The sequence below is a fragment of the Streptococcus sp. 2_1_36FAA genome, assembly GCF_000161955.2.
In the GTDB taxonomy this organism is placed as follows: Bacteria; Bacillota; Bacilli; order Lactobacillales; family Streptococcaceae; genus Streptococcus; species Streptococcus gordonii.
The window spans coordinates 1-57,671 of record NZ_KI391976.1; the positions used below are offsets into that span (position 1 = coordinate 1).

53 protein-coding genes and 1 other RNA gene (1 of these 54 running past the window's edge) are annotated in these 57,671 nt (G+C 40.2%); 8 read left to right on the forward strand and 46 right to left on the reverse strand.

Annotated features, from left to right (window positions below):
- Positions 1–293 precede the first annotated feature (293 nt).
- From hpf to HMPREF0847_RS07905, 3 genes are all read right to left on the reverse strand, one after another.
- The gene (gene hpf / locus HMPREF0847_RS07895; RefSeq protein WP_008808604.1) at positions 294–836 is read right to left on the reverse strand and encodes a ribosome hibernation-promoting factor, HPF/YfiA family; all 543 of its coding nucleotides are present in this window, start codon (positions 834–836) and stop codon (positions 294–296) included.
- A gap of 85 nt (positions 837–921) precedes the next feature.
- Entirely contained in the window at positions 922–1,587 is a 666-nt protein-coding gene (locus HMPREF0847_RS07900; RefSeq protein ID WP_008808603.1) for a ComF family protein, read from the reverse strand.
- Entirely contained in the window at positions 1,584–2,885 is a 1,302-nt protein-coding gene (locus HMPREF0847_RS07905) for a DEAD/DEAH box helicase (RefSeq protein WP_008808602.1), read from the reverse strand. Before HMPREF0847_RS07905 ends, HMPREF0847_RS07900 begins: the two co-directional genes overlap by 4 nt.
- A 55-nt stretch (positions 2,886–2,940) precedes the next feature.
- On the opposite strand from HMPREF0847_RS07905, the gene HMPREF0847_RS07910 reads away from it, so the two are divergent.
- A complete protein-coding gene (locus HMPREF0847_RS07910) occupies positions 2,941–3,573 on the forward strand; it encodes a YigZ family protein (RefSeq protein WP_008808601.1) in 633 nt (210 codons plus the stop codon).
- 97 nt (positions 3,574–3,670) lie between these two features.
- Complete coding sequence (gene cysK, locus HMPREF0847_RS07915; protein ID WP_008808600.1) at positions 3,671–4,600, forward strand: cysteine synthase A; 930 nt, start codon at positions 3,671–3,673, stop codon at positions 4,598–4,600.
- Positions 4,601–4,636: 36 nt separating this feature from the next.
- Here the strand turns inward: cysK and HMPREF0847_RS07920 are convergent, their stop codons facing one another.
- The 13 genes from HMPREF0847_RS07920 to HMPREF0847_RS07980 all read right to left on the reverse strand — a co-directional run bounded on the left by HMPREF0847_RS07920 (position 4,637) and on the right by HMPREF0847_RS07980 (position 19,062).
- Positions 4,637–5,023, reverse strand: coding sequence for a S1 RNA-binding domain-containing protein (locus HMPREF0847_RS07920; protein ID WP_008808599.1), 387 nt, complete (start codon positions 5,021–5,023; stop codon positions 4,637–4,639).
- Entirely contained in the window at positions 5,020–6,423 is a 1,404-nt protein-coding gene (locus HMPREF0847_RS07925; RefSeq protein WP_008808598.1) for a bifunctional Cof-type HAD-IIB family hydrolase/peptidylprolyl isomerase, read from the reverse strand. Before HMPREF0847_RS07925 ends, HMPREF0847_RS07920 begins: the two co-directional genes overlap by 4 nt.
- Positions 6,424–6,510: 87 nt before the next feature.
- The gene (locus HMPREF0847_RS07930; protein ID WP_008808597.1) at positions 6,511–7,143 is read right to left on the reverse strand and encodes a response regulator transcription factor; all 633 of its coding nucleotides are present in this window, start codon (positions 7,141–7,143) and stop codon (positions 6,511–6,513) included.
- Position 7,144: 1 nt separating this feature from the next.
- Positions 7,145–8,146: a sensor histidine kinase gene (locus tag HMPREF0847_RS07935; protein ID WP_008808596.1), complete on the reverse strand. Its 1,002-nt coding sequence runs from the start codon at positions 8,144–8,146 to the stop codon at positions 7,145–7,147.
- Complete coding sequence (gene liaF / locus HMPREF0847_RS07940; protein ID WP_008808595.1) at positions 8,143–8,841, reverse strand: cell wall-active antibiotics response protein LiaF; 699 nt, start codon at positions 8,839–8,841, stop codon at positions 8,143–8,145. The genes HMPREF0847_RS07935 and liaF overlap by 4 nt, the downstream gene beginning before the upstream one ends.
- Before the next feature lie 175 nt (positions 8,842–9,016).
- A complete protein-coding gene (gene pknB, locus HMPREF0847_RS07945; protein WP_008808594.1) occupies positions 9,017–10,864 on the reverse strand; it encodes a Stk1 family PASTA domain-containing Ser/Thr kinase in 1,848 nt (615 codons plus the stop codon).
- Positions 10,861–11,601 carry a Stp1/IreP family PP2C-type Ser/Thr phosphatase gene (locus tag HMPREF0847_RS07950; protein ID WP_008808593.1) on the reverse strand — a complete coding sequence of 247 codons (741 nt, stop codon included), beginning with the start codon at positions 11,599–11,601 and terminating at the stop codon, positions 10,861–10,863. Before HMPREF0847_RS07950 ends, pknB begins: the two co-directional genes overlap by 4 nt.
- A 20-nt stretch (positions 11,602–11,621) precedes the next feature.
- Positions 11,622–12,935, reverse strand: coding sequence for a 16S rRNA (cytosine(967)-C(5))-methyltransferase RsmB (gene rsmB, locus HMPREF0847_RS07955; RefSeq protein WP_008808592.1), 1,314 nt, complete (start codon positions 12,933–12,935; stop codon positions 11,622–11,624).
- Positions 12,925–13,860 carry a methionyl-tRNA formyltransferase gene (gene fmt, locus HMPREF0847_RS07960; protein ID WP_008808591.1) on the reverse strand — a complete coding sequence of 312 codons (936 nt, stop codon included), beginning with the start codon at positions 13,858–13,860 and terminating at the stop codon, positions 12,925–12,927. The genes rsmB and fmt overlap by 11 nt, the downstream gene beginning before the upstream one ends.
- Before the next feature lie 12 nt (positions 13,861–13,872).
- On the reverse strand, positions 13,873–16,254 hold the full coding sequence (locus HMPREF0847_RS07965) for a primosomal protein N' (protein ID WP_008808590.1): 2,382 nt from the start codon (positions 16,252–16,254) through the stop codon (positions 13,873–13,875).
- A 120-nt stretch (positions 16,255–16,374) separates the two neighbouring features.
- A complete protein-coding gene (gene rpoZ, locus HMPREF0847_RS07970; RefSeq protein ID WP_008808589.1) occupies positions 16,375–16,689 on the reverse strand; it encodes a DNA-directed RNA polymerase subunit omega in 315 nt (104 codons plus the stop codon).
- A gap of 24 nt (positions 16,690–16,713) precedes the next feature.
- Positions 16,714–17,340, reverse strand: coding sequence for a guanylate kinase (gene gmk / locus HMPREF0847_RS07975; RefSeq protein WP_008808588.1), 627 nt, complete (start codon positions 17,338–17,340; stop codon positions 16,714–16,716).
- Between the two features lie 114 nt (positions 17,341–17,454).
- Positions 17,455–19,062 (reverse strand): ribonuclease Y, encoded by a 1,608-nt coding sequence (locus tag HMPREF0847_RS07980; protein ID WP_008808587.1) that lies wholly within the window; start codon positions 19,060–19,062, stop codon positions 17,455–17,457.
- A gap of 231 nt (positions 19,063–19,293) precedes the next feature.
- Between HMPREF0847_RS07980 and HMPREF0847_RS07985 the strand changes: the two genes are divergently transcribed.
- Positions 19,294–19,776 (forward strand): S-ribosylhomocysteine lyase, encoded by a 483-nt coding sequence (locus tag HMPREF0847_RS07985; RefSeq protein ID WP_008808586.1) that lies wholly within the window; start codon positions 19,294–19,296, stop codon positions 19,774–19,776.
- Positions 19,777–19,837: 61 nt separating this feature from the next.
- Here HMPREF0847_RS07985 and HMPREF0847_RS07990 read toward each other — a convergent pair whose 3' ends face one another.
- The 5 genes from HMPREF0847_RS07990 to HMPREF0847_RS08005 all read right to left on the reverse strand — a co-directional run bounded on the left by HMPREF0847_RS07990 (position 19,838) and on the right by HMPREF0847_RS08005 (position 23,901).
- Positions 19,838–21,244 (reverse strand): cell division site-positioning protein MapZ family protein, encoded by a 1,407-nt coding sequence (locus tag HMPREF0847_RS07990; RefSeq protein ID WP_020992770.1) that lies wholly within the window; start codon positions 21,242–21,244, stop codon positions 19,838–19,840.
- Between the two features lie 2 nt (positions 21,245–21,246).
- On the reverse strand, positions 21,247–22,413 hold the full coding sequence (locus HMPREF0847_RS07995; RefSeq protein WP_008808584.1) for a THUMP domain-containing class I SAM-dependent RNA methyltransferase: 1,167 nt from the start codon (positions 22,411–22,413) through the stop codon (positions 21,247–21,249).
- 160 nt (positions 22,414–22,573) lie between these two features.
- Positions 22,574–22,939, reverse strand: an RNA gene (rnpB, locus tag HMPREF0847_RS11130) — RNase P RNA component class B.
- Between the two features lie 14 nt (positions 22,940–22,953).
- Complete coding sequence (gene gpsB, locus HMPREF0847_RS08000; RefSeq protein WP_008808583.1) at positions 22,954–23,304, reverse strand: cell division regulator GpsB; 351 nt, start codon at positions 23,302–23,304, stop codon at positions 22,954–22,956.
- A 69-nt stretch (positions 23,305–23,373) separates the two neighbouring features.
- The gene (locus HMPREF0847_RS08005; RefSeq protein ID WP_008808582.1) at positions 23,374–23,901 is read right to left on the reverse strand and encodes a DUF1273 domain-containing protein; all 528 of its coding nucleotides are present in this window, start codon (positions 23,899–23,901) and stop codon (positions 23,374–23,376) included.
- Positions 23,902–23,966: 65 nt separating this feature from the next.
- Between HMPREF0847_RS08005 and recU the strand changes: the two genes are divergently transcribed.
- A complete protein-coding gene (gene recU, locus HMPREF0847_RS08010; protein ID WP_008808581.1) occupies positions 23,967–24,569 on the forward strand; it encodes a Holliday junction resolvase RecU in 603 nt (200 codons plus the stop codon).
- Positions 24,562–26,700, forward strand: coding sequence for a penicillin-binding protein PBP1A (gene pbp1a, locus HMPREF0847_RS08015; protein ID WP_020992772.1), 2,139 nt, complete (start codon positions 24,562–24,564; stop codon positions 26,698–26,700). The genes recU and pbp1a overlap by 8 nt, the downstream gene beginning before the upstream one ends.
- Positions 26,701–26,812: 112 nt before the next feature.
- On the opposite strand, the gene pepC is transcribed toward pbp1a, so the two are convergent.
- The 13 genes from pepC to rsmH form a co-directional block, all read right to left on the reverse strand.
- A complete protein-coding gene (pepC, locus tag HMPREF0847_RS08020; protein ID WP_008808579.1) occupies positions 26,813–28,147 on the reverse strand; it encodes an aminopeptidase C in 1,335 nt (444 codons plus the stop codon).
- Positions 28,148–28,225: 78 nt separating this feature from the next.
- The gene (locus HMPREF0847_RS08025) at positions 28,226–28,786 is read right to left on the reverse strand and encodes a GNAT family N-acetyltransferase (protein ID WP_008808578.1); all 561 of its coding nucleotides are present in this window, start codon (positions 28,784–28,786) and stop codon (positions 28,226–28,228) included.
- A 47-nt stretch (positions 28,787–28,833) separates the two neighbouring features.
- Positions 28,834–29,658, reverse strand: a complete 825-nt coding sequence (nadE, locus tag HMPREF0847_RS08030) for an ammonia-dependent NAD(+) synthetase (protein WP_008808577.1) — start codon at positions 29,656–29,658, stop codon at positions 28,834–28,836.
- Positions 29,655–31,115 (reverse strand): nicotinate phosphoribosyltransferase, encoded by a 1,461-nt coding sequence (locus HMPREF0847_RS08035; protein ID WP_008808576.1) that lies wholly within the window; start codon positions 31,113–31,115, stop codon positions 29,655–29,657. Before HMPREF0847_RS08035 ends, nadE begins: the two co-directional genes overlap by 4 nt.
- A gap of 221 nt (positions 31,116–31,336) precedes the next feature.
- On the reverse strand, positions 31,337–32,251 hold the full coding sequence (gene trxB / locus HMPREF0847_RS08040; protein WP_008808575.1) for a thioredoxin-disulfide reductase: 915 nt from the start codon (positions 32,249–32,251) through the stop codon (positions 31,337–31,339).
- A 63-nt stretch (positions 32,252–32,314) separates the two neighbouring features.
- Complete coding sequence (locus HMPREF0847_RS08045) at positions 32,315–32,539, reverse strand: DUF4059 family protein (protein ID WP_008808574.1); 225 nt, start codon at positions 32,537–32,539, stop codon at positions 32,315–32,317.
- A gap of 105 nt (positions 32,540–32,644) precedes the next feature.
- Positions 32,645–33,388 carry an amino acid ABC transporter ATP-binding protein gene (locus tag HMPREF0847_RS08050; RefSeq protein WP_008808573.1) on the reverse strand — a complete coding sequence of 248 codons (744 nt, stop codon included), beginning with the start codon at positions 33,386–33,388 and terminating at the stop codon, positions 32,645–32,647.
- Complete coding sequence (locus tag HMPREF0847_RS08055; RefSeq protein WP_008808572.1) at positions 33,388–34,197, reverse strand: amino acid ABC transporter permease; 810 nt, start codon at positions 34,195–34,197, stop codon at positions 33,388–33,390. The genes HMPREF0847_RS08050 and HMPREF0847_RS08055 overlap by 1 nt, the downstream gene beginning before the upstream one ends.
- A 169-nt stretch (positions 34,198–34,366) precedes the next feature.
- Complete coding sequence (locus HMPREF0847_RS08060; protein WP_008808571.1) at positions 34,367–35,710, reverse strand: DEAD/DEAH box helicase; 1,344 nt, start codon at positions 35,708–35,710, stop codon at positions 34,367–34,369.
- A gap of 99 nt (positions 35,711–35,809) precedes the next feature.
- Positions 35,810–36,793 carry a phospho-N-acetylmuramoyl-pentapeptide-transferase gene (mraY, locus tag HMPREF0847_RS08065; protein WP_008808570.1) on the reverse strand — a complete coding sequence of 328 codons (984 nt, stop codon included), beginning with the start codon at positions 36,791–36,793 and terminating at the stop codon, positions 35,810–35,812.
- A 1-nt stretch (position 36,794) separates the two neighbouring features.
- On the reverse strand, positions 36,795–39,050 hold the full coding sequence (gene pbp2x, locus HMPREF0847_RS08070; protein WP_008808569.1) for a penicillin-binding protein PBP2X: 2,256 nt from the start codon (positions 39,048–39,050) through the stop codon (positions 36,795–36,797).
- Between the two features lie 3 nt (positions 39,051–39,053).
- Positions 39,054–39,374 (reverse strand): cell division protein FtsL, encoded by a 321-nt coding sequence (ftsL, locus tag HMPREF0847_RS08075; RefSeq protein ID WP_008808568.1) that lies wholly within the window; start codon positions 39,372–39,374, stop codon positions 39,054–39,056.
- 8 nt (positions 39,375–39,382) lie between these two features.
- Entirely contained in the window at positions 39,383–40,333 is a 951-nt protein-coding gene (gene rsmH, locus HMPREF0847_RS08080) for a 16S rRNA (cytosine(1402)-N(4))-methyltransferase RsmH (protein ID WP_008808567.1), read from the reverse strand.
- 194 nt (positions 40,334–40,527) lie between these two features.
- Between rsmH and HMPREF0847_RS08085 the strand changes: the two genes are divergently transcribed.
- Both HMPREF0847_RS08085 and HMPREF0847_RS08090 read left to right on the forward strand, forming a co-directional pair.
- Positions 40,528–40,743 (forward strand): helix-turn-helix transcriptional regulator, encoded by a 216-nt coding sequence (locus HMPREF0847_RS08085; RefSeq protein ID WP_008808566.1) that lies wholly within the window; start codon positions 40,528–40,530, stop codon positions 40,741–40,743.
- Between the two features lie 47 nt (positions 40,744–40,790).
- On the forward strand, positions 40,791–41,330 hold the full coding sequence (locus tag HMPREF0847_RS08090) for a DUF3278 domain-containing protein (protein ID WP_008808565.1): 540 nt from the start codon (positions 40,791–40,793) through the stop codon (positions 41,328–41,330).
- 354 nt (positions 41,331–41,684) lie between these two features.
- Here HMPREF0847_RS08090 and HMPREF0847_RS08095 read toward each other — a convergent pair whose 3' ends face one another.
- From HMPREF0847_RS08095 to HMPREF0847_RS08110, 4 genes are all read right to left on the reverse strand, one after another.
- Entirely contained in the window at positions 41,685–41,942 is a 258-nt protein-coding gene (locus HMPREF0847_RS08095; protein ID WP_008808564.1) for a DUF896 family protein, read from the reverse strand.
- A 22-nt stretch (positions 41,943–41,964) separates the two neighbouring features.
- Positions 41,965–44,004: a glycine--tRNA ligase subunit beta gene (glyS, locus tag HMPREF0847_RS08100; RefSeq protein ID WP_008808563.1), complete on the reverse strand. Its 2,040-nt coding sequence runs from the start codon at positions 44,002–44,004 to the stop codon at positions 41,965–41,967.
- A gap of 2 nt (positions 44,005–44,006) precedes the next feature.
- The gene (gene glyQ / locus HMPREF0847_RS08105) at positions 44,007–44,924 is read right to left on the reverse strand and encodes a glycine--tRNA ligase subunit alpha (RefSeq protein WP_008808562.1); all 918 of its coding nucleotides are present in this window, start codon (positions 44,922–44,924) and stop codon (positions 44,007–44,009) included.
- Positions 44,925–45,283: 359 nt separating this feature from the next.
- Positions 45,284–49,825, reverse strand: a complete 4,542-nt coding sequence (locus HMPREF0847_RS08110) for a S8 family serine peptidase (RefSeq protein ID WP_008808561.1) — start codon at positions 49,823–49,825, stop codon at positions 45,284–45,286.
- Positions 49,826–50,147: 322 nt separating this feature from the next.
- Here HMPREF0847_RS08110 and adhP point away from each other — a divergent pair, with 322 nt between their 5' ends.
- Positions 50,148–51,170, forward strand: coding sequence for an alcohol dehydrogenase AdhP (adhP, locus tag HMPREF0847_RS08115; protein ID WP_008808560.1), 1,023 nt, complete (start codon positions 50,148–50,150; stop codon positions 51,168–51,170).
- Between the two features lie 296 nt (positions 51,171–51,466).
- On the opposite strand, the gene HMPREF0847_RS08120 is transcribed toward adhP, so the two are convergent.
- The 8 genes from HMPREF0847_RS08120 to HMPREF0847_RS08155 form a co-directional block, all read right to left on the reverse strand.
- Entirely contained in the window at positions 51,467–51,832 is a 366-nt protein-coding gene (locus tag HMPREF0847_RS08120) for a TIGR02328 family protein (RefSeq protein WP_008808559.1), read from the reverse strand.
- Positions 51,833–51,928: 96 nt separating this feature from the next.
- Positions 51,929–53,674, reverse strand: a complete 1,746-nt coding sequence (locus tag HMPREF0847_RS08125; protein WP_008808558.1) for a DUF2075 domain-containing protein — start codon at positions 53,672–53,674, stop codon at positions 51,929–51,931.
- The gene (locus HMPREF0847_RS08130) at positions 53,674–54,009 is read right to left on the reverse strand and encodes a nucleotide pyrophosphohydrolase (protein WP_008808557.1); all 336 of its coding nucleotides are present in this window, start codon (positions 54,007–54,009) and stop codon (positions 53,674–53,676) included. Before HMPREF0847_RS08130 ends, HMPREF0847_RS08125 begins: the two co-directional genes overlap by 1 nt.
- 288 nt (positions 54,010–54,297) lie before the next feature.
- A complete protein-coding gene (locus HMPREF0847_RS08135) occupies positions 54,298–54,750 on the reverse strand; it encodes a GNAT family N-acetyltransferase (RefSeq protein WP_008808556.1) in 453 nt (150 codons plus the stop codon).
- Positions 54,751–55,596 carry an aldo/keto reductase gene (locus HMPREF0847_RS08140; protein WP_008808555.1) on the reverse strand — a complete coding sequence of 282 codons (846 nt, stop codon included), beginning with the start codon at positions 55,594–55,596 and terminating at the stop codon, positions 54,751–54,753. It lies immediately after the preceding gene.
- 79 nt (positions 55,597–55,675) lie between these two features.
- A complete protein-coding gene (locus HMPREF0847_RS08145) occupies positions 55,676–55,873 on the reverse strand; it encodes a hypothetical protein (RefSeq protein WP_008808554.1) in 198 nt (65 codons plus the stop codon).
- A 150-nt stretch (positions 55,874–56,023) separates the two neighbouring features.
- Complete coding sequence (nagA, locus tag HMPREF0847_RS08150; RefSeq protein ID WP_008808553.1) at positions 56,024–57,175, reverse strand: N-acetylglucosamine-6-phosphate deacetylase; 1,152 nt, start codon at positions 57,173–57,175, stop codon at positions 56,024–56,026.
- A gap of 161 nt (positions 57,176–57,336) precedes the next feature.
- On the reverse strand, positions 57,337–57,671 hold the final stretch of the coding sequence (locus HMPREF0847_RS08155; protein WP_008808552.1) for a Na/Pi cotransporter family protein. Its footprint extends 1,297 nt past the window's final position; only the last 335 of its 1,632 coding nucleotides appear in the window; its start codon lies off the right edge, out of view; the stop codon is at positions 57,337–57,339.

Genomic DNA, 57,671 nt, shown 5'->3' on the forward strand with positions numbered 1-57,671 from the left:
ATCAAACTCTCATTTAAGCGTTTGAGTCTTACTCATTTCTGTCCACTGACAGATTTATTTTTCGTTCTTTGACAGGTCACATATCTCTATGTCACCCTGCACTTGGTTCGTCTTGTTCAGTTTTCAAAGGTCTTTGCCTCCCTCCGAGACAACTATCTTAGTATATCATCTACTACCTCTCCTGTCAACTACTTTTTTTAACTTTTTTTAGCTTTTTTTAAAATTAATGTTTTAAACCTTTGTTTAATATATAATCAAAAAGCTGGACAGTGGTCCAGCTTTTCTAAAACTCATTATTTTACCTCAAGTAAACCAAGATCTCCATCTTCGCGACGGTAGATGACATTTGTTGTGTTGTCATCTACATCCGTATAAATGAAGAAATCATGTCCCAGCAACTCCATTTGAAGAAGTGCTTCTTCTAAATCCATCGGTTTCAAATCAATATGTTTTGAACGAACAACTTTTGCAGGTGCTTCATCAACTTCTTCTACTACTACATCTGTAAAGATTTGACTTGTTGAAACTTTAGTTCTATTTTTTCTTTCAATTTTAGTTTTATTTTTGCGAATTTGGCGTTCAATTTTATCAACTACTAGGTCAATTGAGCCATACATATCTTGTGAGATATCTTCAGCACGAAGAGTTATTGAACCAAGCGGAATCGTTACTTCGACTTTAGCCGTTTTTTCACGGTAGACTTTAAGATTTACGCGTGCATCAAGTTCTTGATCAGCTTGGAAGTATTTTTCAATCTTTTCCAGTTTAGAAACTACGTAATCACGGATTGCTTCTGTTACTTCAAGGTTTTCACCACGGATACTATATTTAATCATATAAGTACCTTCTTTCTAAACATAAAATATTTCTTTTTTATATATTAATTATAACGCTTTCATTTTTTTTTTGCAAATTTTTTCCTTATCTTGCTAATGAAAATGTCATGATTTCTTTCGCTCCGTTTTCAAATAATGTCAATTTTGCATCTTGCAAGGTTGCTCCTGTTGTATAGATGTCATCTACAAGTAAAATTTTTTTCGGGATTTTCTTATTTTCAATCATATAAAAATTCCCTGTGTTTTCTAATCTTTCTTTTCTGTCTTTACTAGACTGAGTTTGACTTTCTTTTTTCTTTAATATCTCTTGATAAGGTATTTGTGCAGCTTCAAGTAATCCTGACACTTGATTGAATCCTCTTTTTCTCATCTTACTTTCACTTAAAGGAATGCTTAAAATTGTGTAGCTTTGAAAATTTTTTAACTCTTTTCTTAGGCTTAAGGCAAATACATTTCTTAAAAGATAATCTCCTTGAAATTTGTAGCGACTAAAATAGTCTTTCATTGCTTTATTATAAGTGTACAAACTTTTGTGTGCTACTTCTAATCCTCTTTCCTGCCAGTATTGACAATCTTTGCACAATTTTTTGTCCCCAGCTTTATAACAGGTTGGACAATGTTCTTCTGGAATTTCTTCGAAGGAATTTAAGCACTCTTGACAAATGTCATTTTCTTTTCTTTTTAATAGTAATAAATCCATAAAATTCAACTGCTCTTCTAATATAGCTAAGCAGATTAGACATTGTTTCATAAGCCAGCCTCTCTATTCATTGCTTTAATTTCATTGATTGCTTTTTCTATCTGTATATTAGTGCCATCATGAAAAAATAGTAAGTCACCTGTAGGTCGTTCCATACTTCTTCCTACTCGCCCGCCAATTTGTACTAAAGCACTCCTTGTAAAGAGACGATGGTTAGCTTCTAGAACAATAACATCTACACAGGGAAAAGTAACGCCTCTTTCTAAAATTGTAGTTGTAACTAGTATACTTATTTTTTTATCTCGAAAATCTTGCACAATTTCTAATCTATTTTCCGTTGTAGAGGCTACAAAGCCAACAGTTTCTTCTGGAAAATATTTTTGTAAAACTTCTCTTATCTCTTGTCCTTTCTTAATCTCCGAAGCAAAAATTAAGAGTGGAAATTTTGTTTTTCTTTGTTTTCTCAGATACTTGACTAACTTAGCTGGTAGCTTAGCTTTTTTAAGGTCTTTATTTAGATCAGAAAGCCATACTTTTTGTGGGATAATCAAGGGATTTCCATGAAAGCGTCTTGGCAAACTTAACCTTTTTAAAATTCCTTTTTGAACTTTTTTATCAAGCTCATCTGTTGAAGTTGCGGTCAAGAATATAGTAGTTCCTTCATTTTTAACTGCTTGCTCGACTGCATGATAAAGCACAGGATTATCTACATAAGGGAAGGCATCCACCTCGTCAACAATGAGTAGATCAAATGCTTGGTAAAATTTTAATAATTGATGAGTTGTTGCAATCACTAGGGGACTCCGTGAATAGGGGTCGGACTCCCCATGCAAAAGGGAAATATCACAGAAGAAATCTCCTTTTAAACGTCGGTACAGTTCCAAACAGACATCTATCCGAGGACTAGCTATACAGACAGCCCCTCCTTGATCTAACACCCGAGCAACCACTTGATAGATCATTTCCGTTTTTCCTGCTCCAGTTACAGCGTGGACTAAAGTATCCTGTTTACTTTGTACTCCTTCAAGTAATCCCTTAGAAACTCTTTCCTGATATTCTGTCAATTGGCCGAGCCATTTCAAACTCGATATTATAGGAAAAGATTCTTGAGAAAAATAATAAAGATCTTCGTCACTACGTACTCTCCCTAGAAGAATGCATTCTCTACAATAATATGCACCAATTGGTAATAAATTTCTTTCCTTATCAATTTGACTGTGGCAGCGAGAACAAAAGAGTTCTCCTTTTTTTTCAAAAACTGATGGTAGTCTTTGAGCTATCTTCAAAAGTTCAGTAGGTAACTGTTCTTTAGTAAAAATTCGACCGAGACAATCTTGCAATTCTAACATATCTTTTTATTCGTATTTTCTTGGAAAAATCCTTGTTTTTTTGTACAATGAAATCATGGAATTTAAAACAATTAAAGAAAATGGTCGAGTTGAAGAGGAAATCAAAAAATCTCGTTTTATCTGTCATGTAAAGCGGGTAGAAACCGAAGAAGAAGCTAGAGATTTTATAAACTCTATAAAAAAAGAACACTACAAAGCCACCCATAACTGTTCTGCCTTTATTTTGGGAGAAAAAAGCGAAATAAAGAGAACTAGTGATGATGGTGAACCAAGTGGTACTGCCGGTATCCCCATGCTGGGAGTTTTGGAAAGCCATCAGTTAACCAATCTTTGTGTTGTCGTAACTCGGTATTTCGGTGGGATTAAACTAGGTGCGGGCGGATTGATTCGAGCTTATGCAGGAAGCGTTGCTCTAGCAGTTAAAGAAATTGGACTGGTAGAAATTAAAGAGCAAGTGGGATTAAGGCTTCAGTTGTCCTATAGTCAGTACCAAGAGTATGGTAATTTTTTAAAATCTGAAAACCTAATGGAGTTTGATACCGAGTTTACGGATTCTGTAGCTACTACTATTTTTGTGAATAAAGAAGATAAAAATAGAATCGAGGAAGACCTGATCGAATTTTTCAATGGTAAAGTTCAGTTAAACAACCAAGGAATTCGACAAGTGGAAGTTCCTATTATTTCTTGATATAAAAAAAAGCTATGATAGCCATAGCTTTTTTATATTTTACAAATTCCAATTTTCATTTTATACTTTTCTTAATTCTATTTCATGAGGTGTAGTTATGTCTAAAATTTATAATAATATTACCGAACTAATCGGAAATACTCCCATTGTCAAACTAAATCATTTGGTTCCTGATGGTGCAGCTGATGTATACGTGAAGTTAGAAGCCTTTAATCCTGGATCTTCTGTCAAAGATCGTATCGCTCTTAGCATGATTGAGGCAGCAGAGCGTGATGGTCTTCTTAAACCTGGATCAACTATCGTCGAAGCAACCAGCGGAAACACTGGAATTGGTTTATCTTGGGTTGGAGCAGCTAAAGGCTATAAGGTTGTCATTGTCATGCCAGAAACGATGAGTGTTGAGCGTCGTAAAATAATCCAAGCTTACGGAGCTGAGTTAGTCTTGACTCCAGGAAGCGAAGGAATGAAGGGAGCTATTGCAAAAGCAGAGGAAATTGCTGAGGAAAGAAATGCATGGTTGCCACTTCAATTTAATAATCCTGCAAATCCTGAAGTACATGAAAGAACTACTGGCGTAGAAATTCTAGCAGCCTTTGGCGACACTGGATTGGATGCTTTTGTTGGTGGAGTTGGAACAGGAGGAACTATTTCAGGAGTCTCCCATACTCTTAAAAAAGCAAATCCTGCAATCGAGATTTATGCGGTTGAAGCAGACGAGTCTGCTGTTCTATCTGGTGAAAAACCTGGACCACATAAAATCCAAGGCCTTTCTGCCGGCTTTATCCCTGAAACCCTTGATACTGATGGCTATGATAAAATTGTGCGAGTTACTTCTGAACAGGCTTTAGACTTTGGCCGTCATATTGGTGGCAAAGAAGGTTTCCTTGTTGGTATTTCATCTGCAGCAGCAATTTATGCAGCAATTGAAGTTGCTAAAAAACTTGGACAAGGCAAAAAAGTCCTTGCTCTTGCTCCAGACAATGGTGAACGCTATTTGTCAACTGCTTTATATGAATTTGACAAATAATTTTACAAACGATATGACAGATAAAAGAAAATCATCCTAACATTCAGGATGATTTTCTTTTTCGTCTTTTTGCTGAGATAAAAATTGAAGGGCTTCCTCAGTCCAAGTCGGAATACTCTTAGCAAGAGGTGCAAAGCCAAACTTATGACGGTCATTCGAAAAGCGATGACGCTTAGGTAGGCGATGTTTTTCTTCTTCCAAAGTTCTCATTGATAGGCTAGCCTTCTTAGTATATTCATCGAAATCAAGGACTTGCACCTGTACAGTGTCTCCTATGGCTAGAAGATCATGAATATTTTCTATGTATCCTGTTTTAATCTCAGATATATGAATCAATCCGGTAATACCAGATTCAAGTTCAACAAAGGCACCATAAGGTTGGATTCCTGTAATGGTCCCCCTTAATTTATCGCCAATCTTCATTCGTCTTCAACCTCAATTGTCTCGATAACTACATCTTCCACTGGTCTATCCATCGCTCCAGTCTCTACTTGAGCAATCTTATCTAAAACTTGATAGGATTGTTCATCTAGTAACTGACCAAACACAGTATGACGTCGATCTAAGTGGGGTGTACCACCTTTATTTGCATAGATTTCTGCGATAGGTTCCGGCCATCCCCCACGACTCAATTCTTTTGCTGAGTACGGTAGATTAGAATTCTGCACGATGAAAAATTGACTGCCATTGGTATTTGGTCCAGCATTGGCCATAGAGAGTGCGCCACGAATATTATACAATTCTGGTGAAAATTCGTCTTCAAATCTTTCACCGTAAATCGATTCGCCACCCATTCCTGTTCCTGTGGGATCTCCCCCTTGAATCATGAAATCTTGAATAATACGATGGAAAATGACACCATCGTAATAGCCGTCTTTTGACAAAGCGATAAAGTTAGCTACCGTTTTAGGAGCTTGTTCTGGGAACAAGACCAATTTCATATCACCTAGATTTGTCTTGATTGTCGCAAAAGGACCTTTTCTTTTTTCTATATCCACTTGCGGGAAGTTCAATTCTTTTTCTACCATACCTAATTTCTCCAAAGCATCAAAGATGCCATCTTCTTCTACTGTTTTTGTAATATAATCTGCTTTTTCAATAATTTTTGGATGCGAGTGCCCCATAGCAATACTCATGCCAGCATAGTCAAATAACTCTAGGTCATTCAACTCATCACCGAAAACCAAGAGATTTTCTGGTTTTAAACCAAGTTTTTCTATAACCTTTTGGACTCCTGTCGCCTTGGAACCAGCAATCGAAACGACATCTGAGGAATTCGGGTGCCAACGAACCAAACGTAAATCTCCTGATAAATCTGCGGGTAGCTGTAAACTATCTCCTTGATCCTCAAAAGTCCACATTTGATAAATCTTTTCTGACTGGTAAAAGTCAGGATCGACAGGTAAATCCTGGTAAACAACATCAATGGCTTGATTAATCATTGGACTGCGAGCCGAAAGAGCGGCTCCATGACTGCCAACAAGCCCGTATTCAATCCCAACTTCCTTAGTCCAAGCAATGTACTTCTCTACTATATTTTGGGGAATTGCTTGCTCACTAACGACTTGTCCTTTTTTATCTTCTACATAAGCACCGTTTAGGGTCACAAAAAAGTCAGGTTTTAGTTCACGAATCTCGGGCACCACACCAAAAATCCCACGACCTGAAGCGATCCCTACCAGGATACCTTTTTCTTTCAGAGTCTTAAATACTTGTTGGATACTCGCCGGCATATAACCTGTATCTTTCACCCTCAAAGTATCATCAATGTCAAAGAAAACAATTTTAATTTTCTTAGCCTTGTATTTTAATTTTGCGTCCATATATCCCTCTTTATTTGCGATGTTCCCATTATACCATAAATACGGCCAGAGGACTGCTCTCAAAATCGGAAGACTTTTTCTTCCTTATCAGAAGTCTTCCTGAGGAACTAAGTGATGCTGAAAGGCATAAACAACCGCTTGAGTCCGGTCACTCACTTCCAATTTTGACAAGATATTAGAAACATGAGTTTTTACTGTTTTCAGAGAAATAAAAAGCTCATCTGCAATGCGTTGATTTTCATATCCCTTGGCTAGAAGCCCCAAAATATCTCGTTCTCGAGCGGTTAAATCATCATGTAATTCAATGTGATTGCGATGGTGCTGAACTTTTTTGCTGACTTCTGTTTCAATCGCAACTTCTCCTCTAGCTACTTTTCGGACAGCATGTAAGATCTCATCTGCACTAGATGTCTTCAGCATGTATCCTTTAGCACCAGCATCCAAAACAGGATAAATCTTTTCATTATCCAAGTAGGAAGTCAAAATCAAAATTTTTGCCTCTGGCCAAGTTTCTAGAATTGCCATAGTCGCCTCAATGCCATTCATCTCTGGCATAACAATATCCATGATGATGACATCTGGTCTCAGCTCCAAAGCCTGCTCAACTCCCTCACGACCATTAGAACTTTCTGCCACCACTTCAACATCTTCTTGTAAGTCTAAGTAGCTTTTTAAGCCTAAACGAACCATTTCGTGATCATCTACTAATAAAATTTTCATACTAATTCTCATTTCTATCTAGTAAAGGTACTCGAATATCGATTGAAACCCCTTGTTTAGGAGCAGTCAGAATTTGAATATCTCCTGCCATATCATGAACTCTCTCTTCAATATTTTTCAGGCCATAACTTATTTCGTCTAGCTTTTCTCTGTGAAAACCAATACCATTATCAGCCATTTTTAGCTGAACTTCGTGTCTGTTCTGATATAAGTAGACATCTAAACGACTAGCCTTAGCATGGCGAAGGGTATTGCTAATAATCTCTTGCGCAATTCGAAAGATGTGTTCCTCAATCTGTCTAGGAATAGAACCAACACGATGTTCAAAGTTGACTTCAATCTCACTCTTATCAACTAGCTCTTTCAAGATCACTTCCAAACCTTCGACCAAACTTCGACCTTCTAATTCTGTAGGACGAAGATGTAGTAGCAAGATTCGCAAATCTTTTTGGGCAGTATCCAAAATAGAGGATACTCCTTTTAATTGCTGCTCTATCGCTTCTTTTTCCAAAGTTCCCAGTTGACCTGAGACACCAGATAGAATCATATTCGCTGCAAAAAGCTCCTGACTAACCGTATCATGGAGATCTCTAGCAATACGACGGCGTTCTTTCTCAACAATCACCTCTTCGTTTTGAAGAACTTGATTTTCAGACTTCTGCAGATTCTCTGTTAACAATGCCATCTTAGCAACAATTTTTTCAAATCCATAATCAATGTCTTCCTGATTACTTACCTCTATTTTTTGGCCATCTAAAATATTTCGAATATTTCTTCTGATAGATGTTAAGGTTACAATCTGTACAAATTTCATAATCAGCAAGAGTAGTATAGTCAAAGACAGGGTTAAAAAGAAAATGAAGAAGATAAACTTTTGTAGTGTTTCAAAATTCCCCAGAACTGTTTGCCATTGAAAACCAAAAAGGCTGAAGACATATTGAATGACAACGGCTAAAACAAGAAAGGAATAAAAGAAAAGTATAAAATAGTAAGACTTCCTCATTTACGAACGACCTCAACATTTCCAATAAGACTGGCAATAACAATTTTAACGCTTTTATTGGCTCTGTCAAAATCTGGCGTAGTCAGAGAAATACTTTCATTTCTCAATTCCCGAACAGTCTGCCCTAAAAAGAAGAGTTCCCCGTATAAACTATTGACCTTTAAACTGACTGCCACATCAACTGGAACAATAATTTTTGTATCGCCAATCCCTTTTCGCAAGATAATGACATTATTATGATTGGTTAAAATTACCTCTTCCAGATGAATAGTATCTTTCCCTACCATTCGAAAAAGGTTAATATCGTCAAATCGGCAACTATCATGGGAGGAAAAATGATGTATATCCCCTAGCCAACGATTTTTCTCTTTTTTTACAACTGTATCTTCCTCAAAAATTAAGTGAGTCGCTTCATTTTCCTTGTATATATAAGGAGAAGCAACAATCAGACCATAAACAACAGCAAATAGAACTGCTGCAATGACAAATGGATTGAGCATAATAATAAGAAAAAAGAGAATAGAAGCTGTAACTAAGAAAAAATTACCTCTTTGCCTACCTAGATAATAATAGAGAAATAGTAAAAACAGAATTGAGAGAAGGACAAGTCGAGAAAAATCACCTGCAACAACCGTAATAAAAGCCATTGTCAGTAAAATTGCTTCAATTAACACAAAAAACTGAATCTTTCTCATCATACTTATCCTTTCTACTTTTCTATTTCTATTGTATCAAATTTTACTATTTTTTCCTCAGACCTGAGCATGAATCCTAAATTTACAGACATCGTTTCAATTCTTATTCGTTCCAGAAAATCAAAACTTTTTAAGAGCTCCACCAAAAAAAGCAACCAAGGAGGTTGCTTTTATTTTAATCACCATGTGTCGAACTTGATGCTGACGTTTCGTCTTCTGAAGAACTTGACGATGGCGTATTCTTACTGCTAGAAGAAGAATTCGAGCTCGAGCTAGAACTTGAACTTGGAGTAGTTGCTTCCGTGACATACAAAGTCACTTTTACCTTCTTAGGATTAACTGGTCCAGTTGCTGGAGATTGTGATGTCACCAAATCAGATTGACTCGACACAACCGAACGATCCACGACTCTTTCAATGTTACTAGATGGAATTCCTAGAGAAATCAGATAATTCCGAGCATTTGCATAAGTATATTGAAGGCTACCAAAGTTTGGCATTTCAATCGTTGATACTGCTTTGGCTACCTTTAAGACAATCTTCGTATTTGAAGTGAGATCATAGGTAGCTCCCGCAGCTGGTGTCTGTTCAAAAATTGTTCCTTCTTCCACATCGTTTGTTTCAACTTCTTCAACTTTGATATTGTTTTTTGGAACTTTTAGAACATCAGTGAGTCTCTCAACAGCTTGGGCAGTAGTTTGACCTGTATAGTCTTCCATAATCAGCGTTTTAGCTCCCTTAGAAACAACTAAGTTAACTGTACTGCCTTCTTTTCTCTGAGTTCCTGCCACTGGATCTGTGCGAATAATCATCCCTGAAGCTACTTCATCACTATTCTCTTCTATCTCTTCGCCAACTTTTAAATTGACTTTTTCAATCGCTTCTCTAGCTTCAGCAACGGTCTTGCCAGTAACATCTGGAACCTGCTTATTAGATGGTGTTAAATAGAGCAAAGCCAGAAAAGCAGCAATGACCAGAAATACTGCAGCTAACAAAACCTTGTATCTCGCTCTCAAATGATGCTTTTTCTTAGGTTTTGTTGGTGGTGCAACTTGAGGAGCTTGCTGTTCAACGTCTGTAGCTGGATCATTTTTTACTCTAGAAGCTACAGGAGGTGTAACTTGCGGAATCTTTGGAAGTGTCTTAGTATCCGCTTTTACCGCGTCATCAAACATCAGTTTCTTTTCATTCCGTCGTTCAGGTGACAGGCAACTAGACAGATCTACATACATATCCGAAACACTTTGATACCGGTCTGTCAGCTTTTTAGCAGTAGCCTTAATAATAACATTTTCCAAAGACTGCGGAACATTGGCATTTTCAGCAATAATGGACGGCAATGGTTTTTGGAAATGTTGCAGAGCGATTGTCACTGCACTATCCCCATCATAAGGAATATGACCAGTCAGCATCTCATAAAAGATGATACCCATCGCATAAATATCGCTTTGGAAAGTTGCTTTTGAACCACGCGCCTGCTCAGGAGACAAATAATGAACACTGCCAAGCATGGAATTTGTTTGAGTCAAACTTGTTTCTGCAAAGGCAACCGCAATCCCAAAGTCCGTTACCTTGGCATTTCCATCTGGAGTCAAGAGAACGTTTTGTGGTTTTAAATCTCGGTGAACAATCCCACGAGCATGTGCCAAACGCATGGCTAAAAGAATTTGCCCCATAATTCGAACAGCCTCTTCGTTCGACAAAGGAGAGTGTTCCTTGATATAACGCTTCAGATCCAAGCCAGCTACATATTCCATAGCCAAATATTGCTGGCCATCTTCTTCACCAATATCGGTGACACGAACGATATGTGGATGGTCCAAATCCGCCATGGCACGCGCTTCTCGTTGGAAACGTGCAACAGCGATAGGATCCGTCTGGTAATTGGTTCTAAGAACCTTAACCGCCACTTCTTCACCATCTAAAATCAAATCCTTGGCAAGATAGACATCTGCCATCCCGCCTCGGCCAATTTGTTTGATGATTTTATATCGCCCGGCAAAAATTTTGCCGATTTGAATCATGCTTCTTCCTCCTTGTCAAAGTACACAAGAGCTACTGTAATATTGTCCAGACCTCCTGCATTATTGGCAAAGCGAATTAAAGTTTGAGCTTTTTCTGGCAAAGTAAGATCACTTTTTAGAATATCATAGATTTCACTTCCGGCTACCATATTTGATAAACCATCACTGTTAATCACGATATAGTCACCCTCTTCTAAAGTGATTATTCCAAAATCAGGCTGAATTTCATCTTTTTGTCCGATTGATTGGGTAATGATATTTCGTTGGGGATGACGTTCAGCTTCTTCAGCAGTAATCTGACCAGCTTTCAAAAGAGCATTGACTAAAGAATGGTCACTTGTTAGTTGTTTGTACTCTTCTCCACGGACCAAGCCGATACGGGAATCCCCTATATGAGCATAAATTGCTTGATTGCCAATAATCGCAATGGCCTCAAGTGTCGTTCCCATTCCCTTGTACTCGTCTGATTGTCCAACTTCATGAATCTTTTTATTTTCTGCTTCTAAGTACTCAGCAAACCAATCTCTCACACCATTGACAGAATCAATCTGTGTATCGACCCAAGCAGCACCCAAGTCTGTCACGGCCATTTCACTTGCAATGTTTCCAGCACGGTGACCTCCCATGCCGTCCGCTAGGACAATCAAAGGCATCCCAGAACGATTTACAAAATGATTTACGAAGTCTTGATTATTTGTACGTTTTTTACCAACATCTGTTAATAATGCTATTTCCATTCTGTTAGTATCCTCCTCTTTCAAGATATTCTCTTAAACTGGCTGATAAAAAAGCCATCGCTTCCATATAATTCGGGAGTAATTAAAATACACCCATCTTTTAGAATATCTTTTCTTTCATGTTTTAAGTTTACCTGCTCAAAGTTAGGATGTTTCTCTAAAAATTTAGAAACTACTTGACTATTCTCTTGTGAAAAAATAGTGCAGGTACTATAAGTTATTATACCACCTTTTCTCAAACTTTGACAAACACTATCTAGTATCTCTAGCTGAATTTTTTGTAAAGAGAGAAAATCTGCATTTTCTTTGTTATATTTGATATCCGGTTTTCGCCGTAAGAGACCAATTCCCGAACACGGAGCATCTACTAAAATCTTATCAAAGGTATCCTTACCGAATTTCTGATAGACTTCTCTAGCATCAAGCTTTTTTGTTTGAACTTTATCAGCAAGACCCAACCGAGTAGCTGCTTCTTCGATCAGTTGAAGCTTATGATCATACAAGTCTAGGGCTATGATTTCCCCAGTATTTAAATATGAAGCCATATGAAGAGTCTTTCCACCAGGCGCACTGCAAGCATCTAAGATTCTTTCATCTCCTTCAATACCTAAAGTTGGTGCCACCAGCTGACTAGACTCATCCTGAATCGTAATTAGGCCAGACGTAAACAATTCGTGACCAGCAAAGTGACCTTGATTCTTAACCAAAGCAGACGGAGCTAAGAGAGAATCTTCTGCCTGTAAAAGTCCTTTTAGTTCCTCTTTACGAGCCAAGTCTGTCACACGAATACTGGCTTTATTCCGCTCAAAAAGACTCGCTAAAATTGCCAGGGCACGTTCTTCACCATACTCTTCTATTAAAGCCTTAACTAGCCATACTGGCGTCGAATATTGGATAGAATAGCGCTTGTTCTTCCGTTTAATCGTTTCAACGTCAGCTACACCTTCACGTTCTATCCGACGCAAAATAGCATTAACAAACTTATCGCTTCCTAGCTTTCGTTTTTTAGCTAGTTCAACAGCTTCATGAATAAGAGCGTGATTTGGAATCTTATCCAAATACAGCATTTGATAAAGACTCAAGAGCAAGAGAATGTATAGCCAAGAGTCTAGTTTATCCCGGTCTTCAATTAGATGGGACAGATACCACTCAAGGGTCAGCTTACGAGCAACTGTTCCGTAGACAAGTTCTGTCACCAAACTTTTATCTTGTTGAGAAAGCTGAACCTTCTTGAGAGCCTTATTGAGGGCAATATTCGAAAAAGCTCCTTGATCAAATACCTCTTCTAACACCTCTAAAGCCACCTGTCGCGCACTTTTTCTTCTAGTTTCCAAACTTATCTCCTACTGCTAAGTTTCGGCCAGCACCATTCAAAAAATCTGAGATAGTCATTTGGGGTTTTCCAGCTGGCTGAACTGTCTTAAAGGCAAGTGCCCCTTCTCCAGTTGCAACAAGTAGCTGCCTTTTCCCAATCTCTAAAATCTCTCCAGGCCGGCCTTCTCCATCTGCTAATTCCGCTTCATAAATTTTAAATCTTTCACCTTGCCATAGAGTATGGGCTACAGGCCAAGGATTCATTCCGCGTATCTGATTAAAGAGTTGACGATTGGTCTTGTTCCAATCCAGTCTTTCTTCTTCAGGTCTGATATTTGGTGAGAAAGAAACCTGACTTGGATCCTGAGCTTCAGGCTGAATTTCCCCAGCAAGATAAGCCGGCAATGTGTCCAAAAGTAAATCGCGACCAACAATGGCCAGTTTCTCAAACAAAGTGCCGACATTATCCTCATCAGTGATTGGAATACTTCGGCGGGAAATCATATCTCCTGCATCCATCTCTTTGACTGTTTCCATGATTGTAACACCAGTTTCCTTATCACCTTGAATTAAGGCGTAATGAATTGGTGCCCCGCCACGGTGTTTGGGCAGAAGAGAAGCATGGACATTGACAACAAAATTCATGCTTGCAAGAAGTTTGCTTGGAAGGAACTGTCCAAATGCTGCTGTTACAATTCCGTCAGCACCTAGATTCATGATTGTTTCCATTTCTGGACTTCCAGATAATTTCTCCGGCTGATAGATTGGCAACCCATAAGATAAAGCCACTTCTTTCACTGGTGTTATTCGAATTTCTTTTTTCCGCCCTACTGCTCGATCTGGCTGAGTCACAACAGCCAAAACTTCGTATTGGTCACTTTCCAACAATCCCTTTAAGACCGTAGCAGAAAAGTCAGGCGTACCCATAAATATTAGTTTTGTCATACTTATTTCCTTTTACATAAAGTTTTGTGGTTCGTTATCAATGCTGAAACGTAAGTCCTTATTGTCCCGTTCCTGAGTCCAATCCAAAATCTTATTTAAAGTTTCTTGCAAATTCTCTTCAAAACGATATTTCACAAGAATCTGATAATGAAAAAGATTATGTGTTCGGGCAATTGGCTTGGGCGTAGGACCCAGTATTTTAACCTGGTCAGACAGTCCCTGCCTCAAAATATCCAAAGCTTGGTAGGATTTTTTTACTAGAAATTCTTCATCTTTGTGGGATAAGGTCAAACCAACTGTGAAATAATAAGGCGGATAGCCAAGCTGCCTGCGAATGTTCATTTCATAGTTAAAAAAGCCTTCGTAATCTTGCTTTTTAGCATACTCTATAGCATAGTGGTGCGGGTTGTAGGACTGAATCAAAACTTGGCCTTCCTTTTCAGCGCGGCCTGCTCGACCAGCTACTTGAGTCAAAAGCTGGAAAGTACGCTCAGAAGAACGAAAATCTGGTAAATTCAGAGCTGTGTCCGCATTCAGCACACCGACCAAGGTTACATTTGGAAAATCCAAGCCCTTAGCAATCATCTGGGTTCCCAGTAAGATATCCGCTTCACCTCGCCCAAAAGCTTCTAAAATCTTTTCATGACTACCTTTTTTTCGAGTCGTATCCACATCCATTCTCAAAACCCGCGCATCTGGAAAGGCTGTTTTTAGCTCATCATAAGCTTTCTGCGTCCCAGTTCCATAATAGCGCATACTCCTGCTGGAACAGTTTGGACAGGCATAGGGAATATCTTTGATAAAACCGCAATAATGGCAGTTCATGGTCTTGGTATCCATATGGAGCGTTAAAGAGATATCACAGTTTGGACAAGTGTCTACTGTCCCGCATTCTCGGCACATAATAAAACTTGAATAACCCCTGCGGTTCAACATGAGAACAACTTGCTCCCTTTTATCCAAGCGCTCTTGAATAGCCTCTAAAAGTGGAGGGGTAAAGTTTTTAGCTTCATTTTGACCAATATAATCCCTAAAATCAATGACTTCAACTTGAGGAACCTTGGCTAGAGGATTGGCTCGCTTAGTCAGCCTTAAAAACTGATACCGCCCCTTTACTGCCCTAGCTCTGCTTTCCAAACTTGGCGTTGCTGACCCCAGAACTAAAACCGCCCGATTATACTGAGCTCGGAGAACAGCAACTTCTCGAGCATGGTAACGCGGATTAGAATCCTGCTTGTATGAAGATTCGTGCTCCTCATCAATGATAATCGCACCAATATTTTTGAGAGGAGCAAAGACAGCTGAGCGCGCGCCAACAACGACCTGGGCTTCCCCTCTTTCTACCTTACGCCATTCGTCATATTTTTCACCATTAGACAAACCAGAATGAAGGATTGCCACCTGTTGGCCAAAGCGGGCAATAAAACGATCCGTCACTTGTGGAGTCAGAGAGATTTCAGGAACCAGCATGATAGCAGTTTTCCCTTTTTGTAAGACTTGTTCAATTACTTGAAGATAAACTTCTGTCTTGCCACTTCCTGTGATTCCTTCTAGCAAGATCGGATTCGCATCTTGGCCAATCTTCTCAGTTATAGCAGCGACAGCGTGCTCTTGCTCACTATTGAGCTCTAATTCTTGGTCCTTTCTCTCTCTTTCAAAATAACTCGCTGTTCGACTGACTTCTTTTTCCTCAACAACAATTGCATTTTGGTCTATAAAATACTGAACCAATTCTCTAGAAAATTTTTCCCGCAAATCTGCCAGCAACTGAACTTCGTTTTGCTTCAGTAAATACTCTTTTAAATCCTGCTTTCTTTTGGCACGACTGGATATGACCATTTTCACTAAAGAATTGTGATCCACCCTATACCATTTCTCTGTTTTGATTCGTTTTTGATCTGTTGCCTGATACTCCATACGAATCCGTCCTAATTGGCTCAAGCGCATAAAGGTTGCTTGTCGCTCCTTATCTAAATCAGAAAAACGAAGACTAGTCTGTTCACCAAAAATCTCTTGTCTCTCCTCTAAAGACATCGCTTCCGTCGGATAGAGTATCTTGTCGTAGGAGGAGTTAAGAAAGTTAGGTAGCATGGCTTTTAAAATAGAAATTTTATAAGAGAAGACTGTTTTACGTAGCTCATCTGCCAGCCAGAGTTGCTCTTCGTTTAAAACCGGACTAAAATCAAGAACTTCAACAAGTTCTTTTAATCCCAATCCCTCTTCCTCTTCAATAGCAAGAACAATCCCTTGAATCAAACGATTGGCCTTTCCAAAAGGAACGTGAACCCTCATCCCGACTTGCAAGGTTTGAGAAAACTCTTGAGGAACTGCGTAACTGAAAGGTTTGTCAGTCTGCATCAAGGGCACATCTACGATAACTTTAGCAACTAGCATTTCCTCACCTTCCTTTCTCACTTCTAAGCATTTGCTAATTATTTGCGCAAAAATATACGTCTCTCTATTATACCGAAAAAATAGCTGGAATAGAAAAAAGAAGATTGAGTTCCCCCAATCTTAAATCTTTTCGCCTTCTTCTTTTTCTTTAGCGATTTGTTCTTTAATTTTACGCTCTTCTTCTTCCTTACGCAAGCGTTCTTCTTCTGCACGGCGACGAACAGCTTCACGTTTTCCTTCTGGATCCGGGTGAATTGTTACATTACCAGACTCAATTTCTTCTAGAGCTCGAAGAGTTGATTTGACAGATTTAAAGTCCTGAGTTGGTGTAGCGCCAGCCTCAAGCTCGTGTGCACGTTTTGCTTCTAAAATTACCAATGAATACTTAGATGGTACCTTGTCCAACAAGGTATCAATAGACGGTTTTAACATCATAATTTTTTACCTAATTTCTAATCTTTATCTTACTGCTGCAGAATTTTTTACCATGTCTTGATAGTGGCCAATCACGCGATCCACACGGAAATGCTCCGCCTCAATCACTCGCTTAACTCGTTCGGCCGCTAGACTGACCTCATCATTGACGATAGCATAGTCATACTCACGCATGAGGGCAATTTCTTCCTTAGCCTTCTCAATCCGCTTAGCAATGACGTCTGCGCTGTCTGTGCCACGACCAACCAAACGGTCTTGTAATTCTTCCAAATCCGGAGGTGTCAAAAAAATAAAGACAGCGTCCGGAACTTTTTTCTTGACCTGCAAGGCACCTTGCACCTCAATTTCAAGGAAGACATCGATTCCCTTATCCAAGGTCTCGTTGACATAAGTTAGTGGCGTCCCGTAGTAGTTCCCAACATACTCAGCATACTCCAACATCTGACCCTGACGGATCAACTCTTCAAATTCTTCACGAGTTCTAAAGAAATAATCCACACCGTCCACTTCTCCTGGACGTTGCGGACGTGTCGTCATAGATACAGAATATTGAAATTGGTTTTCTGAGCTTTCAAAAATTTCACGTCTAACCGTTCCTTTTCCTACACCAGATGGTCCAGAAAAAACGATTAACAAGCCACGTTCCGTCATTTGGTCTCCTTCACAGTCTTTTACCTAGTTTAACAAAAAAAAGCAGATATTTCAACTGCTTTTTATGATGATTATAAGCTACTGAAAGAAAAAAACAGCTCGAAAGCTGTTTCTCTACTTAGCATAATCAACGGCACGCAATTCACGAATAACTGTGACCTTGATATTTCCTGGGTACTCCAGATTGTTTTCAATCTTCTCACGAACATCATGTGCTAAAATCGTTACCTTATCATCCTTGATTTTTTCAGGATGAACCATGATGCGGATTTCACGACCCGCCTGCAAAGCAAAGCTGGTCTTAACACCATCGAATTCATTCGCAATTTCTTCTAAGTCATGCAAGCGTTTAATATAGCTCTCCAATGACTCGCTACGAGCACCCGGACGAGCAGCACTAAGCGCATCCGCTGCAGCAACAATGACTGCAATCACGCTTTCAGCTTCTACATCTCCATGGTGACTAGCAATGGTATTGACAACAATTGGATTTTCCTTGTACTTACGAGCGAGCTCAGTACCAATTTCAACGTGACTTCCTTCCACTTCTCGGTCAATTGCTTTTCCGATGTCATGAAGGAAACCAGCACGGCGTGCCAGAGTTGCATTTTCACCAAGTTCACCAGCAATGACTCCTGCTAACTTCGCCACTTCAATTGAATGGCGAAGAACATTTTGTCCATAAGATGTACGGAATTGCAATCGTCCCATGATCTTCATCAAATCAGGGTGAAGGTTTGGAGCTCCAATTTCATAGGCTGCTGCTTCCCCATATTCGCGAATACGATTATCAATTTCCAGACGGTTCTTCTCGACTAACTCTTCAATACGAGCTGGATGAATCCGTCCATCTTTGAGGAGAGCCTCCATCGTCATGCGAGCAATTTCACGGCGAACAGGATCAAATCCGGATAGGGTTACAACGTCTGGAGTGTCGTCGATAATGACATCAATTCCTGTAAGACTTTCAAAAGTGCGGATATTGCGTCCTTCACGACCGATAATCCGTCCCTTCATAGTATCATCAGGCAAGTGGACCGTTGAGTTGGTCTGCTCAGCCACATAATCACCAGCAATCCGCTGCATGGCTTGAACCAAGATATCTTTGGCCATCTTGTCAGAGCGTTCTTTAACCTCTTGTTCAGCCTCACGAATACGCATTGCAATTTCTTTGGTTAGCTTTTCCTCTGTTTGAGCAAGAATCAGATCACGTGCTTCGTTCTGCGATAGTGAAGCAACTCTTTCTAGTTCAGCTTCTTTTTGTTTTTCAAGCTCAGCTAGTTGTTCTTCCCGCTCATCAATGTATTTAGTTTTATCTGAAAGACTTTGTTCTTTCTGCTCGAGCAACTTCTCTTTGTTGGTCAAGTTATCATCTTTTCGATCAAGGCTAGCTGCACGTTCTGTCAAACGACTTTCTGTTTGTTTCAGCTCTTGACGCTCAGACTTAAACTCTGCCTCAACTTCTTCTCGATATTTTCTGGCTTCTTCTTTTGCCTCCAAAAGTGCTTCTTTTTTAAGCGAATTAGTCTCACGTTTTGCATCTTTCAAAATGATATCTGCTTCACGCTCGGCCTGACCGCGTAAATTCGTTGCTTCTTGTTCAGCATTCAAAAGAGTAAGTTCCGCGGCTTCTTTTGAAGATTTCATTCGAGCCGAGATGCTTACATATCCAATGACTAAACCAATGATGACGGCAAAAACAAGAGCGAAAATCATTTCCATGTTTTTACCTCATTAATTTATTTTAAATTGAATTCGAAAATTCTTAATTATTTTATCATAAATTTGATAAATTAACAAACTGATTTTGGTAAAAAAGAGAGCGATTTCTTATATTATTTTATTAATTTTTTTTGCAAAGCCTTGTGCCACCTTATTCTTGTCAAAAATTATTTTTTTGCAAAAATATTTGATATAATCGAACTATAGAAATTGATTACAAAGGAGACTTTTATGTCTAAAGAAGTTATTGTTGAAAGTTTCGAGCTTGATCACACCATCGTTAAGGCCCCTTATGTACGACTCATTGGAGAAGAAAGCGGACCAAAAGGAGATGTCATTTCCAATTTTGATATCCGACTTGTCCAGCCAAATGAAGATTCCATCCCAACTGCAGGTCTCCATACCATTGAACACCTGCTAGCAATGCTTATCCGTAAACGTATTGATGGAATGATTGATTGCTCCCCTTTTGGTTGCCGAACTGGTTTCCATATGATCATGTGGGGCCGTCATACCCCATCTGAGATTGCCCAGGTGATCAAATCATGCCTTGAAGAAATCGCTGAAACTACTACTTGGGAGGACGTCCCTGGAACTACGATTGAGTCTTGCGGAAACTATAAAGATCACAGCCTCTTTTCTGCCAAGGAGTGGGCTAAGTTAATCCTCAAACAAGGCATCTCAGATAATGCTTTCGAACGCCATGTCATTTGATTATTCAATAACGAAAAAAATCTCAAGACTAATTTTTTAGCTTGAGATTTTTTATTTGTTTCTAATAGTCTAGAGAATCCGCATAACCCGGACCATTTCCTACAAAATAACCCGTTTTACAGTTGATACTAAAGAGATAGGTTCCATCTGGTTTAAAAAGATTATAGTAGCCATTTCCTTTTATAATATTGACACGTTCGATGATATATTGATCGCCAGTAATATAGCCACGTTCCCGTGAAATTTTTAAGATTTTTTCCAAAATACCTGGATTAAAGACCCAAGCGGGATTATTGACATCATCAATCACAGCCTGATTATAAGGAACACGGCTTAGATTTCTCTGCAAAGGAACAACAGTGCTGGACAGTCCTCCATATCCAGTAGAACCACCTGTGATTACGCCTTGATCCGCATTATTAGTAGTTGGTGCTGTTGGAGTTGTTTCAGCAGGTGCTGGAGCTGCATTTGAAGCAGTCCCTTGACCTCCAGCTGCTTGAGTGACTGTTTGCTGCCCCTTTCCTTGACTAATGGCAGAGCTGATTAACTTATCTAAATTATCATTACCCGTTTTAGTTTCAGTAAAAGTCGCGTCCCCCTTAACTTTTGCATTGGTATCTAAAACTCCATCTTTGATCGCAGCCGTTTCAAACTGAGAATTGACTGCTTGAATAGCTGAGATTTGTTTTACTAGATTATCATATTTAGCTTTAGCAACTGTATATTCTTTATCATTTTTTAGAGCTTCAAGTGCCGTTTTTAATTGATCCAAGTTGGTAAAGCTACTGTTTTTAATAGCCAATTTATTCTTATCAGTAAAGAAAGAATCATACAAATCATTAAATTTTTTCAAAGCACTGTTTTCAGAACTTGAACTACTTGAACTAGTCTTTTTACTTGCTTGACTGCTGGAGCTCGTTACTGTTTTGCCTGCCTGATTACGATTCATCGCAAAATACGCAGTTGCCGCAATTCCAGCTACAGCCAGAAGAGCTACTAAGGCATAGATGACCTTTTTACTACCAGAGCCTGTCTTTTCATCATCTTCTTCATAAGAATCCTCTGTAACTGCTGTAGATACTGGAGCAACAGGCTCCAAGTCCACCTGAGTCTTATCTTCGGGCTCGTCAGAAAAGGCCTGGCTGACCTCAGCTTCTAACCCAGGACTCTTAGGAGAAGCTATAACTTCTTCTTTCGTCTCATCAGTTAAAACTGTTTCTTTTTTCGCTTCCTCAGCCTGTTCGTCTTGTTTCTTTTGAGCTTGGACGGTTGCTGTATACTTTCCAGCTTCAATTTCTTGACGATGTTGCTTGATATATTTGTCTAAAACACTATCATCTTCTTTGACGCCAGCTTCTAATTCTTCACTTTTTCTGGCAGCCTGACCAATAGTCATTTCTTTAGCTTCTTCAAAATCTAAAATAGATTCTTGCTCTTGGCTTTCAGGCTTTTTATTTTCCTTACTCATAGTCATCCTTTCTGCTCTTCAAGTTTTCGTTTGACTCTTTGTCCAAAATATTGATATAAATCAACCTTCAAGGTTCCATTATAGAGTTTTCTCTTTTTATCTGCCGGACTGCCATATTTGCTTTCAAAAGCTTCATCGCTAGTCAAAATAAATTTACTCCATGTTTCTAATGGTGCAAAAGTTTGTCCCATTTCCTGGTAGAGCTTTGTAACAGCCGTATCATCCAAAAGCCGTTCTCCATAAGGAGGATTTGAGATAATTACACCATTGATTTTATTAGTGTGCAAGTCTTGCAACCTCATTTGCTTAAAGCAAATACAGTCTGCCACCCCAGCTTCCTCAGCATTCTTCTTAGCAATGTCAATCATACGTGCATCCAAATCTGATCCAGCAATATCCAATTGAATATCCTGCTTAATTTGCATACGAGCATCAGCTTTTGCTTTCTGAATTTGTGCTCGATCTATCCAATTCCATTCTTCAAAAGCAAAAGAACGATAAAGACCAGGAGCAATATTCTTACCAATCAAAGCAGCTTCTATACAAAAAGTTCCAGAGCCACATGTCGGATCAACTAAAGGTTTATCAGGATACCAATTGGATAAGAGAAGAATAGCAGCTGCCATATTTTCCTTAATTGGTGCTCCACCCTTATCCGTCCTATAACCACGCTTAAACAAGCTAGTCCCCGTCGTATCAATCATGACTGTCGCCAAATCTTTTAAGATAGAAACTTCAATCTTAAATTCAGGTCCATTTTCCATAAGGGGAACCCCTTCAGGACGCGCATAGTGTTTCTGCAACTTCTTCACAACGGCTTTCTTAGAAATCGCCTGAACGCTAGGTTCATTGTGAAGTTTGGACTTGACACATTTCGCTTTCGAAATAGGGAATTTTGCACCTAAGGGCAAGTAGTTTTCCCAATCAAGTGCGAAGACTCCTTGAAAAAGCTCTTCAAAAGTCTTGGCAGGAAAAGTCCCAACAATGATTTTGATCCGATCTGCCGACCGTAACCAAAGATTGGTTTGAATAATAGTTTGGACATCTCCTTCGAAACGAACTCGACCATTTTCAACCTGACAATCGATTCCAAGATTTCTAATTTCACGACCAACCACTGCTTCTAGACCTGCTGCAGCCGTCGCTATTAAGTCAAATGTTTTTTTCATTATTTCCTCAAAACAAAGGGGAAGCGTCTACCTATATACTGAGATAGCCGACTTGAGATTTACTTAGATCAGGAAAAGTTGCTATCCCTAATTTTTTAAAGTATATTTCACTATAATTAGAGGCTAAGAACCAAGCCCTAGCCTCTACCTATATGCAATTTTCTATAAGCCATGTTTTGTTCCAGAAATGACTAGGTACCATTTCCTTCGATAATCATCTGTCTACTGTTTCCAGTCAGAATGCAATGTTCGTTTCCATGCATTCCATGCCCCGACCAAAGTTTGGGTTGCTAGCTTGAGGGGTTTACCGCGTTCCACTTTTTGTGTTTCCACAAAAACTACGTCACTGTGGCACTTTCAGGCCTACTCCAGCATATCAAGAGACTTAGCTGTTTCATCCGCCGTAACGGAATAATCCGTCCCTAGGCTTATTGTTTCGCCTAGCACAAACACTACCGGCATCACAGCCAGTGCTAGCATGGACTTTCCTCATAAAAAATAACTTTTCATGCGATTATCCAAAAATTGCACGTCTTATAATTACAATTGATTTAATTCGCTCGCTTGGATTTGTTTACCGAACACTTCTTTTTCCAAACGGCTTAGTCGTTTCAAGATATCAAAATTTGTAATTGTCGTTTGAGTTGTGTCTCCAAATGACTGATGAACCTGAGAAGCAGTTGAATTTGGAGCTTCCTGAATTCGTTTAGAAAGTTCTTGTTTTAAACGGCTATTTTCTTCACGCAATTCCTTCACTAAAGCTGAATAAGTTTCGTAGTCTTTGATCACATCATCTAAAAACTCATCCACTTCTTGCTTACTATATCCACGTACTGCTGTTTTAAAATCTTGATCAAAAATATCTTTAGGTGTAAAAATAATACTAGCCATTTCTCTCTCCAATCTGGTTTACTATTATCATTATATACGAAAAGGAAGAGAAAAATCAAGGTATAAACTTTAAATTTCAGAAAAATTTTCCGCCATCTCATTTAAGTCATCAAATGTTAATTTTTTGATATGATATTTTTTATTTTCCTTCATCATTCGGTAAAGATACTTGAGCTTTGTCTCATTTTCTTCATCGTAAAATAGATAAGCGCCATCTGTGCTCTCTAACAAAAATTGATTATAAGTCCGAAACTGACTTGGATTTTCATAGCTTGGATAAGCATATTTGATAAAATCAACATTTTTAAAGTTAGCCAATTTTTCTTGGTTAACCTCATTCCAATTTTCACCTTGGTTTTCGAAAATAAAAATCGTCGCCAATTGAAAATTATATTCTTCCTGTAATTCCTTAGCAACTTCCAGAACCCAGACCTCAAAGCCCAAGTTTCCCGTAAAAACCAGCCATTTCATGCCATTTTCTAAGAGATAAATCAAATCCCTACGAATAGCTGCTTTGATAATTTTCAAGCGTTGATCCTTGTCTCCAAAGATTCCTAAATCAAAGGCTTTATAGCCTACAACAAGTACACTGACCATTTTTTATCCTTTTACAATGATTTATGGTATAATAGAGTGATGTTATTGTACCAATAAGGAGTTTTATGGTCAACTATCCGCATAAGCTTACATCTAAAAATAACATAAAAAAGGTGAAAAAAGAGACTGTCGATTTCGCTAATCGGGGAATGACTTTCGAAAAAATGATTAACGACACCAATGACTATTATCTTAGCCGTGGATTAGCTGTTATTCATAAAAAGCCTACACCCGTGCAAATTGTCAAAGTTGATTATCCTAAGCGAAGCCGTGCCAAGATTGTCGAGGCCTACTTTCGCCAGGCATCTACTACGGACTACTCGGGAGTTTACCGTGGGCATTACATTGATTTTGAAGCCAAGGAAACGCGGCAAAAGCAATCTATGCCTATGAAAAATTTTCATGCACACCAGATTGAACATATGGATCAAGTGCTCAATCAAGGCGGGATTTGCTTTGTCTTACTTCACTTTTCTAGCCTGAAGGAAACCTACCTCCTTCCTGCTCCCTACTTAATTGAGTTTTACAAGATTGATAAGGGTGGGAAATCCATGCCCCTGGATTATATTCAGAAACATGGTTATCTCATTGAACAAAACATCCTTCCCAGCGTACCTTATCTTGATATAATCTCAAAAAATTTACTAGGTGGTCACTCTAATGAATAAACAAACCTTAATCACAGCCCTAAAATGGGTTGCAAGCGGCCTTATCTCACTCTTTCTTTTGGGACTTCTGATAGGAAGTTGTCTCTTCTTCTACTATGTGAGCAAGGCCCCTGAGTTATCAGAGAGCAAGCTCGTTGCTACTACTTCCAGCAAAATTTATGATAGCCAAAATAACCTTATCGCAGATTTGGGATCTGAAAAGCGCGTAAATGTAACCACTGATCAAATTCCAACTGATTTGGTCAATGCTATTGTTGCTATTGAAGACCATCGTTTCTTCAATCACCGTGGAGTGGACTCTATTCGGATTATCGGCTCTATCTTTAATAATATTCTTAAGAGATCAAATGGACTTCAGGGTGGTTCTACCTTGACCCAACAGTTGATCAAACTGACATATTTTTCTACCTCAAAAGCAGACCAGACGGTCTCACGTAAAGCTCAGGAAGCTTGGCTGGCTTTCCAACTAGAAAGAAAAGCTACAAAGCAACAAATTCTGACCTATTATGTCAATAAGGTTTACATGTCTAATGGGAACTATGGGATGCAGACAGCAGCACAAAGTTTTTATGGTAAGGACTTAAAAGATCTAAGCTTGCCTCAATTAGCCTTGCTTGCCGGAATGCCCCAAGCTCCAAACCAGTATGATCCATACTCTCAACCAGAAGCAGCACTTCAACGCCGTAACCTGGTTTTATCTGAGATGTACCAACTGAAATACATCACTGCTGAACAGTATGAACAAGCTATCAATACCCCTGTTACTGACGGTTTGCAAAGCTTGAAGAGCTCTGCATCTTATCCAGCATATATGGATAACTATCTAAAACAAGTTATCGAGCAAGTCGAAAAAGAAACAGGCTATAACTTGCTGACTACTGGTATGGAAGTCTACACCAATGTCAATACAGACGCTCAAAAGCAACTGTGGGAGATCTATAACTCCGATACCTATGTTAACTACCCAGACGATGAACTTCAAGTCGCTTCCACAGTTATGGATGTAACAAATGGTAAAGTCATTGCCCAACTTGGAGCTCGTAAACAGTCTACTAATGTTTCATTTGGTACAAACCAAGCCGTTGAAACCAATCGGGACTGGGGTTCAACTATGAAACCTATCACAGACTATGCACCAGCCATCGAAGATGGGGTCTATAGTGCAACATCTGCAACTATTGCAGATGCTCCTTATAATTTCCCTGGCTCTAGCACTCCTGTCTACAACTGGGATATGCGCTACTATGGTAATATAACCATGCAATATGCCATCCAAGAATCACGGAACGTTCCAGCTGTTAAAACTTTAGAAGCAGTTGGTCTCAAACAAGCTCTTAAGTTCTTGAATAAGATTGGTATCAACTATCCAGAAATGCACTATTCAAATGCCATTTCAAGTAATACCAACAAATCTGGAAACGAATATGGCGCAAGCAGTGAGAAGATGGCTGCGGCCTATGCAGCTTTTGCTAATGGAGGAACCTACTACAAACCTCAATATGTCAATAGAATTGTCTTTAGCGATGGTACTGAAAAAGTCTTCTCTAACGAAGGTTCAAGAGCCATGAAAGAAACAACAGCCTACATGATGACAGATATGATGAAGACTGTTTTGACATCCGGAACAGGTACAAATGCAGCAATTTCTGGTGTCTATCAGGCTGGGAAAACTGGTACTTCTAACTATGCAGACGATGAATTAACCAAACTTACAAAACCTTATTATGGCTCTAGTATTGTAACTCCAGATGAGCTCTTCGTCGGTTACACCCCTCAGTATTCAATGGCTGTATGGACTGGTTATTCAAACCGATTGACACCAGTTCTTGATGATGGGGTCAAGGTTGCAACTGATGTCTATCGGTCTATGATGACTTTCTTGAATACCAATGGAAACGAAGACTGGGAGCAACCAAATGGGGTTTATCGAGTTGGTTACTATCTATACCTAAACGGATCTAATCCATATCGATACTATATCCAACCTTCCTCAACTTCAGAAGAATCATCTTCTTCTGAGGAAGAGTCTTCTTCAAGTAGTTCGGAATCTTCTACTACTTCCGAATCAAGTTCATCCTCTACTTCTAACCCTCAAGAAAGCAAACCGCAAATTAATAACGGCCAGCGCTAATGTTTGGAAGATCAACATAAAAACTCTATCTTCTTCTCATATGAGAAGATAGAGTTTTTTTATTTAGAAAAGGCCTTATATAGCTATAAGGACCTTCTTCATAAATATTCTTTTATAGGGCTAAGGCTCCCATTGGATCCCACGGAGCCAAGACAATAGGCTCTGCTTCATAAGCAGCTAATTCCGCTTCAGTCAAAAATTCTTTGCGCACTACGATCTGGTAGGTATATTCATCCATCCAAGAGTCAGAGGCTACAAAGTAACCCTTGTTACCAACCTTTTCGCCCCAAGAGTTTTCGACCTTCCATTTCTTGGCTTTTCCATTTTCATCCAAGTCCACCCCTGTCAAAACCATTGCATGGGTCATCAGACTTTCGCTATAGTCCAAACGTCCTGCCTTGTCTTGAGTCAACTGGATATCCATACTAGAAGTAAAGTCATACATGCCGTCAGCCATAATACCCGCTTTACGATTGCTAGACTGTCCAACATCAGAACCAAACCATACGGTTTCGCCAGCTCGCATTTGGGCGATAGCCAGCTCTTTTAGTCTGTCCATTTCAACATTCAAATAACGAACCGGCTTGCTACCAACGACATTACCCAGCATCTCAACTGTATAAGACTGACCATAAGGCTTGTCTGCAGTTGGCGCATTGATGATAGAGACATAATCGTCTAATTTGAGATCAACATATTTTTTGAAGAAAACTTGTGGTGTCAATCCGCTCTCACTATGAAAATTGTTATCTTTATCGCGATAAGAGAAGTCGAATTGGCGAGGCGGTAAACCTAAATTCATAGCTAGGAAGTTAAAGACTTCCTGGAGAAGTTCTTCTTTCTTAGCCTGAAGTTCAGCCGAGTTTGCACCTTCTACCACTAATTCTCGCAAAATCTGTGCATCCTGACGCAGGAGCTTATTGAGAATCTGATTGAGCTCACGGCTGTTGCTAGAAGAAATTGACTCTGGATAAACTGACTTAGGCACGACGCCGTATTTCTCAAAAAGAGAAACAACCATATCCCATTGGCCGCCATCCTGCTGAGGCGTGTCTAAGAGAAACTTAACCTTGCGACTGGTCAATTCTTGGTCAGCTGTCGCCAGCACCTGCTCTAAGAACCAGTTGGATTTCTCATATTTATCCCAAAAGAAAGTGTGAGCCTGAGATAGCTCAAAATCTTCCAATTGGAAACCAGCAATCATCTTGTGGCGGAAGGTATTAAGAGCTGCAAACATCCAACAGCGTCCAGAAGCTTTCTGGTCGCTAACCTTATCCTTAGTGAGATCTAGTGAAAAGACAGGCGTGTTTTCCACAGTGGCGCTTCGCTTTTCCAAGGATGTCAAAAGACCATTATGGCTGATGGCATTTTCCATTGCTACAAATTTGGGATTGGCCTCATAAGTAGCATACAACTTATCTGTAAAATCTTGTTCTAACGACTTCATAGAATCCTCCTTGTCATTATACATCTATTATAGAACTTTAAAAAAGGAGTGCAAGTAAAAAGGCTAGACAAGAGAGTCCTAGCCTTTTTCTAAATCAGATCTTAGGATTCCATAAACGGAAAAATCTTTGACTTGTCCTTTATGAAATACAGCCTGACGGAAAGTACCTTCGTAGCTCATTCCAGCTTTAGCCATAACACGCCCCGAAGCTGGATTGGCTGTTACAAATCTTGCTGAGACACGATTGAATCCTGCATCTTGCAAGAGGTAGTTCAAAACAGCTTTCAAAGCTTCTGTCATCAGCCCCTGTCCCCAGTAGTCTTTACTTAAAATATAACCGACCTCGCAAGCATTAACTGCCTCATCCATGTCCACCACACTGATGTCCCCAATTACAGAATCAGGATTTTCTTTCAGGCAGATAGCCCACTTGTAAAAATCCATATTTTGATAATTCTCAACCCAGCAAGCAATAGACTGTTTGGTGACTTCAGGGCTCTCATGAGCATCCCAGGTCACATGCAGCAAATTATCCGGACGACAAGCCCAGTTGTCATACATAGCTTGAGCATCTGATTCCAGAAAAGGTCTTAGCAAAAGACGTTTGGTTTCAATAGACTGTGTACCTATCTTTTTCATAGTTTTCTCGTTTCTTGGCTCGGACTAAAAAGATTCGATAGAGATTTTTACTTCCAAAATTCGTCAAAAATCGTAATCGGCAAATGCCGTTTGTGCTGTCCTTTATGCCACCAAGATTCGATAGTTTCTTGGGCTTGGGCTGAAACGGACTTGCCTTCGAGATAATCGTCAATTTCATTGTAAGTCACGCCCAGAGCGACTTCATCCGCAATCCCAGGTTTTTCCTCTTCCAAATCAGCCGTCGGTACCTTTTCATAGAGAGCCGGATCAGCTCCTAAAGCGGCCAAAAGCTGCTTACCTTGTCGTTTATTGAGGCGGTAAAGTGGTAAGATATCTGCTCCGCCATCCCCAAACTTGGTGAAAAAGGCGGTGACATTTTCTGCTGCGTGATCGGTCCCAATAACAGCCCCACTGTATGAACCAGCCAAAGCATACTGGGCAATCATACGGCTGCGGGCCTTAATATTACCCTTGTTAAAATCAGAGACTTTGGCACCCGTTGCCTCTACAGCCCTTGTCATGGCATCAGCGGATTCCTTGATATTGACTGTCAGACTGACATCAGGCTGGATAAAAGCCAGAGCCTTTTGCGCATCATCTTCATCTGCCTGAACACCGTAAGGCAAACGAACTGCGATAAAGCGATAGCTATCATCTCTAGTTTCAGCCCGCATTTCCTCTACAGCCAGCTGAGCCAAGCGACCAGCCAAGGTTGAATCCTGACCACCAGAAATTCCCAAAACATAACTTTTCAAAAAAGGGTGCTTTCTCAGATAGGCCTTGAGAAAGTCCACCGACTTGCGGATTTCTTCCTCCGGGTCAATGATTGGTTTGACACCCAGTTGAGCGATGATTTCTTCTTGTAGACTCATTTTTCTGCTCCTGTCTGGTAGGCTTTCTTGCGCATCTGGTCAATCAAATCCATCTTATCTTGCCAAATATCTCGAGCCAGGTCAACTGGATAATCCTGTGGATTGAGAACTCGTTTGTACTCATCCCAAAGTTTATCAAATTCCTTACGGGCATATGCTTGAATCTCAGTCAGGCTCCGCTTTTTATAAACAAGATTTCCCTCTTGGAAAATATCCACCAAAAGCGGCACAGCATCAAAATCCTTAACTGTCTTATTAATGTAAGTGTAGGTAGGATGGAACATTTCCAGCTCTTCCAAGCTATTGACATCAATGCCATCATAGGTAATGTAGTCTCCCTCGGACTTCCCTTTTTCGCGGCTGGTAATACGCCAAACCTGTTTCTTACCTGGGGTAGAAACTTTTTCGGCATTATTGGACAGCTTGATAGTATTGCGCAAAACGCCATTTTCATCTTCAATAGCAACAATCTTATAAACTGCTCCTAAAGCTGGCTGGTCGTAGGCTGTAATAAGCTTAGTTCCCACACCCCAGACATCTATCTTGGCCTTTTGCATTTTCAAGTTGAGAATGGTATTTTCATCCAGATCATTGGACGCATAAATCTTAGCATCAGTGAAGCCAGCTTCATCTAATTGTTGCCGAACTTTCTTAGAAATATAGGCAAGGTCACCTGAGTCAATACGAACACCTAGGAATTTAATCTTATCACCCAGCTCACGCGCAACTCGAATGGCTGCCGGAACACCCAAACGCAATGTATCATAAGTATCTACCAAAAATACACAATCATGGTGAGTCTCGGCGTAAGCTTTAAAGGCATCATAATCATTACCATAGACTTGAACGAGAGCATGAGCATGGGTTCCTAAAACAGGAATATCAAAGAGCTTTCCAGCTCGGACATTACTGGTACCGTTGGCTCCGCCAATCACCGCGGCCCTAGTCCCCCAAATAGCAGCATCCATTTCTTGAGCACGACGAGTTCCAAACTCCATCAGAGGTTCATCTTCGATAACAGAGCGAATACGGGCTGCCTTGGTAGCAATCAGCGTCTGAAAATTAACAATATTGAGCAAGGCAGTCTCAACAAGTTGACACTGAGCTAGAGGGCCTTCCACCTGCACGATTGGCTCATTAGCAAAAACCAAGTCACCTTCCTGAGCTGACCGAACACTCAGGCTCATCTTTAAATTCCGCAAGTAATCTAAGAAGTCTCCATGATAACCCAAGGACTCAAGATAGTCTAAATCACTCTGGCTGAACGTCAGATTATTGAGATAGGAAATAATTCTTTCTAAGCCCGCAAAGACAGCGTAGCCGTTATTAAAAGGATTCTTACGGAAAAAAACTTCAAAGACTGCACGTTTGTTATGGATATTCTGATTGAAATAAACCTGCATCATATTGATTTGATACAAGTCTGTATGTAAGGTTAAACTATCATCTGGAAACATATTTTCTCCTTTATAAACTGCATGGATTTTACTTATTATATCATAAATTTACAATTAAGAGGTTATAGGGAAATAGTCCGGCAATTAGAAAATTGAAATTATTCTTTCTCCAATTTAGCTAATAGCTATTTAATTTCTAATAAACCACTCCACAATTATGCCTCAAAAGCTTCAACAAATCAAAAAACCTTGTTAGTCATAAACTAACAAGGTTTTCGGTTTTATTCATGTTCAGTGATATATTTATAAGCTTCTTGACCCGCAATCGCTCCATCACCTACTGCTGTCGTAATCTGGCGTAAGTCTTTTTGACGGACATCTCCGATTGCGTAGATACCAGCTACTGATGTTTTCATATGGTCATCTGTCACAATCCAACCTGATTCATCTCTTATACCCAAATCAGCTACAAACTCACTAACTGGATCCAAACCAACATAAATGAAGATACCACCAAAATCTGCTTGGCTAGTTTCACCAGTCTTGATATTTTTAAAGGTTACTCCAGTCACCTTACGCTCGTCACCATGAATAGCTTCTACGACTGAATCCCAGACAAAACTAATTTTTTCATTAGCAAAGGCACGATCTTGCAAAACTTTTTGTGCGCGCAATTGATCACGACGATGAACAATGGTCACACTTTTAGCAAACTGGGTCAAGAAAATAGCTTCCTCAACCGCTGAATCGCCTCCACCGACAACTAGTAAGTCTTCATCACGGAAAAAAGCTCCATCACAAACTGCACAGTAAGAAACACCCCGACTATTAAATTCAGCCTCACCCGGTACATTGAGCTGACGGTGAAAGGCTCCTGTCGCAATAATAACAGTCTTACTTTCATAAACTTCGTCTTCTGTGATAACTTTTTTAAAATCACCCTGATCTTCAATCCTTTGAACATGACCAAAGACATGCTCTACTCCGAGATTTTCCAATGGCTCAAACATCTTTTCAGCCAATTCTGGACCGCTAATTAGGGCATAGCCAGGATAGTTTTCAACATCCGCTGTATTGTTCATTTGTCCGCCTGGAATACCTGCTTCCAACAAGGCAACTTTGAGATTGCTTCTTGCAGCATAAAGCGCTGCCGTCATTCCTGCAGGACCTGCTCCAATAATAATTGTATCGTACATGACTCCACCTTCTTTTGTTGTAATAATAATTATTCTAACGCCAATAAAAAACTTTTGCAAGCATTATGCTTTCAGCACTAAGAGAATGCCCATAACCGCAAAAGATAAAATAGGGATAGTCATAATATTAATCAAAAGTACATCAAACAAATGCGCCTGTCGTGCCTTTGCTGTCTTATCCTTGCGACTAGCCATTCTGGCTAAAATTAAAATCCCTGACAAACCGCCGATTAGGGCTGTTGTCAAAAGAAGACTCTCTATATAGAGAGAAAAAATTTGCTTTAACATTTAATCTCCTATGTTTTGGTCTATTTATGTCCAATAAGTCATGCTTATTTTGCTCAAAACAAACTCAGCTGGTAAAACCAACCGAGTTATCTTTCATCCATTATATCAAATATAGGTTCGTTTGTAACTAGCAAAAAACTCTTTCGTCCGTTCTTCTTTCGGATTATTCATAATCTCATCTGGTTTACCGCCTTCAATAATATGCCCCTTATCTAAAAAGAGAACCTTGTCAGCAACCTGTGAAACAAAGGACATATCATGACTAACCAAAATCATTGTTTGACCAGATCTTGCAGCATCAGCAATGGATCTTTCTACTTCTCCTACAAGTTCAGGATCCAGAGCAGATGTAGGCTCATCTAGCAGGAGAACATCAGGTTTCATGGCTAGAGCCCTTGCCAAAGCTACCCGCTGTTTTTGTCCACCTGATAAATGACGGGGATAATGGTTTTCTCGATCTGATAAACCTACCTTGGCCAATTCTTCTTTAGCTATTTTAGTAGCTTCTTCATCTGAAAGCTTCTTGACTACGAGCAGGCCTTCTTTTACATTTTCCAGAGCAGTCCGTCTCTCAAATAGATTAAACTGCTGGAAAACCATGGCTAATTTTCGACGAAGTGTTAAGATTTCCTCCTGAGTAATTTGAGAAAAATCAACTCTAAAATCATCAATCTCAATGATACCGCTGTCTGGAGTTTCCAAGTAATTCAAACTGCGAAGAAAGGTGGATTTACCAGCCCCAGATGAACCAATCAGGGCAATAACCTCTCCTTTTTGGATATCCAAACTAAGATTGTCTAGTACTGCCTGACCAGAGAAAGATTTACTGAGGTTAAAAATGTGAATCATTAAAGGATATCTCCTTTCGCTTGAATTGCTGAATCAATTGCAGCCGGCGTTTGAATGGCCATTTTTCTTTCGATAAAGCGACCAAATTGCTCAATCATAATATTGACAACCCAATAGACTAGAGCGACTGAAATGAAGCGCTCAAAATAACGGTAATCTGAACCACCTAAAATCTGGGCTTGGGCAAATACTTCTACCACTCCAGCACTAAAGGCCAGTGAAGTTCCTTTGGTCAAACCAATTAAGGAGTTGATCAGGGTTGGTGTAGCTACCACTGCTGCATTAGGAATAATCACACGACGGTATACTTGGGCATTGGTCATTCCCAGACTTCTGGCAGCTTCAATTTCTCCTTCACTAACAGAGAGGATTGCTGCACGGATTGTTTCGCTAGCATAAGCTGCCTCATTAAAAGCAAAAGCAACAACAGCAAAGATTGAGGCTGGGATTGCATTGATATTAAAAGCCGTTCCAAAACGTTGATTAATAACCTTTAGAGCTATAGGAATCCCATAGTAGGTAAGCATCAATTGGACTAAGATAGGTGTCCCCCTTAAAAAACTGACAAACAAAGCCTGAATAGGGTACAGAACTTTGACACGGTTGATTTTGACAATAGCAAATATCAGAGCCAAAACCAAACCAAAAAGGGCACCGCCCAACGTTAAAAATAAGGTTGTTGGTAATTTTTCAATAATTCTTGGCAGGGCATCAAAAACAGATCTTAAACTAAAATTTTGGCCATCCGGAATGGACTTCATTAATTCCTGATACCAGTTAGAAGCTAATATAACTAAACTTGCGTTCATTATTCAATCCTTTCATCATTCTCATATAAGAAGGTCTATGCTTTTTAACAAATTTACCATGTCTTTATGAGACCAGAAAAAAAGATAGACCAGTATACTCTAGTCTATCACACTATTTTTATATCGAACAGTATAATTTATTTATCAAGGGTATAAGCAAATTTTATGACTAGAAGCTTTGGCGCTTGGCCTTGCGTTCTGCACGACCTCGAGCACGATTTTCGGCCCGCTTAGTCTTACGACGTTTTTCATTGACAGCCCACTGAATTTTTTTCTTATAGCCAGGTTTGATTTTCTTCTTTTTCTTTTTAACCAAACCAATCATTTCTGTATCAAGCTTCTCATAAGACTTTTCGCGGTTGGCTCGTCGATCTCGATCATAAGTGTCCTGAAATTCACCGTTCTTTATCATCTTAGGAATGAACTTGATACCCAGTTTCTCTAATTCACGAATATCAGAGTCATCACTTGGCTGATAAAGCGCAATGGCCGTACCAGGAAGTCCATTGCGTCCTGTTCTTCCCACTCGATGGACAAAGAAAGACAGGTCCTGCGGAATAGCATCATTGATGACATGACTGACCCCCTCAATATCAATTCCCCTTGCTGCTAGGTCAGTCGCAACAATATATTCAAAATCAAGATTTTTCACTTGATTCATAATCCGCTTGCGCTCACGTGGTGCAATATCACCGTGAATCTTAGCCACTTTCAAGCCTTGAGCAAGTAAGTAACTATGTAGCTCATCTGCTCTTGTCTTAGTATTCACAAAAATCATAGCCAAATAAGGCTGTAAGATGCGGCTAATTTCATAAATCTGCGCGTTTTTATCGCGCCCCTTTGTTGAAACCAGCCAATTTTCAATTGTATCTGAAATGACCGTTTTAGTCTTGATTTGCTCCATGACCGGATTAGACAGATATTTCTTCAAGAAAGGCTGTAGCTTCTGCGGAATAGTCGCTGAGAATACCAAAAACTGCAAATCTTTTGGTAAGCTTGAGGCGATTTTATCCACTGTTTCCAAGAAACCCATATCTAGTGTCATATCCGCCTCATCCACAACAAAGGTTTTGGCCTTATGAATGGCTAAATCTCCCGACTTGACCAAGTCATAGATTCGGCCTGGTGTTCCGATAACAATATGAGGCTGGCTAAATTCAAGTTTATCAATTTGGCGGTTCTTGTCAGTCCCACCCACATAATTAGCAACACGAATTTCTTTATCAGAAAAAGAAGCAATCTGTCTAGTTGCTTGATAGATCTGGGTGGCTAACTCACGGCTTGGTGCCGTAATCACAACTTGTACGTGATCCTCATCTTCATTCAGCTTTTGAAAAATCGGTAGCAGAAAAGTATGGGTCTTCCCAGAACCTGTCTTTGATTCACCGACAAGGTCGCGCCCAGACAAAACAACTGGAATCAACTTCTCCTGTACCTCTGTTGCTTCAACAAACTTTAGATCCTCTAAAGCCTCCTGAATATAATTTTTAAAAGTAAATTCTGTAAATTTCATTTTTTCCTCTTATCCTTAGTAGTCCTATCTATTATAACAGAAATTATGGATTTATAGCCATTTATATGAAAAGAAGGAGAACAATCGTTCTCCTTTTTCTTACAAATACAAAATTGCTAGAGTAATCAAACTTGCAACAAGGCCTATTCCCCAGAAGAGAAAATCCACCTTCCATTCACTCCAAGCCTTACCACGGCCAGAAAAACCACCAAGTTCAAAATGATGGTGAACCGGAGTCATTCGGAAAATCCTCTTACCACCTGTCATCTTAAAGTAAGTAACTTGGAGCATGACTGAAGCTGTTTCAAATACGTAGACAATCCCAATCAAAAGCAAGGTCCATTCTTGATGGAGGGCAATAGAGAGAGCCGCCAGCATACCTCCTAGAGCCAGACTACCTACGTCTCCCATAAAGATCTTAGCAGGTTTATGGTTAAATCCGAAGAAGCCAAGCAGGCCACCAATCATACTAAAGATCACAATCAGAAGATCAAAACGTTTTTGTTCTAAAGAAATAACTGCATAAGCTCCCAAGCTGATCACGACGGAAATACTTGCAAGACCGTCAATTCCATCAGTTAGGTTGACTGCATTGGAAAAACCAACCAACCAAAAGAGAACAAAGAAAATATAAAGAAAACCTAATTCCAGTGGAAAGCCAAAAACGTTCAACATGTCCCCACCGCCGTGACGTTCAAAAAAGAGATAGAAAACCACACCGCCAACCAGCTGCAAGAATAGTTTTTGCTTAGGATTCAGTCCCTCGTTGATTCGGCGGAAAACTTTTAAGAAATCATCTAAAAAGCCAACTAAACCGTACAAGAACAGAATAAACAAAATAGTTGTAACGTTGCTAGAAAGATTTCCTGAAAATAATGCAATGACAAAACTCGCCACAATCGAAGCCAAGAGGAAAACAGTTCCTCCCATAGTGGGTGTTCCAGCTTTGGCCTGGTGCTGTTTGACATCTTCGTGCATTTGTTGCCCGGAAATGCGGGCTTTTTGATAAAAACGAATAAAGGCAGGGATTCCAATAATTGTTAAAATCAAAGTAGTAATTCCTGCAATTATAGCTGTAAGCATCTTACTCTCCTAGTGTTATTGTTATTTCTTTGAGGTTCTTGATAGAGGTATTGGCTTTTACACTCTGTCCAACAACCTTCGAACCTTCACCTTTGTAGGTAACCTTTATATCTAACCATTTGGCAAAGGTTGATGCGTTCTCTTTCGTCCAACCGTACATGTCTGGCATGTCATCCAGCTCATCTGTTAGAAGAAGTACTTGCTGGTTAGAAGCAACATTCTTACCTGCTTCAACAGATAATTTAGTAATGCTACTTCCTGTACCAAGGATAATCGGCTGAACCAAATTACGACGTAGCTCTTCAGCATAAGAACCCGGTGATTTATCTTTGCCCTTTTCTTTTGTTTTAGGCATAGTGTACTTGGTTTCAGTAATCACATTATCCAAGACATGCGTTGGAGTCGTTAAACCAAGGGTATCTTTCATGGCAACTGCTTCTTCCAAAAGAGGATTAACGACTTCTTTCCATAAATCTGGATAGAACTTCTCCTCAGGCTGCTTCACTGTCACATACATGATGAAATCAGGATCTTCAGCTGGCGTCATAGCAACTACTGAATAGATGTATTCGCCTTCCAAGTATCCGCCTCCGTCCTTAGCTTCTGCTGCAATCTGGGCCGTACCAGACTTGACCGCTACATCTTGACCTGGAACCTGAATGACCGGCACTCCATTTGTCTGTAAGGTACCAAAATTTGGATCTGTCCCAACAGTGATCATATACTTACGAGTCTCTTGAGCTGCTGTTTTAGAAACTGGATTTCCTATGATTTCATTTGTTCCCTTGCGGGCACTGTTAGTGGCCGAATCATAAATGGCACTGATAAATTTAGGTTCCAACATAACACCGTCGTTAGCAATTGCTGTAAATCCACGTAACATTTGAACCTGCGTTACGTTAATCCCTTGACCAAAGGAACTCATTGCAGTTGTAACGACGTTTTTATCCGGAAGATTACCGACGTCTTCACCCATCATACCAAATCGTGTACGAACACCAAACTTGAATTTATCTAAATAATCACGCCACTTATCATCTCCCATCTTTTTCTCCAGACGGGCCATACCGATATTACTTGAATAGGCGAATCCTTGAGCATAAGTCAAGGTCTGACCAGTTGAGAGCCCCATATTGACTCCCCAGTCTTTGATGGTTGTATCCTCGATTTGAAACTCGTCATTAAAGTAGGTTTCATTGGCAGGGAAAGTATGATTATCGATAGCACTAGCCAAGGTAAATACTTTCATAGTTGATCCAGGCTCATAAGGGCTTTGATAAAGCAAGGTTGACCAATTGAAGTCTTTAGACAGACCTTCCTTGGTATCTGCATTAAAACTTGGGCGCTGAGTTGTTGCCAAAACTTCACCTGTCTTAGCACTAACCAGTGTTGCAGACACAAATTTCCCTTTGACCTTTTCCTGGAAAATATCCATTCTTGTCTCTAGATAGCTTTGCAGATGGCTAGAAATAGTCGTATAAACATCTTTACCATTTTCTGTGGCCACAGAGACTTGGTCCGAACCAGGTACAATATTTCCGTTTTTATCGCGCTCATAGGTCACTAGGCCATCCCGTCCAGCCAAGATTTTATCCAAGGAATATTCCAAACCTGTTGAACCACGCAGGCTCTTAGATCCATCCTCATTTTCTTCCAATTGGGCAATACCGACAAACTGAGAAGCAAAGGTTTCATTTGGATAGCTTCGACTAGGACTAGTATCAAAACTGATTCCTTTAACGCCGGCATCTTCCATAGACTTCTTAATATCTGTCATCGTTGCATAAGGAATATTATTTCCTTTGGCACCAAAATAGACCTGAGTCAATTTTTCCTGTGATAGTTGGCTCTTGGCATAATCGGTCTCAATGTCTAACTTATCGTGTAGAATTTGAGCAACTGTCTCATACTGAGAGGGCTCTACATAGAGAATCTCACCTGTAGCTGATTTATACTTTTTATCAATAATGGCATAGAGATTATAAGTCGTTGAATCTTCTGCAATGGCATTACCGTTACGATCATAAATCGTTCCCCGCTTGGCCTGTACTGTTTTTTTAATCTGGTAAACTTTTTTAGCCTCCGCCACCAGGTCTACTCCAAATTTTCGACCTGACCCAATCAAGATAGCAAAGTTAATCAAAAAAACAAAGAAAAGAAAAACAGTCAGGATACTCAGATTTTTCCCCACTTGTTTTCGATTCATATTAGCTGTTTTTCGATTTTTTAAAGCATACCTTAAAATCTTATTCTTCATGCTTTATTCCGCCGTTTTTACGATTGCATTTTGCAAGGTCATTTCCTGAGAGCTGGCCAGGCCAGACAGTCTTTCCTTACGAGTTAAATCATTAATCTCTTGCTTGGCGTTATTAATTTCAACCTGCTTAGTGCTGACTTGGACATTCAAGTCCGTCAAATCATGCTGAACTTGCAAGAGTTTTGTTTGCATAAAGACAACACTAACGGCAATAATAATCGCTGTCAAGATAATCGAAGCATAAAATGCTTTCTCGATACGAGTGAACTTTTTAATCCGTGATTGGAGCTGTTGTCCTCTCGTTCCTTGGCTGTTATTTGGCATTTATTCCCTCACTTGTGTACTTTTTTCGCCACGCGCAATTTGGCTGAATGTGCTCGATTATTCAGCTCAAGCTCTTCTGCACTCGGCAAAATCGGCTTTCGACTGATCAATTCCAGTTTAGGTTTCAAGTCATCTGGAATAAAAGGCAAGCCCTTTGGCACGTCTACTGTCGAAGCCTCTTTAAAAAGTTGCTTGGTCAAGCGATCTTCCAAAGAATGAAAAGTGATGACTGAAATCCGACCATCTACTGCCAGCATATCAATTGCTTGCTGAATAGACTCATCAGCTGCGCCCAGCTCATCATTGACCTCAATCCGAATGGCTTGAAAAATCTGCTTGGCTGGATGTCCTTTTTTCTTTAATTCCTTGGCGGGCTTGGCAGATTTGATAATCTCTGCAAGCTCCGTTGTCGTCTCAATCGGCTTGATCTGTCTAGCTTGCTCAATTTTACGAGCAATTTGTTTTGAAAATTTATCTTCACCGTATTTAAAGAAAATACGCACTAAATCATGATAATCGTAGTCATTGACTACTTGATAAGCGCTAAAATCCGCATGACGATTCATACGCATATCCAATGGTGCATCTTGTTTATAAGAAAAACCACGTTCTCGCTCATCTAATTGGGGACTTGAGACCCCTAAATCATAACAAATACCATCAATCTCATCTACACCAAGTTTTTTTAACTGTAGTTTGAGATGGCGGAAATTATCCTGCACAAAAGTAACCATGCCTTTTTCGATGTATGGTGCTAAACGTTTTTTGGCATGTTCAATAGCTGTCGCATCTTGATCAAAAGCATAGAGATGCCCCTTGGGACTTAACTTACTTAGCAAATATTCACTATGGCCTGCCCCACCTAAGGTCGCATCAACATACACCCCATCAGGTTTAACATCTAAATAATCAATAGTTTCATGAAGAAGAACGGTTACATGATGAAATTCATTTGTCATATCTTATCTATTATACCATAATCAAAAGCAAAAAAAAATTTTAAAGAAAAAGTAGGACCAGGAAAAATAATCCTAAGTTTTTGTCGTATATACTTGACATAATCTCCAAAAAGGATTATACTATTTTAAAAGTCAAATATACACGACATTTGACTGGTGATAAAGGTGATAAAAAAATAGAAAGGAAGGGTGTAATGAATCGTGTCAAAGAATTTCGAAAAGAAAAAAAGATGTCTCAGCTAGAGTTGGCCAAGTCTATCGGGGTATCGCGGCAAACTATCAATATGATTGAAAACAACAAATACAATCCAACCTTGGAGCTCTGCATCAATCTGGCAAAAACACTAGATACTGACCTCAACGCCCTCTTTTGGGATCCCCAGCTGACAGATGAAGATTCAGAGGACTAAGAATTTTTCCTTGTAGCAACATTCATATCTAAAGAAAGGAAGCAAACATGAAAAAAGAAACATTCTCAGACAAGATGATCAAACGATTTTACGGTATTACTGGACCTTTGGATGAGCAAAAGCGACAACAGGCTGAGCATCTAGGAAATATAGGCTTTATTTGGCTTTTCTTTATTCTGATTTTTGGCAATGCTATCGCCTTTCCACTGGCTTTTCGATGGCCTAAAATTATCGCTGTTGCTTATCCTATCCTGCTGGAAATCCTTATCCTCGGCTTCTGTGTCTATATAGTCATTCAAGCACGGCGCAAAGGAATTGATAATCTAGAGCTAGGGCTTCAGGATGAAAAAGAAGAAAAAGCTATGAAACATGCTGGTCTCAAAGCAGGCTTCTCTTATTGGCTGCTCTTCTACCCTCTCTTTAGCATCATGATAGCTGTCATGGAAAAGAAAGATATCCTACAAGTTTTGCTTCAACCTAAACTTATTATAGCTGGATTAGCTGCTGGTCTTGGATTTGGACTGATTATGCATTTTATTTCCAAAGGAAAAATTCGTCAAGCACAAAAAAGGGAGGAAGAAGAATGAACCTTCAATCTTATAAAAATACTATCTTAATTCTACTATTTGCCATTTTTCTAGTCTGCCTCTTCTTTCTGAGGACCACAACAGATCCAGTTCTTTTTTGGATTCTAACCTTCACTTGCGTCGCAATACTCTACATCAGCTACAAACTCTTAAAAAAGAAGAAAAAATAAAATGAGGCTGGGACAAAAGTCCTAGCCTCTCAATTGTCTTTGGATTGTCGAGCAAGACGCAGCGGTTGAGTGGGCTCTACTACGCTGATTTCATCAGCTTTTACAGCCCTACTCAACTGTGCGGAGGTGGGACGATGAAATCGAATTCTAACGAATTACCGATTTCTGTCCCACTCTCATTTTTTTATGAATTTGGATCATCTAGACTGCGACCGTGAAGACCTTTCTCACGCTGAACTTGACGCAATTTTTCAGGCGTCACATCATTGCCATCCTCGTCGACAATCTTGATGCCTTCAATGTGATGACGAACAGAGCGACGGTAGCCCTCGATATACTCTTCACGAAGCTTGGCTTGTTCCACTTTTTCCTCAGCAGTTAAGCCTTCCGTTTTTTTCTTTTTAGCCAGTTCATTAATACGGGCAATTTTTTTAGGATCCATGATTCTACCTCTCTCTTACCTTTTATTTGGTATTAATCTGATTAAACTGCGCCATTTGTCCCGCTTTGGCTGTCAAAGAAGACAGGAGAGCTAGACGGTTGTTACGCACAGCCTCATCTTCTGCCATGACCATGGTATGGTCAAAGAAAGCGTCGATAACTGGGCTGAGGGCAAATAGTTGGTCCAGATTAGTAGCTAAGTCAGATGTCAGCTCGACTTTTTCAATGGCAGTAGCCAAGTCTTTTTCCTCTTGATTTTCAAAGAGTGCTGGATTGACAGCGGTCTGCCCTTGGGCTTTCTCAGCTAGATTAAAGACACGAGACAGGCTTTCGACTGCTGACTTAAAGTTGTCTTCCTGAGCTTTTTCTGCTAGAAGCGCAGCCGTTTCTACCAAATCACGTACGACGAACTGAGTGCTTTGAAGAACAGCCGTCACGATGTCTTTTGGAATGTTGCGATCCATCATTTTCTCAACACGGGCACGGAAGAAGTCCAGCACGGCCTCTTGATTGTCATAACTTAGGCTATCAAACTCGAGTTCGTAAAGTCGGCTAACCAGCTGAGCCAAGTCAATGTTCCAACCAAACTTGTCCAATATACGCACAACACCCTGAGTCGCACGGCGCAGCGCATAAGGGTCATTGGAACCGCTTGGAATCAAGCCAACTGAGAAGAAGGACAGAATGGTATCCAGCTTATCAGCCAGTGCCAAGACTGCTCCGACCTTGGTGTCAGGTAATTCGCCATCGGCTGATGTTGGCATATAGTGCTCCCGAATGGCAGCTGCCACTGCAGCATTCTCGCCAGCCAGAAGAGCATACTTCTCACCCATGATACCTTGCAGCTCATCAAATTCACCAACCATGCCAGTCAGCAGGTCAAACTTATAAATAGCCGCTGCGCGAGCCAAATCAGCTGCCTCATCAGCATCCAATCCTGCTTCTTGCGCCAAGAGAGCAGCAATCTTACCAGTCCTCTCCATGTGCTCTGCCAGAGAGCCAATTTTTTCATGGAAGGTCACATTGCCCAACTTTTCAACCAAGTCGGCAATAGCCAATTTTTGATCTTCTCGCCAGAAGAATTCCCCATCTTCCAGACGAGCCACCAAGACTTTCTCATTTCCCTTGATGACATTTTCTAGATGCTCTGCATTTCCGTTGCGGACAGAGATGAAGTGCGGCAAAAGTTTGCCTTCAGCATCGCGCACAACAAAGTAACGTTGGTGCTCTTTCATAGAAGTTACCAAGACTTCCTCAGGAACTTCTAGGTATTTGGCATCAAAATTACCCAAGAAAGCAGTTGGATATTCTACCAGATTCAACACTTCATTGAGCAGGTCTTCGTCAATCTCGATAGAAACCCCGTGCTCCTCTTCCAGTGCTCGAATCTGCTCGACAATCATATCTCCACGTTCAAGAGGGCTGGCAATAACAAACTGAGCCCGTAGGTCATCTTCATAGGAATCTGCTGAAGCAATCTCCGTTTCTTGACCTAAGAAACGGTGCCCACGGCTGGTACGACCGCTCTTGATGTCCAAGAAATCCAAATCAAAGGCCTCTTCATCTAAGAGTACAGTCAAGGTGTGGACTGGACGGATGTATTCAAAGGTGTTGTTAGCCCAGTGCATGCTGACAGGGAAGGTCAAAGCTTGTAGAACCTCTGTCACTGCTGGGATGATTTCCTCTACCGGACGGCCGATCTCTTCCTTGGTCACATAGACGTATTCCTCACCCTTGATTTCACGGAAAGTAATGTCCTCAACCGTCAAGCCCTTGCCACGGACAAAGCCTTCGGCAGCCTTGGTAAAGTTGCCATCAGCATCCAGTGCAATTTTCTTAGAAGGGCCTTTGAAATCTTCGGTCAAATCAGACTGCTTGTCTGCCAAGCCAACCACGCGCACCGCCAGACGACGAGGTGTGGAGAACATTTCAATTTTCTCAAAGGTCAGACGATGGTCTGTCAGGAAGGCTCCCATCTTGTCGCGCAGCTGCTTCATGCTTGGTGTCACGACATAGGCTGGCATTTCCTCCAAGCCTAACTCAACTAATAAATTTTTTACCATGATTATTCTCCCTCCTCTGCCAAGAGTTTCTCGCGAGTCTCTGCATCCAAAAGTGGATAGCCCAGACGCTTGCGCTCAGCCACAAAGGTCTTGGCCACGACACGCGCCAGATTACGAATGCGAGCGATATAGCCTGCTCGCTCTGTCACGGATACAGCTCCACGCGCATCCAAGAGGTTAAAGGTATGCGAGCATTTGAGAACATAGTCATAAGCTGGGTGCACCAGATGTTCGTCCAGACAGCGCTTAGCTTCCGCTTCAAACCTCTCAAAATTCCCCAAGAGCAAGTCTTGGTCACTGACCTCAAAGCTGTACTTGGAATGCTCGTACTCAGGATGAGTGAAAATTTCACCATACTTAACGCCATCAGCCCACTCAATGTCATAAACTGAGTCCACTTCTTGAATATAAGAAGCCAGACGCTCCAAACCATAAGTCACCTCAGCGGTCACTGGGTGAGTTGGCAGACCTCCAACTTGCTGGAAGTAAGTGAACTGAGTGATTTCCATACCATCCAGCCAAACTTCCCAGCCCAAACCAGCTGAACCAGTTGATGGATTTTCCCAGTTATCCTCGACAAAGCGGATATCGTGCTCCAACGGATTGATGCCCAAGAGCTCCAAAGACTGCAAGTAAAGTTCTTGAATATTGCTTGGAGATGGCTTCATAACCACCTGAAATTGGTGGTGCTGGTAAAGACGGTTAGGATTTTCCCCATAACGGCCATCTGCTGGGCGACGAGACGGCTCGACATAGGCCGCATTCCAAGGCTCAGGCCCAATAGCCCGCAGGAAGGTATAAGGACTCATCGTTCCCGCCCCCTTCTCATTATCATAAGCCTGCATAAGCATACAGCCCTGATCATTCCAGAATTGCTGTAAAGTCAAAATTATTTCCTGAAAGGTAAGTTTCTTGGACATTAGTTACTCCTTTTGTTTTTATTTTAGCTCAGGGACCATCTTTTGCTCCGTTTGAACAAACAAAAGAACCACATCCGACAGTCCTAGGCTATTGCGACCTAGGGGCGTCAAAAACGCGGTTCCACCCTAATTTATTACTTCATTACGTTTAAAAATGTTAACCAAAAGCGCCATCTGCTCTGCTTCCCTATCTGGCTCACACTATCCCAGACTCGCTAAAAAGTAGACAAAGAGATTTCTTTCTAAAAAAGATTATAGCAGAAATCCTAACTATTGTAAAACACTTATGTGCCTATCATAAAAGAAATCCCTCAAGTATAAACCTAAGGGATTCTAATTCTAAAGTAAGCTTGAAATATTTATGCTTGTCTTGGCTTTCTTGGCTTCACAACTCTTGGTTTTCTACCATCAAGTTTTCTTCTAGCTACCTTCAAATTCGCAATAGCTTCCTTAACTTCTGCTTGGCTAGCTCCCGGATCGTCCAGAACTGCCTTAGCCTGAGCGTACGCTTCTAAATATGCTGCTTTAACATTCTCGCTAGCATAGATAAACTTATTGCTGATTGCTTGATAGTGCATGTCGTATTCTACTAATTTTTGTAAATCAGTAAAGTTCGTTGGCTTACCATCTAATTTTTTCTCAGCTGCCGCCAGTTTAGCCAGTGCCGTATCGATTTGCTCCTGGGTTACCTTCTCTTGAAGTAAAAGAAGAGTAACTTCTTGGAAGGCTTGGTCATAGGCACGGCGGTTTCTATCCTTAGCATTAGCATAAGCACCTGTCTTCGTTGTTGCAGCATAAGCTTCTACTGCCGCTTTAACAGCTGCTACATCGGATTCTTTACCGTCAAGATCAGTTGTTGCGGCTTGCAATTTAGCAACAACAGCATCCACCTCTGCCTGCGTCAATTTACCAGCTAAAGCGTCTTTAGCAGATTGATAAGCTTGATCATAAGCCAGACGTTTTGCGCTAGAAGCATTATAATATTGAACTGTCGTTACTAGATTTGATTGCTGATTAACCGCAGCCATAAGAAGGGTTTTAACAACAACTCCTAGTTTAAGAAGATTGTTCTTACCTTCAAGAACTTCAACAGTTGGATCTGTTTCTACAAGCTCATAACCAGTTGGGAGATTTACAAAGACAGAGTAGAATCCCGCCCCTACTGATCGTCCAAAGGAATTCTTACCAAATTTAGCAGCAGGCAAAGTATATACATCGCCATTGTTGTTCTTCAGAAGCACTTGGGTATTCTTTGGTACAGCCTGATCAAAAGTGACACTGACTGGCGCAAAGACAACTTCCTTAACAAGGAACTCGATGGTCTTGAAGCTATCTTGTGCTGTTAATTCAAATTCCTGCGTCTTGGAACCGTAGAACTTGATTTCATCCCTATCATAAGTGAAGACTTCTACTGTATAACGACCGAACGGCAAGAAGTTGATATCTTTTCCTTTGTCCAAATCAACGTATTTTCCTTTGTCATCCTTGATTCGATAGACAAAGGTCGTGTCAACATCTTTATGTGTAGTTGCATCCACCATGGAAACTCGGATCCGACCTGAATTTTCAGGGCTGACAAATTCAGACAAGGCAAGAACGTCTTTGTTGCCTGCATAATCTTCTACCGCATAGAAAATCTGAGACTTGTCCACTCCTTCTGGCAAGGTGTAAGTACCATCTTCATTGGCTGAAAGATAAACTCTATGCTCGTATTCCCGTTCTTTTCCATGGGAATCCACGTCCTTATAAGTGATCGAACCTTCTTCGTCTGCCTTCAAGTAGAAGACTTGTTCGCGCAGGATACCACCGTTTCCGACATCCTTTGGCTTACGGACTGTTAAAGTCTCAACACCGTCTTTATTCGTGATATAACCTGAAGTAATCTGAGGTTTTTGGGTATCAATTTGAAGATCGAAACTTACGGTTTGTTCTTCTGCACCAGGCACGTCAGGTGTGTAGCGTACGACATAGGTATAGCGACCATCTTCTAACGGGTTACCCTTGCTATCGCGACCATCCCAAACAGTATTTGTCAAAAGATAAGACTTCGGTTTTCTCGCATCACCGCTATAGAAATTCTTACGGCCATCCCAAGCCTTGCTACTTTGCCAGATTGGGAAGCGGTAGTCAGTATCATCTGTTGTATACACACTAGCTGTCAGATTGTTCACATTCCGGTAGAAAACTGAACGGTACTGGATTACATCTTTATTGCCATCTCCGTTTGGTGAGAAGGCTAAGCGAATATTGCCATCAGCATCCAGCTGTAAGATATGTTTCCCATCAGCATTTTCAGCAGTTCCTAAGACGACTGAACTGCGGTCTACAGTTTTACCAGTCGAATAAAGGGTATCTTTAGACGTTGTTACGAGGCTCGTCACATTGCTTTTAGAATCAATACTTTTATCCTCTGGTACCTGATAATAGAAACCTGATTTGCCATCGCGAACTAATTTATAAATTGGTTTTTCAGCAGCTGGCAGATTCTGGAATTGACCACGGAAGCCCATAAATGGAAGGCTCACTACGTCGCCATCATCTGCTGGATCAACAAAGCGAACAAAACCTTCCAAGAAGTAGCCGTTTGGCATTAACTTGGTCAGCTCTTCTGCAAATTTAGCCACATTAACCTTCACAGTTACAGTCTGACTACTATGAGCTTTGACCGTAACTTCAGGCCAGACTGTCTCAGTCAATTTACGAGGTGTCAGATCGAATTGACCATCCTTAACCGTATCTGTATTGGTATTGACAATCATTTTCAGGGTTCGGTCAGTATCAGTAATATTATGAACCGTCACGTCAAACGTAAAACTATCTTCGACATTGCCTAAGGATACGCTTGGGTATTGGTTTTCCCCAGTAACATAAAGTCCAGTAGACACCGCAGCAGCTGTATCAACGATTCCTGCACCTTGCTGACGCGGAGAGGTATAAGCACCTGTTTCTTTATCAATATGCAATTTCGCAGTAGACATGATCAAAGCCTTGACCAATTCAGAATTCTGAGCTGGAGTTAGGTTTGGATAATGCTTGAGCAGGTATTCTTTCACCAAGGCCGCAACACCAGCCACATGTGGAGAGGCCATACTGGTTCCGTTCATGCTACCATAGGTATTATCATTGAGTGAAGAATAGATAGATCCACCTGGAGCTGATACATCTGGCTTCAGCTGCCCATCGGTAGTAACACCCCAGCTAGAGAAATCAGATAGTTCTTTAGCTGTTGGATTTGGACGATTATCTTTCAATCCATTGAAGGCAATCTTATAATTACCAGCAGCCAAGGCTTCACCATACTGTTTGCTGATAAAGGCTGATGGAGCTGATTCTGAATCCTTATCCAAGGCCATCTGGATATTAGCCCCTTCAACATTGTTGTAGATGAGGGCACCAGCTGCACCATGTTGGATCGCATTTTTAATCTTCTCAGAGAACGTAATTGAACCACGCTGAATAAGGGCCAACTTACCTGTCAAATCTAAGCCATTAAAATCTTCTTCGCGTCCTTGACCAGCATTGACATACTCATATTCCTTGCCCTTTTCAAAATCAGCTTTGCTATCTGCTTTGGCAAATGTGAATTTTCCGTTGCTTAATTCAGCATTATCTTCCAGACCACGAACTTCCATGACTTCCTCAGTCACTACCGTATTATCAACAGAGGCAACTGAAATAGCTCCTTCTGCAGTTGAAGGGTTTCCGACTAAACCATAGTCTGGATTTTCAGCTAGAGGTTTAGAATGGCCACTTCCGAAAGTATTTTCGTTACCAGCCGCAATTACGACACTGACTCCTTTAGCTCGAGCTCGTTCAATCGCTGCAGAGAGACTAGGACTCATGTTTACGACTGATCCTGTTGCTGAACCCAAACTCATATTGATGGAATCTGCCCCCAAGGCTACCGCATCTTCAATGGCCTTGATATAAATGGCGTCGCTCGTAGTTTTTTGACGGTCTGAGAAGACCCTCATGAACATCACTTGAGCTTCAGGAGCAACCCCATAGATGTATTCTCCATTGCTATCCTTCTTGTCTGGATTTCCAGCCGTGATACCAGTAACGTGCATCCCGTGAGAATAGCTATCTTTTTCCTTGATGCTATCATCGCCATCAATATAGTTATAGGCATAGACAACCTTGCTGTTATACCATTTACCATAATCAATTCCGGCCTTCTTCTTTGCCTCTTCAAGAGCAGCTTCCGTTTGGTATTTGGCTTTTGAAGGGTCCGAAATACGCAAGACTTCATGGTGGACGTCTAAACCAGAGTCGATAACAGCAACCAAGCGGCCTTCCCCTTTATAACCTTGAGACCATGTTTGAGGAACCTTGATGATTTCATTACTACTGATGCTAGTTGGTTGCTCGTCCTTGCTGACTTTATCTTCTTCCTCAGAAGTCGCAGTAGCAACTGGCTGACCTGTATTTTCTGACGCTACAGCTTCTGTAGTCGCTGGCTTGCTTTCAGGATTTTCAGCCCTAACCTCCTGCTTATCATCTTTCTTCGCAGATGAAGGGCTTGTTACCTCTGCTGTCGAAACAGTCTGTTTTGGCTCTGTAGCTACAGTTGTTTCGCTAGCTACTTGCTTTTCTTCCTTAGTTTCTCCTGCTGATGGAGCTTGAGCATTTGCTGGCTCTGAACTTGAGGATTTGTCTACTTCTTCAGAAGCTTGCGACTTTTCCTCTTTTACTGTCGCCTTATCCGCAGAAAGAGACTCCTGCTCTGACGGATCAGCTGTCGTAACTAGGCTTGACTGCTGACTCGCTTCTGATGTATTAACGGCAGTCTGTTCGTCCGCATTAGCTTGGCCTGAACCAAAAATCAAAGCAGTTCCCAACAAAGCCGAAGCCAAACCAAATTTGAACTTCCGAAGTGAAAAACGTTGTTGTCTTTTCATACAAAACTCCTCAATATTTTTTAACTCATATTATAATAAAAATTGTCTGAAAATTCATACTTTGTTATAAAATGTAACGAAAATGTAATATTCCCGAATGTTTTTCTACTTAATACCTATTTTATAAAGTTTGATGAGTCAATTTGTTTGAAATATAGAACAAAATTAGAATAATATACGGTTTTTAGCACCTTTGTCGTAAGAAATAGTCCTCCTAGCAATCTAGCAGGGAATTACTTTTCGTTGAAAGCGCTTGCTGATCCAAAAACTTTGTGATATAATTAACATATTAATGATAATAACTAAACAGGAGGAACTACTTATGAAAGCAGTTGTTGTTAATCCAGAAAGTACTGGTGTTGAAATTATTCAAAACAAAGAACTCCGTCCGCTTGAAACAGGTGAAGCTCTTGTAGAAATTGAATACTGTGGTGTCTGCCACACTGACTTGCACGTTGCACATGGTGACTTTGGTAAGGTCCCAGGCCGTATCCTTGGTCACGAAGGGATCGGTATCGTCAAAGAATTGGCTCCTGATGTAAAGAGCTTGAAAGTAGGCGACCGTGTCAGTGTCGCTTGGTTCTTTGAAGGTTGTGGCACTTGTGAATACTGTACTACAGGACGTGAAACTCTTTGCCGTACAGTAAAAAATGCTGGTTATTCTGTTGACGGTGGTATGGCTGAACAATGTATCGTAACAGCTGACTATGCTGTCAAAGTTCCTGAAGGTCTTGATCCTGCACAAGCTTCTTCTATCACTTGTGCCGGGGTAACCACTTACAAAGCCATCAAAGAAGCTCAGCTCCAACCAGGCCAATGGATCGTCCTTTATGGTGCAGGTGGTTTGGGTAACCTAGCTGTTCAATATGCTAAGAAAGTTTTCAATGCCCATGTTATCGCAGTCGACATCAACAATGACAAACTTGCCTTAGCAAAAGAAGTTGGTGCTGATATTGTCATCAATGGACATGAAGTTGATGATGTTCCTGGCCTTATCAAAGAAAAAACAAACGGTGGAGCTCATTCTGCTGTCGTAACAGCCGTTTCTAAAGTGGCCTTCAACCAAGCCGTTGATTCTGTACGTGCAGGTGGTCGTGTAGTAGCTGTTGGTTTGCCATCTGAAATGATGGACCTCAGCATTGTTAAGACTGTTCTAGACGGTATCCAAGTCATCGGTTCTCTTGTAGGTACTCGTAAAGACTTGGAAGAAGCCTTCCAATTCGGTGCTGAAGGCTTAGTTGTTCCAGTCGTTGAAAAACGCCCTGTTGAAGATGCCGTAGATGTCTTTGATGAAATGGAAGCTGGTACTATCCAAGGACGTATGGTACTTGACTTCACTCACTAATGCCTCTTTCTATTAAACAAAAAACGGACTACTCTATGGTTAGTTCGTTTTTTTATTGATTCTTTTACGGTATAGGGTTCTTAAGGTTTGTTGCAAAAAAGATCTCACTATTTATGAAGAAAACAGATCTATCACCCTGTTTATACAATAGCGTGCAACAAGCTCTTTTTCATCACTTTATAACTGAAAATACATCATAATACTAAAGCAAAAGACCTAGGGAATAATCCTTAGGTCTCATCTTTATGACTTAAAAAATGCGAAGAAGAATTTTGCATCGCAAACCTTTTGAGTCGTTATTCCAGCTCTATCCCCTTCTCACGGAGATTATCTACACATTCCTCATAGTAGCGGGCATCATGCTCACTGTAGATGGGATTGCCTAGCTTCTCCTCAGGCAAGTCTTCATAAGAAGGGCAGGTCTTACCACGGTAGTTCTTGTCCAGCCACTCTGGGCTGACCCGATAGCCACGACTAGCCATTTCCTCCATAATCAAGCGATGGTAAGCATAGAGATGGTAGGGCGAGTGGGTAAAGACATAGTCCACCGTCGCATGCCTTCTGCCCCAGCCATTGCCACGTAGGGCGCAGCACTCACGATGTTGCCCCAAAAGTTGAGGACGAGGAAGTTGAGGAATCAAGGCCTCATGCCAAAGTCTCATGTAAGTCTCCTTTCAGTAAAGTTAATTTTTGTAAGTAGGTGTTTGGATAAAGAGCTGGCATCTTCCTTGGAAGCCTGACAATAACTGATTATAATTTTATTTAATTGCTTTATTCAGAGCATCCCTTAATTCTTTATCAACTGCATAAATATATAGACCGTTTACGCCACGCGTTAACAAAACATTTAGTTCATTTCGTAATAGTCTTTCACCATAGTTGACTTTTTCACCATTCGCAAGTTTACGGTTTTGAACAGCACCCTTATTTTTACTTTCAGAAATATCATAAATAATTTTGCCGTTTCGATACTTCACAGATGGTCCGATAATAACACCTACATAATTCAAGTCAAATCCCTGAACTGTGAACGTAGAGCCTATTTCATCAATTGTTTGAGGCTGCTCTATCCAAGATAATTTGTCAAATTCCTTCTCTGACTCTAATTGTAGATTCCAAGGAGCCTTCCAATCACCTATTTCAACAAACCATTTCGGAGTTGGTTGTTTCTTATTTTCTCTGACATATGGCCAATCATATGTTGCTACCAATCTAGAAATACCTAATTTTTGATTAGCATTCTTAGATTTGATAGCATTTTGTAGTTCCAAAGGAGAATCAAAAGATTTAATATCATATCGAGCATCTTTTTTAAATTTCTTAATTTCACCTTCATCAACAATACAACGAATCCAATCAATAGTTTCAGAATTTGCGCTAATTCTCATTTGATTGCGTAGTTCAATTAAATTTCCTTCCAGATTAGCTTCATGTTCTAATTCTAAAAATGAATTATCAGTCCATATTTGAGATTTATTCATAATCTGTTTATCATCATAAACCAGAACAACTACTTTTGATTGTGCTAGTAAATCTTTTAAATGATTTCCACCAAGATATGATTGATTCTTCGCAGTAAGCAGTAGATGGCCTTCGTCAACTATAACCACTCCTGCCTTAATATCATTTTTCTTCAGTGCATTTAAAAATTGAGTAGGCTTGTTCGCCACTTCTAGACTAGAGCCACTATTCCAATCTAATTTTCTTTCAATTTCTTTGTACACTTTTAATTGATGATCATTGTTTACAACGATATTAATGAAATTATTATCTTTGATAAATGAAATATCATCAGAGTTTAATAAATCATCCACAAGCGAACTCATTAGAACTGTTTTCCCCGCTCCAGCTTCTCCTTTAACTAGAATAAGTATTCCATCTTGATTTTTACTAATCGAGGCACTTATTTTATTAATAATAGTGTTTTTAGCTTCGATTTGTTCTTCGGTCAATTTATGAAACGGAGACGCTTTGAAAATTGCTGAATTTCGAACAATACTCTCAACAGGAAATAAATGTTTGTTACTCTTCCTTAGCAAACGCCAAATTTTTGAAAAAATTGAATCTAACTCATTAGATGTATAATATTCATTTTGAGGATTTCCTCTTCTATTTTGTACCCTAGTAACATTGTCGACACTTGATAAATAAAGCATTAAACGATTTTCTATATCTAGAGTTAACGACTTATTAAAATGATTGTGACCAATTACAAACATCTTCGTTGTCGAAGATGTTGCAAAATCTCTCCAATCATCTCTATTCTCTTTTTTTATATCGTCAATTAAGTGTTGACTAGTTCGTCGAATTATATCCGTTGTTTCTCCTATGTATACACTAAATTGATTTTTCTTCTCATCGTTAACAATATAAACTACTGGATAATCGAATAAAAATTTTAAATCATTTTTATTTTCATTAAGACTAAGTTTGTTTTTTAGTTTCACCAGTGAGTTGCTTGTATAATCTATTTCTCTTACAATTGGGCTTTGTATTTTTACCATTATTTCTCCAACTCAGTGTATTTTTTGTTATTCCCTTTGCTCAAGTTAACTGGATACTTCATATTATTAGAGATAAGTTTATCCTCAATAATCTTATTTACATCAAGTTGTAAATTATCAGCTAACATAAAACTATAAATTAAAACATCTGCTAACTCTTCAGCAATTTGATCTAATGAATGACCGACAACCTCTTCTGACTGTTTCCATTGGAACAACTCCAAAAGTTCACTAGCTTCCAGTGAAATAGATATAGCTAAATCCTTTTCATTGTGAAACTTTCGCCAATCACGATCATCTCTAAATTTATTTATTTTTTTTATTAAGTCATCCATTTGTTTTCAACCTCTATTAATTTCGATAAATTTAAACAATTATAATTTAAGTAACATTATAGCATTTTTTAACTTTCCTTTTAAATTTTTAAGTAATTCACTCTAATACATTCTGTATGGTAGCTTAAAATAGTAATAATATCTTAAACTCTATTAGTTTACTTGCCGCATTACTGACAGTCATTTTTAGAGAATAATAGGTTTGCTTTTTATCATAAATTATTGATTAAAACTATTTTTAAAATCAATTCAATTAAATCCCCAGCTCATTTCAAACTGGGGATGACTTTATATTTTTAATTCATAGACTTCCTGCCAGCCGGCTGGTCCTAATATGCGCTGGGGCTGTTTGCTAAAACCGGTCTCTCGGTAGAGATAGGAAGCGACTTGATTTCTCTCATTGACGCCTAAGATGATGCTTTTATACATGGGCAGATGCTCTCTTATGAAGTCAGGCAAGAGCTTCAGCGTCTGACTACCGTATCCTCGCATCTGAAAGTCTTCATCTGTCGAAAAGCTACGAAGGAGCAGACTATCTGGCTGACCGCCATAAGTAAACTTCTTTTCTCCAGAATCCAAGATTAGAAAGGTTACGATTTGATGTTCTTCAAGACCCAAGATAGCATAGCGATTTTCTAAGTCAGCTACAGCCTCCTTAGGATGATTGGTAAATCTCAAGTCGGTTAAATGGTAAGACTGCAAGGCTTCTCTATCTGAACTGCGATAGAATCGGATTTTCATCTAAAAATCCATTTCATCAGGATTTGGTGCGCCACCTGCCAGGCCACTGATATTTTTGAGGACTTCTAAGTCTGCAGCATCTAGCTCAATGTCAAAGCAGTCCAGGTTGCTGGCAATTCGGCTCGGAGTGACCGACTTAGGAAGAGGCAGGAAGCCTTCCTGCAAGCTCCAAGCTAGGGCGATTTGAGCAATGGTCTTGCCATACTTGTCAGCCACAGCCTGTACGTCAGGATTTTGGAAGAGTTCACCTTGGCCAAATGGTCCCCAAGCTTCCAGTAAAATGTTGCTCTCACGGCAGAAATTCACCGCTTCTGTCTGATAGACACCTGGAGCCAGGCGGATTTGATTGACTGCTGGCCTGATGCGCGCTGTTTCAAGCAAGGCTTCTAAGTGGTGAGGGAGGAAATTGCTGACGCCGATTGCACGAATCTTCCCAGCTTCATAGAGATCTTCCATGGCACGCCAGACTTCAGCATTGCGCTTTTTCCAAGCATCGTTCTCTCTCAAAGGTTTGGGATTAGGCCAGTGGATGAGATAGAGATCCAGATAGTCCAGTCCCAACCGCTCCATTGATTGGGCAAAGGCCTCCTGAGCCTCCTCATAAGTACGGTTGTCATTCCAAAGCTTGGTCGTGATGAAGAGCTCTTCCCGTGGAATGCCACTGTCTTTGATTGCCCGTCCGACACTCTCTTCGTTCTTATAGATAGCTGCCGTATCGATGTGACGATAGCCTGCCTTGAGAGCGGCTAAGGTTGCCTGATAAGCTTCTTCACCATCCTTAGCCTTCCATGTCCCAAAACCAAGCACTGGGATTTTCACGCCATTGTTTAAAAGGTACGTTTCCATAGGTATCCTCCATCTATTATTTATGAGATCCTCAAAGAGCTAAATCGCTCTGTTGAGAAATAGTCGTCTATTATTTGAGCTAGTCCTTCTTTTTCTTCTTAGGGACTATAGGCCCTGGTTTAAAGATATTTTTCTTGGTCGGTGCCATGCCCTTGCTAATAAAACTATAGATGATAAAAGCGGCTCCAGCGACAATCATCAGAATACGACTCATCGCTAAGCCAAAAAGAAGAAAGACCACACCCATGAGGGTAAATTTATAATCAATCTTTTTCATGTTTCACTCCTGTTTATTTCGTTGATATCATTATATCATGAATACATCATTTCTTATTGATTCAAATTTATTTTCTCAGTTTTTAAAAGCAGAAAAAACAGGCTCACCTGTTCTTTCTTTAAATATTTAGGAGACTTTTCTTTTGTATGATTAGGCTTCAAACCTTTTCTCACCATCCAAGTATGTGGCAATCAAGTCCAAATCATCATTTAAAACGATAAAGTCCGCATCATAACCTTCTTTGATCTGACCGCAAACATCATCAATATGTACAGACTTAGCCGGAATCAGGCTAGCCATCATGACGGCTTGGTGAGGATTGGCAATGCCCCATTTAACAACATTCTTCAAGCCATCTTTTAATTTTAAGATTGAACCAGCTAAGTTGCCTGTTGATTTAAGGCGGGCAGTCCCATCTGCCACAACGACTGGAAATTCACCCAGCATATAATCACCATCTTCCAGACCACCAGCTGTCATACAGTCCGTAATGAGAGCGATATTTTCATGGCCCTTTTGCTTGATCAGAATATCGCAAGCCTTAGGATCCACATGGTGGCCATCACAGATTAATTCTGCGTAGGTATGAGGAAGCTCATACATGGCACCAACCATACCTAGCTCCCGGTGAGTCAAGCCACGCATACCATTATAGGCATGTACCCATACGCTAGCACCAGCTTCCACTGCCGCCTTGGCTTGGTCAAAGGTTGCATCAGAGTGGCCGAGTGCTACTGTCACCCCTTCGTCAGTAATCGTGCGAACAAATTCTTCGACACCATTGCGTTCAGGCGCAAGAGCAATCTTATTTAGCAAGCCCTTTGAGGCCTTTTGCCAAGCACGAAATTCATCCATACGAGGATCCTTCATGTAGGAAGGATTTTGCGCTCCCTTGTATTTCTCAGTGAAGTAAGGTCCTTCAAAATAAAGGCCACGAATCTTGGCACCAGTAGCCTCTTTGTAGCGGGCACCGATATTTTCTGTTACAGCCAGCAAAAGCTCATAAGACGAAGTCAAAGTAGTTGGTAAAAAGCTCGTAACCCCTGTTGTCAAAAGACCATCACTCATGGTATGAAGGGTGCCTTCGATGTTATTGTCCATGACGTCCACTCCGCCAAAGCCATGAATGTGGGTATCTACTAGACCAGGTGCAATAGAATAACCAGTGTAATCAATCACTTCAGCATCAGCAGGAACTTCTTTGACCAACTTTCCAAATTTGCCGTCTTTGATTTCTAAATAACCACCTTGACGGATCCCTTGAGGATAGAAAAATTGATCAGCTTTAATATATTTAGGCATAATATAACCTCCAGATTTTGTCCAAATAGACTAACTTTCTCCCTATTTGGTACTCATTGATTATGTCATCTATATTATAAACCTTTCCCATTTATTTGTAAATGGTATAGACCTATTTTATAAAAAATTATTATATTAAAAAGACAGGAAGCTTTTCCTGTCTAAATTTGTTCTGCTTGGACCTTTTCAGCCAGATTCATAGCGTGGTCCGCAACCCTTGTATAGTGAGAAATGATATCGATAAAGTTGACCCCAGCTTGTGGTGTACATTCTCCTCGGTTGAGGCGCGAAATGTGGGTTTTGCGAAGCTTACGCTCCAGCTGATCAATTTTCGTATGCTTTTCCTCTAGACTGTCAGCCAGTTCAATATTATTATCTTCGACCGACTGCAAGGCATCCTTGATAAAATCCAAGGTCATTTGGTAAATCGTTTCTAATTCTTCCAAGGCAGCTTCTGAAAAGATAACTTTTTTCTTGATCAGGTAGTCTGTCAGTT

Bases quoted from the DNA above. Each gene is read 5' to 3' on its own strand.
- gpsB (WP_008808583.1), bottom strand. From the start codon at position 23,304: ATGGCTAGTATTATTTTTACACCTAAAGATATTTTTGATCAAGATTTT.
- pepC (WP_008808579.1), bottom strand. From the start codon at position 28,147: ATGAAGTCGTTAGAACAAGATTTTACAGATAAGTTGTATGCTACTTAT.
- pbp1a (WP_020992772.1), top strand. From the start codon at position 24,562: ATGAATAAACAAACCTTAATCACAGCCCTAAAATGGGTTGCAAGCGGC.
- HMPREF0847_RS07910 (WP_008808601.1), top strand. From the start codon at position 2,941: ATGGAATTTAAAACAATTAAAGAAAATGGTCGAGTTGAAGAGGAAATC.
- HMPREF0847_RS07985 (WP_008808586.1), top strand. From the start codon at position 19,294: ATGTCTAAAGAAGTTATTGTTGAAAGTTTCGAGCTTGATCACACCATC.
- HMPREF0847_RS08145 (WP_008808554.1), bottom strand. From the start codon at position 55,873: ATGAAAAAGATTGATTATAAATTTACCCTCATGGGTGTGGTCTTTCTT.
- recU (WP_008808581.1), top strand. From the start codon at position 23,967: ATGGTCAACTATCCGCATAAGCTTACATCTAAAAATAACATAAAAAAG.
- ftsL (WP_008808568.1), bottom strand. From the start codon at position 39,374: ATGCCAAATAACAGCCAAGGAACGAGAGGACAACAGCTCCAATCACGG.
- HMPREF0847_RS08090 (WP_008808565.1), top strand. From the start codon at position 40,791: ATGAAAAAAGAAACATTCTCAGACAAGATGATCAAACGATTTTACGGT.
- HMPREF0847_RS07930 (WP_008808597.1), bottom strand. From the start codon at position 7,143: ATGAAAATTTTATTAGTAGATGATCACGAAATGGTTCGTTTAGGCTTA.
- pknB (WP_008808594.1), bottom strand. From the start codon at position 10,864: ATGATTCAAATCGGCAAAATTTTTGCCGGGCGATATAAAATCATCAAA.
- HMPREF0847_RS08095 (WP_008808564.1), bottom strand. From the start codon at position 41,942: ATGGATCCTAAAAAAATTGCCCGTATTAATGAACTGGCTAAAAAGAAA.
- HMPREF0847_RS08130 (WP_008808557.1), bottom strand. From the start codon at position 54,009: ATGGATGACTTAATAAAAAAAATAAATAAATTTAGAGATGATCGTGAT.
- HMPREF0847_RS08135 (WP_008808556.1), bottom strand. From the start codon at position 54,750: ATGAAAATCCGATTCTATCGCAGTTCAGATAGAGAAGCCTTGCAGTCT.
- HMPREF0847_RS07965 (WP_008808590.1), bottom strand. From the start codon at position 16,254: ATGCTAGTTGCTAAAGTTATCGTAGATGTGCCCTTGATGCAGACTGAC.
- HMPREF0847_RS07990 (WP_020992770.1), bottom strand. From the start codon at position 21,244: ATGAGTAAGGAAAATAAAAAGCCTGAAAGCCAAGAGCAAGAATCTATT.
- gmk (WP_008808588.1), bottom strand. From the start codon at position 17,340: ATGACGGAACGTGGCTTGTTAATCGTTTTTTCTGGACCATCTGGTGTA.
- HMPREF0847_RS07920 (WP_008808599.1), bottom strand. From the start codon at position 5,023: ATGAAGATTGGCGATAAATTAAGGGGGACCATTACAGGAATCCAACCT.
- adhP (WP_008808560.1), top strand. From the start codon at position 50,148: ATGAAAGCAGTTGTTGTTAATCCAGAAAGTACTGGTGTTGAAATTATT.
- HMPREF0847_RS07980 (WP_008808587.1), bottom strand. From the start codon at position 19,062: ATGGAAATGATTTTCGCTCTTGTTTTTGCCGTCATCATTGGTTTAGTC.
- HMPREF0847_RS08120 (WP_008808559.1), bottom strand. From the start codon at position 51,832: ATGAGACTTTGGCATGAGGCCTTGATTCCTCAACTTCCTCGTCCTCAA.
- rpoZ (WP_008808589.1), bottom strand. From the start codon at position 16,689: ATGATGTTAAAACCGTCTATTGATACCTTGTTGGACAAGGTACCATCT.
- fmt (WP_008808591.1), bottom strand. From the start codon at position 13,860: ATGACAAAACTAATATTTATGGGTACGCCTGACTTTTCTGCTACGGTC.
- HMPREF0847_RS08125 (WP_008808558.1), bottom strand. From the start codon at position 53,674: ATGGTAAAAATACAAAGCCCAATTGTAAGAGAAATAGATTATACAAGC.
- HMPREF0847_RS08025 (WP_008808578.1), bottom strand. From the start codon at position 28,786: ATGAAAAAGATAGGTACACAGTCTATTGAAACCAAACGTCTTTTGCTA.
- HMPREF0847_RS08085 (WP_008808566.1), top strand. From the start codon at position 40,528: ATGAATCGTGTCAAAGAATTTCGAAAAGAAAAAAAGATGTCTCAGCTA.
- glyS (WP_008808563.1), bottom strand. From the start codon at position 44,004: ATGGTAAAAAATTTATTAGTTGAGTTAGGCTTGGAGGAAATGCCAGCC.
- nadE (WP_008808577.1), bottom strand. From the start codon at position 29,658: ATGAGTCTACAAGAAGAAATCATCGCTCAACTGGGTGTCAAACCAATC.
- HMPREF0847_RS08050 (WP_008808573.1), bottom strand. From the start codon at position 33,388: ATGATTCACATTTTTAACCTCAGTAAATCTTTCTCTGGTCAGGCAGTA.
- HMPREF0847_RS08110 (WP_008808561.1), bottom strand. From the start codon at position 49,825: ATGAAAAGACAACAACGTTTTTCACTTCGGAAGTTCAAATTTGGTTTG.
- HMPREF0847_RS08045 (WP_008808574.1), bottom strand. From the start codon at position 32,539: ATGTTAAAGCAAATTTTTTCTCTCTATATAGAGAGTCTTCTTTTGACA.
- HMPREF0847_RS07995 (WP_008808584.1), bottom strand. From the start codon at position 22,413: ATGAAAAAAACATTTGACTTAATAGCGACGGCTGCAGCAGGTCTAGAA.
- HMPREF0847_RS08140 (WP_008808555.1), bottom strand. From the start codon at position 55,596: ATGGAAACGTACCTTTTAAACAATGGCGTGAAAATCCCAGTGCTTGGT.
- HMPREF0847_RS07900 (WP_008808603.1), bottom strand. From the start codon at position 1,587: ATGAAACAATGTCTAATCTGCTTAGCTATATTAGAAGAGCAGTTGAAT.
- HMPREF0847_RS07935 (WP_008808596.1), bottom strand. From the start codon at position 8,146: ATGAGGAAGTCTTACTATTTTATACTTTTCTTTTATTCCTTTCTTGTT.
- HMPREF0847_RS08035 (WP_008808576.1), bottom strand. From the start codon at position 31,115: ATGTTTCCAGATGATAGTTTAACCTTACATACAGACTTGTATCAAATC.
- pbp2x (WP_008808569.1), bottom strand. From the start codon at position 39,050: ATGAAGAATAAGATTTTAAGGTATGCTTTAAAAAATCGAAAAACAGCT.
- trxB (WP_008808575.1), bottom strand. From the start codon at position 32,251: ATGTACGATACAATTATTATTGGAGCAGGTCCTGCAGGAATGACGGCA.
- HMPREF0847_RS07905 (WP_008808602.1), bottom strand. From the start codon at position 2,885: ATGTTAGAATTGCAAGATTGTCTCGGTCGAATTTTTACTAAAGAACAG.
- nagA (WP_008808553.1), bottom strand. From the start codon at position 57,175: ATGCCTAAATATATTAAAGCTGATCAATTTTTCTATCCTCAAGGGATC.
- HMPREF0847_RS08055 (WP_008808572.1), bottom strand. From the start codon at position 34,197: ATGAACGCAAGTTTAGTTATATTAGCTTCTAACTGGTATCAGGAATTA.
- hpf (WP_008808604.1), bottom strand. From the start codon at position 836: ATGATTAAATATAGTATCCGTGGTGAAAACCTTGAAGTAACAGAAGCA.
- cysK (WP_008808600.1), top strand. From the start codon at position 3,671: ATGTCTAAAATTTATAATAATATTACCGAACTAATCGGAAATACTCCC.
- rsmH (WP_008808567.1), bottom strand. From the start codon at position 40,333: ATGACAAATGAATTTCATCATGTAACCGTTCTTCTTCATGAAACTATT.
- HMPREF0847_RS07950 (WP_008808593.1), bottom strand. From the start codon at position 11,601: ATGGAAATAGCATTATTAACAGATGTTGGTAAAAAACGTACAAATAAT.
- HMPREF0847_RS08060 (WP_008808571.1), bottom strand. From the start codon at position 35,710: ATGAAATTTACAGAATTTACTTTTAAAAATTATATTCAGGAGGCTTTA.
- mraY (WP_008808570.1), bottom strand. From the start codon at position 36,793: ATGCTTACAGCTATAATTGCAGGAATTACTACTTTGATTTTAACAATT.
- glyQ (WP_008808562.1), bottom strand. From the start codon at position 44,924: ATGTCCAAGAAACTTACCTTTCAGGAAATAATTTTGACTTTACAGCAA.
- HMPREF0847_RS08005 (WP_008808582.1), bottom strand. From the start codon at position 23,901: ATGGTCAGTGTACTTGTTGTAGGCTATAAAGCCTTTGATTTAGGAATC.
- HMPREF0847_RS07925 (WP_008808598.1), bottom strand. From the start codon at position 6,423: ATGGACGCAAAATTAAAATACAAGGCTAAGAAAATTAAAATTGTTTTC.
- liaF (WP_008808595.1), bottom strand. From the start codon at position 8,841: ATGAGAAAGATTCAGTTTTTTGTGTTAATTGAAGCAATTTTACTGACA.